Source organism: Embleya sp. NBC_00896 (genome assembly GCF_045207785.1).
Lineage (GTDB): Bacteria > Actinomycetota > Actinomycetes > Streptomycetales > Streptomycetaceae > Embleya.
This window is the reverse complement of sequence record NZ_CP108777.1, coordinates 401,798-459,131: the sequence shown is the minus strand read 5'-3', so window position 1 is coordinate 459,131 and position 57,334 is coordinate 401,798. Positions and strand designations below refer to the sequence as shown.

General features: G+C 68.2%; 50 protein-coding genes and 7 pseudogenes (2 of these 57 cut by a window edge). 34 read left to right on the top strand and 23 right to left on the bottom strand.

From position 1 onward, the window contains the following. The 14 genes and pseudogenes from vioD to OG928_RS35250 all read left to right on the top strand — a co-directional run. Nucleotides 1–727, top strand: partial view of a capreomycidine synthase gene (gene vioD, locus OG928_RS35315; RefSeq protein WP_406291517.1) — the 3' portion only. The gene continues 491 nt to the left of window position 1, outside the view; 727 of the gene's 1,218 nt are visible here — the last part of the coding sequence; the start codon falls outside the window, past its left edge; it ends in the stop codon at nt 725–727. A gap of 130 nt (nt 728–857) precedes the next feature. Next, nucleotides 858–2,471, top strand: coding sequence for an ISL3 family transposase (locus OG928_RS35310; protein ID WP_331766069.1), 1,614 nt, complete (start codon nt 858–860; stop codon nt 2,469–2,471). Between the two features lie 339 nt (nt 2,472–2,810). Then, nucleotides 2,811–4,061, top strand: coding sequence for a helix-turn-helix domain-containing protein (locus OG928_RS35305; protein WP_331766068.1), 1,251 nt, complete (start codon nt 2,811–2,813; stop codon nt 4,059–4,061). A 405-nt stretch (nt 4,062–4,466) separates the two neighbouring features. Next, the gene (locus OG928_RS35300; RefSeq protein ID WP_331766067.1) at nt 4,467–4,673 is read left to right on the top strand and encodes an MbtH family protein; all 207 of its coding nucleotides are present in this window, start codon (nt 4,467–4,469) and stop codon (nt 4,671–4,673) included. A gap of 94 nt (nt 4,674–4,767) precedes the next feature. Then, a complete protein-coding gene (gene dpgA / locus OG928_RS35295) occupies nt 4,768–5,802 on the top strand; it encodes a 3,5-dihydroxyphenylacetyl-CoA synthase DpgA (protein WP_331768228.1) in 1,035 nt (344 codons plus the stop codon). 41 nt (nt 5,803–5,843) lie between these two features. After that, nucleotides 5,844–6,521 carry an enoyl-CoA-hydratase DpgB gene (gene dpgB / locus OG928_RS35290; protein ID WP_331766066.1) on the top strand — a complete coding sequence of 226 codons (678 nt, stop codon included), beginning with the start codon at nt 5,844–5,846 and terminating at the stop codon, nt 6,519–6,521. A gap of 37 nt (nt 6,522–6,558) precedes the next feature. Next, complete coding sequence (dpgC, locus tag OG928_RS35285) at nt 6,559–7,893, top strand: (3,5-dihydroxyphenyl)acetyl-CoA 1,2-dioxygenase DpgC (protein WP_331766065.1); 1,335 nt, start codon at nt 6,559–6,561, stop codon at nt 7,891–7,893. Between the two features lie 32 nt (nt 7,894–7,925). Beyond that, nucleotides 7,926–9,362 carry a PLP-dependent aminotransferase family protein gene (locus tag OG928_RS35280; RefSeq protein ID WP_406291514.1) on the top strand — a complete coding sequence of 479 codons (1,437 nt, stop codon included), beginning with the start codon at nt 7,926–7,928 and terminating at the stop codon, nt 9,360–9,362. A 923-nt stretch (nt 9,363–10,285) separates the two neighbouring features. Beyond that, the gene (locus OG928_RS35275) at nt 10,286–11,197 is read left to right on the top strand and encodes an acetaldehyde dehydrogenase (acetylating) (protein WP_331766063.1); all 912 of its coding nucleotides are present in this window, start codon (nt 10,286–10,288) and stop codon (nt 11,195–11,197) included. Then, the gene (gene dmpG / locus OG928_RS35270) at nt 11,194–12,243 is read left to right on the top strand and encodes a 4-hydroxy-2-oxovalerate aldolase (protein ID WP_331766062.1); all 1,050 of its coding nucleotides are present in this window, start codon (nt 11,194–11,196) and stop codon (nt 12,241–12,243) included. Before OG928_RS35275 ends, dmpG begins: the two co-directional genes overlap by 4 nt. Nucleotides 12,244–12,314: 71 nt before the next feature. Beyond that, nucleotides 12,315–13,112, top strand: coding sequence for a hypothetical protein (locus OG928_RS35265; protein WP_331766061.1), 798 nt, complete (start codon nt 12,315–12,317; stop codon nt 13,110–13,112). Between the two features lie 88 nt (nt 13,113–13,200). Continuing rightward, entirely contained in the window at nt 13,201–14,187 is a 987-nt protein-coding gene (locus OG928_RS35260) for a class I SAM-dependent methyltransferase (RefSeq protein ID WP_331766060.1), read from the top strand. Between the two features lie 314 nt (nt 14,188–14,501). Then, nucleotides 14,502–15,278, top strand: coding sequence for a 2-keto-4-pentenoate hydratase (locus OG928_RS35255; RefSeq protein WP_331766059.1), 777 nt, complete (start codon nt 14,502–14,504; stop codon nt 15,276–15,278). 131 nt (nt 15,279–15,409) lie between these two features. Continuing rightward, nucleotides 15,410–15,727, top strand: a pseudogene (locus tag OG928_RS35250) (ISAzo13 family transposase); the annotation flags it as partial. A 6-nt stretch (nt 15,728–15,733) separates the two neighbouring features. Here the strand turns inward: OG928_RS35250 and OG928_RS35245 are convergent. Beyond that, nucleotides 15,734–15,925, bottom strand: a pseudogene (locus OG928_RS35245) (esterase); the annotation flags it as partial. Nucleotides 15,926–16,433: 508 nt separating this feature from the next. On the opposite strand from OG928_RS35245, the gene OG928_RS35240 reads away from it, so the two are divergent. The 6 genes and pseudogenes from OG928_RS35240 (at nt 16,434) to OG928_RS35215 (ending at nt 23,340) form a co-directional block, all read left to right on the top strand. Beyond that, nucleotides 16,434–17,159, top strand: a complete 726-nt coding sequence (locus OG928_RS35240; protein WP_331766058.1) for a hypothetical protein — start codon at nt 16,434–16,436, stop codon at nt 17,157–17,159. A gap of 519 nt (nt 17,160–17,678) precedes the next feature. Then, complete coding sequence (dpgD, locus tag OG928_RS35235) at nt 17,679–18,488, top strand: enoyl-CoA-hydratase DpgD (RefSeq protein WP_331768227.1); 810 nt, start codon at nt 17,679–17,681, stop codon at nt 18,486–18,488. Between the two features lie 103 nt (nt 18,489–18,591). After that, nucleotides 18,592–18,852, top strand: a pseudogene (locus tag OG928_RS35230) (tannase/feruloyl esterase family alpha/beta hydrolase); the annotation flags it as partial. Nucleotides 18,853–19,048: 196 nt separating this feature from the next. Continuing rightward, nucleotides 19,049–19,834 (top strand): 3-hydroxybutyrate dehydrogenase, encoded by a 786-nt coding sequence (locus OG928_RS35225; RefSeq protein ID WP_331766057.1) that lies wholly within the window; start codon nt 19,049–19,051, stop codon nt 19,832–19,834. A 68-nt stretch (nt 19,835–19,902) separates the two neighbouring features. Then, the gene (locus tag OG928_RS35220) at nt 19,903–21,276 is read left to right on the top strand and encodes an MFS transporter (RefSeq protein WP_331766056.1); all 1,374 of its coding nucleotides are present in this window, start codon (nt 19,903–19,905) and stop codon (nt 21,274–21,276) included. 135 nt (nt 21,277–21,411) lie between these two features. Further along, nucleotides 21,412–23,340 carry a GAF domain-containing protein gene (locus tag OG928_RS35215; RefSeq protein ID WP_331766055.1) on the top strand — a complete coding sequence of 643 codons (1,929 nt, stop codon included), beginning with the start codon at nt 21,412–21,414 and terminating at the stop codon, nt 23,338–23,340. A gap of 253 nt (nt 23,341–23,593) precedes the next feature. On the opposite strand, the gene OG928_RS35210 is transcribed toward OG928_RS35215, so the two are convergent. Beyond that, entirely contained in the window at nt 23,594–23,767 is a 174-nt protein-coding gene (locus tag OG928_RS35210; protein WP_331766054.1) for a hypothetical protein, read from the bottom strand. 279 nt (nt 23,768–24,046) lie between these two features. On the opposite strand from OG928_RS35210, the gene OG928_RS35205 reads away from it, so the two are divergent. After that, complete coding sequence (locus OG928_RS35205) at nt 24,047–24,370, top strand: DUF3024 domain-containing protein (RefSeq protein ID WP_331766053.1); 324 nt, start codon at nt 24,047–24,049, stop codon at nt 24,368–24,370. 347 nt (nt 24,371–24,717) lie between these two features. On the opposite strand, the gene OG928_RS35200 is transcribed toward OG928_RS35205, so the two are convergent. The 8 genes and pseudogenes from OG928_RS35200 to OG928_RS35165 all read right to left on the bottom strand — a co-directional run bounded on the left by OG928_RS35200 (nt 24,718) and on the right by OG928_RS35165 (nt 32,023). Continuing rightward, nucleotides 24,718–25,059, bottom strand: a complete 342-nt coding sequence (locus tag OG928_RS35200; RefSeq protein WP_331768226.1) for a dihydrofolate reductase family protein — start codon at nt 25,057–25,059, stop codon at nt 24,718–24,720. Nucleotides 25,060–25,125: 66 nt separating this feature from the next. After that, complete coding sequence (locus tag OG928_RS35195; RefSeq protein WP_331766052.1) at nt 25,126–25,353, bottom strand: hypothetical protein; 228 nt, start codon at nt 25,351–25,353, stop codon at nt 25,126–25,128. Between the two features lie 856 nt (nt 25,354–26,209). After that, nucleotides 26,210–26,377 (bottom strand): annotated as a pseudogene (locus tag OG928_RS35190) (IS3 family transposase); the annotation flags it as partial. Nucleotides 26,378–26,393: 16 nt separating this feature from the next. Beyond that, complete coding sequence (locus tag OG928_RS35185) at nt 26,394–29,318, bottom strand: AAA family ATPase (RefSeq protein ID WP_331766051.1); 2,925 nt, start codon at nt 29,316–29,318, stop codon at nt 26,394–26,396. Between the two features lie 97 nt (nt 29,319–29,415). Continuing rightward, nucleotides 29,416–29,757 carry an aminotransferase class III-fold pyridoxal phosphate-dependent enzyme gene (locus OG928_RS35180; protein ID WP_331768225.1) on the bottom strand — a complete coding sequence of 114 codons (342 nt, stop codon included), beginning with the start codon at nt 29,755–29,757 and terminating at the stop codon, nt 29,416–29,418. Nucleotides 29,758–30,073: 316 nt separating this feature from the next. Continuing rightward, complete coding sequence (locus OG928_RS35175; RefSeq protein WP_331766050.1) at nt 30,074–30,946, bottom strand: NmrA family NAD(P)-binding protein; 873 nt, start codon at nt 30,944–30,946, stop codon at nt 30,074–30,076. Nucleotides 30,947–30,948: 2 nt separating this feature from the next. Then, entirely contained in the window at nt 30,949–31,392 is a 444-nt protein-coding gene (locus OG928_RS35170; protein ID WP_331766049.1) for a hypothetical protein, read from the bottom strand. Nucleotides 31,393–31,495: 103 nt separating this feature from the next. Continuing rightward, entirely contained in the window at nt 31,496–32,023 is a 528-nt protein-coding gene (locus tag OG928_RS35165; protein WP_331766048.1) for a MarR family transcriptional regulator, read from the bottom strand. Between the two features lie 517 nt (nt 32,024–32,540). Between OG928_RS35165 and OG928_RS35160 the strand changes: the two genes are divergently transcribed. The 3 genes from OG928_RS35160 (at nt 32,541) to OG928_RS35150 (ending at nt 33,840) form a co-directional block, all read left to right on the top strand. After that, complete coding sequence (locus tag OG928_RS35160; protein WP_331766047.1) at nt 32,541–32,951, top strand: VOC family protein; 411 nt, start codon at nt 32,541–32,543, stop codon at nt 32,949–32,951. Between the two features lie 122 nt (nt 32,952–33,073). Further along, nucleotides 33,074–33,538: a helix-turn-helix transcriptional regulator gene (locus OG928_RS35155; RefSeq protein ID WP_331766046.1), complete on the top strand. Its 465-nt coding sequence runs from the start codon at nt 33,074–33,076 to the stop codon at nt 33,536–33,538. Nucleotides 33,539–33,543: 5 nt separating this feature from the next. Beyond that, nucleotides 33,544–33,840, top strand: a complete 297-nt coding sequence (locus OG928_RS35150) for a hypothetical protein (protein WP_331766045.1) — start codon at nt 33,544–33,546, stop codon at nt 33,838–33,840. 119 nt (nt 33,841–33,959) lie between these two features. Here the strand turns inward: OG928_RS35150 and OG928_RS35145 are convergent, their stop codons facing one another. The 3 genes from OG928_RS35145 to map all read right to left on the bottom strand — a co-directional run bounded on the left by OG928_RS35145 (nt 33,960) and on the right by map (nt 35,788). Continuing rightward, the gene (locus OG928_RS35145; protein ID WP_406291507.1) at nt 33,960–34,133 is read right to left on the bottom strand and encodes an alpha/beta hydrolase; all 174 of its coding nucleotides are present in this window, start codon (nt 34,131–34,133) and stop codon (nt 33,960–33,962) included. Between the two features lie 111 nt (nt 34,134–34,244). After that, a complete protein-coding gene (locus OG928_RS35140) occupies nt 34,245–34,796 on the bottom strand; it encodes a YciI family protein (protein ID WP_331766044.1) in 552 nt (183 codons plus the stop codon). A 209-nt stretch (nt 34,797–35,005) separates the two neighbouring features. Continuing rightward, nucleotides 35,006–35,788: a type I methionyl aminopeptidase gene (map, locus tag OG928_RS35135; RefSeq protein WP_331766043.1), complete on the bottom strand. Its 783-nt coding sequence runs from the start codon at nt 35,786–35,788 to the stop codon at nt 35,006–35,008. A gap of 66 nt (nt 35,789–35,854) precedes the next feature. On the opposite strand from map, the gene OG928_RS35130 reads away from it, so the two are divergent. Continuing rightward, nucleotides 35,855–36,157, top strand: coding sequence for a helix-turn-helix transcriptional regulator (locus OG928_RS35130; protein WP_331766042.1), 303 nt, complete (start codon nt 35,855–35,857; stop codon nt 36,155–36,157). 87 nt (nt 36,158–36,244) lie between these two features. Here OG928_RS35130 and OG928_RS35125 read toward each other — a convergent pair whose 3' ends face one another. Beyond that, on the bottom strand, nt 36,245–36,886 hold the full coding sequence (locus tag OG928_RS35125) for a hypothetical protein (RefSeq protein WP_331766041.1): 642 nt from the start codon (nt 36,884–36,886) through the stop codon (nt 36,245–36,247). Nucleotides 36,887–37,031: 145 nt separating this feature from the next. After that, a pseudogene (locus tag OG928_RS35120) lies at nt 37,032–37,679 on the bottom strand (transcriptional regulator); the annotation flags it as partial. On the opposite strand from OG928_RS35120, the pseudogene OG928_RS35115 reads away from it, so the two are divergent. After that, nucleotides 37,670–37,921 (top strand): annotated as a pseudogene (locus OG928_RS35115) (aldo/keto reductase); the annotation flags it as partial. The pseudogenes OG928_RS35120 and OG928_RS35115 overlap by 10 nt on opposite strands. A 498-nt stretch (nt 37,922–38,419) precedes the next feature. Here OG928_RS35115 and OG928_RS35110 read toward each other — a convergent pair. Next, nucleotides 38,420–38,923 carry a GNAT family N-acetyltransferase gene (locus OG928_RS35110; RefSeq protein ID WP_331766039.1) on the bottom strand — a complete coding sequence of 168 codons (504 nt, stop codon included), beginning with the start codon at nt 38,921–38,923 and terminating at the stop codon, nt 38,420–38,422. Between the two features lie 207 nt (nt 38,924–39,130). Continuing rightward, a complete protein-coding gene (locus OG928_RS35105; protein ID WP_406292082.1) occupies nt 39,131–39,322 on the bottom strand; it encodes a transposase in 192 nt (63 codons plus the stop codon). Nucleotides 39,323–39,580: 258 nt separating this feature from the next. Here OG928_RS35105 and OG928_RS35100 point away from each other — a divergent pair, with 258 nt between their 5' ends. From OG928_RS35100 to OG928_RS35080, 5 genes are all read left to right on the top strand, one after another. After that, the gene (locus OG928_RS35100) at nt 39,581–41,023 is read left to right on the top strand and encodes an MFS transporter (RefSeq protein WP_331766038.1); all 1,443 of its coding nucleotides are present in this window, start codon (nt 39,581–39,583) and stop codon (nt 41,021–41,023) included. Between the two features lie 149 nt (nt 41,024–41,172). After that, entirely contained in the window at nt 41,173–41,505 is a 333-nt protein-coding gene (locus OG928_RS35095; RefSeq protein WP_331768224.1) for a metalloregulator ArsR/SmtB family transcription factor, read from the top strand. Further along, nucleotides 41,505–42,260: a cation transporter gene (locus tag OG928_RS35090; protein ID WP_331766037.1), complete on the top strand. Its 756-nt coding sequence runs from the start codon at nt 41,505–41,507 to the stop codon at nt 42,258–42,260. Before OG928_RS35095 ends, OG928_RS35090 begins: the two co-directional genes overlap by 1 nt. Nucleotides 42,261–42,270: 10 nt before the next feature. Then, nucleotides 42,271–42,633, top strand: coding sequence for a DUF3703 domain-containing protein (locus OG928_RS35085; RefSeq protein ID WP_331768223.1), 363 nt, complete (start codon nt 42,271–42,273; stop codon nt 42,631–42,633). A gap of 112 nt (nt 42,634–42,745) precedes the next feature. Then, a complete protein-coding gene (locus tag OG928_RS35080; protein WP_406291505.1) occupies nt 42,746–43,252 on the top strand; it encodes a hypothetical protein in 507 nt (168 codons plus the stop codon). 149 nt (nt 43,253–43,401) lie between these two features. Here OG928_RS35080 and OG928_RS35075 read toward each other — a convergent pair whose 3' ends face one another. From OG928_RS35075 to OG928_RS35050, 6 genes are all read right to left on the bottom strand, one after another. Then, nucleotides 43,402–44,304, bottom strand: a complete 903-nt coding sequence (locus OG928_RS35075) for an STM4011 family radical SAM protein (protein ID WP_331768222.1) — start codon at nt 44,302–44,304, stop codon at nt 43,402–43,404. A gap of 29 nt (nt 44,305–44,333) precedes the next feature. Next, on the bottom strand, nt 44,334–45,728 hold the full coding sequence (locus tag OG928_RS35070; protein WP_331768221.1) for an STM4012 family radical SAM protein: 1,395 nt from the start codon (nt 45,726–45,728) through the stop codon (nt 44,334–44,336). 236 nt (nt 45,729–45,964) lie between these two features. Then, nucleotides 45,965–46,774: an STM4013/SEN3800 family hydrolase gene (locus OG928_RS35065; protein WP_331768220.1), complete on the bottom strand. Its 810-nt coding sequence runs from the start codon at nt 46,772–46,774 to the stop codon at nt 45,965–45,967. A 56-nt stretch (nt 46,775–46,830) separates the two neighbouring features. Next, nucleotides 46,831–48,027 (bottom strand): STM4014 family protein, encoded by a 1,197-nt coding sequence (locus tag OG928_RS35060; RefSeq protein ID WP_331766036.1) that lies wholly within the window; start codon nt 48,025–48,027, stop codon nt 46,831–46,833. A 145-nt stretch (nt 48,028–48,172) separates the two neighbouring features. Next, complete coding sequence (locus OG928_RS35055; RefSeq protein ID WP_331768219.1) at nt 48,173–49,201, bottom strand: STM4015 family protein; 1,029 nt, start codon at nt 49,199–49,201, stop codon at nt 48,173–48,175. A gap of 288 nt (nt 49,202–49,489) precedes the next feature. Next, entirely contained in the window at nt 49,490–50,386 is an 897-nt protein-coding gene (locus OG928_RS35050) for a DUF4132 domain-containing protein (protein ID WP_331766035.1), read from the bottom strand. Between the two features lie 2,856 nt (nt 50,387–53,242). Between OG928_RS35050 and OG928_RS35045 the strand changes: the two genes are divergently transcribed. The 3 genes and pseudogenes from OG928_RS35045 to OG928_RS35035 form a co-directional block, all read left to right on the top strand. Beyond that, nucleotides 53,243–53,587, top strand: a complete 345-nt coding sequence (locus tag OG928_RS35045; protein ID WP_331766034.1) for an SH3 domain-containing protein — start codon at nt 53,243–53,245, stop codon at nt 53,585–53,587. Nucleotides 53,588–53,874: 287 nt separating this feature from the next. Continuing rightward, nucleotides 53,875–53,967: pseudogene (locus OG928_RS35040) on the top strand (sigma factor-like helix-turn-helix DNA-binding protein); the annotation flags it as partial. Between the two features lie 828 nt (nt 53,968–54,795). Continuing rightward, nucleotides 54,796–57,334 carry the 5' portion of an AAA family ATPase gene (locus OG928_RS35035; protein ID WP_331766033.1) on the top strand. It continues 254 nt past the right edge of the window, so the window shows 2,539 of its 2,793 coding nt (coding positions 1–2,539); it begins with the start codon at nt 54,796–54,798; its stop codon lies beyond the right edge, outside the window.

The window sequence follows — 57,334 nt, the reverse complement described above, 5'->3', positions numbered from 1 at the left end:
ACCGGACATCTCACGGTTGCGGGACCTGGTCGGGCCGCGGACGCGGGCTGTGCTGGTGAACTTCCCGCACAACCCGACCGGTGCCATGCCGGAGCCGGCCGCCTATCAGGAACTGCTGTCCTTGCTCGAATCCCAGGGCTGCTATCTACTGTGGGACGCGGCCTTCGGTGAACTGGTCTATGACCGCGCACCGCTGTCCGACCCGGGTGGCTTTGTCGACCGCTGCATCTCCTTCGGCACGCTGTCGAAGGCGTTCGGGTTGCCAGGCCTGCGAATCGGCTGGTGCATCGCACCCCCGGACGTACTCGCGGCGATGGTGAAGCTCCGCGACTACGTGACCATCAGCACGTCCCCGCTGAACGAGCTGATCGCGACCAAGGTGCTGGAGCGTGCGGACAGAACGCTCCGACCGCTTCGGGAACAGGCGCAGCGCAATCGGCGGGTCCTCATGGACTGGGCAGCGGACCACTCCGGTCTGGTCTTTCTGCCGACGCCCCATGGTGGTGTGAGCTCTTTCCCACTCTTTCCCGATGTGCCCGACATGACGGGTCTCTGCGAACGCCTTTTGGAGGATGACGGGGTACTGGTTGTTCCCGGGCAGTGCTTCGGCCACCCGAACCGACTCCGCATCGGCTTCGGCGGTCCTACCGAGGAGCTTCGCGACGGACTGGGCGCGGTGACCCGTGCCGTAACAGAAGCCGTGGTGCCGCTTCGCCGATCGCGCTGACGAGGACGGACGGAGTGACTGCACTCTTTTCATGCCAGGCCCGGCACCGGGACCTTTGTCACCGGGAATGGTTCTGGCACTGATCTTGTGGACTCGTGACGCAACGTGGCCCGCCCGGTCATGCTGAGCAGTGTGTGAACTTCGAGTATTTGAGGCTTTGTTGCCCCATCTGGCCGGTCTTGTGTCGGTGGATGCGGTGGAACGGTCGCCAGGCGTGATCCGGATTGTGGCGAGGGCACGGGCGGCCGAGGGGCTGTGCCCGAGGTGTGGGACGGCTTCCCGCCGGGTGCACGGCCACTACGAGCGAAATCTCGGCGACACGGCGGTAGGAGCCTCGGCGGTCGTCATCCGGCTACGGATCCGTCGGTTCCTGTGTCGGAAGCCGGAGTGCGAGACCGTGACGTTCGCCGAACAGATACCGGGACTCACCACCCCGCACGCCCGCTTCAGCCCGGTGCGACTGGGGGCGATGAGGGCGATCGCGCGGGCACTCGCCGGCCGGGCGGGAGCCCGTCCGGCGATGTTGCTCGGTATACCCGTCAACCGCATGACGTTGCTCCGCCTGCTCCGGAAACTGCCCGAACCCCTGCTGACCGCGGCTCCGTCCGTGCTCGGCGTCGACGATTTCGCTCTCAAGCGCGGACACGTCTACGGAACGGTCCTGCTCGACATGGACAGCCACCGGCCCGTCGATCTCCTGCCGGGACGCACCGCCGCGACGTTCGCCGCATGGCTGCTCGAGCATCCGGGAACCACGGTGATCTGCCGGGACCGGGCGGGTTCCTACGCCGACGGAGCCCGCACCGGAGCCCCGAACGCGTTGCAGGTCGCCGACCGATTCCATCTGTGGCACAACCTCGCGGACGTGGTCGACAAGTCCGTGCGAGCTCATCGGGTCTGCCTGCTTTCCGCACCGCCACCGGATCGGGTCGCCGAAGACGAATCGCCCCGGCCGGTGGAATCACGGACCGGCTTCCACGACGTCACCGGACAGGAGCGGCTCGTCACGCGCCTGGTCGAGCGCCACGCGGCGGTCCACGGCCTCCTGGCCGAGGGCGAGTCGCTCAACGGCATCTCCCGTCGTCTCGACCTGACCTTTCGCACGGTCCGACGCGCCGCACTGGCGCACACGGCCGACGAACTCGTGGCGTCGATCGCCCTCCTCCCCAGCAAGCTCGACGAGTACAAGCCCTATCTGACCCGCCGTTGGAACGAGGGCTGCCGCAGCGCCGCCCGCCTCCACGAGGAGATCCGGAGCGACGGCTGGAACGGCTCCTCGCGGACGGTCCATCGATACGTGCGAATCCTTCGCGGACAGACCGTCGTCACGCCGGCTCCGACCCCACCACCCAAGCCCCGCCGTCTCGCCGCCTGGATCATGTCCCACCCGGACTACCTGGACGCCGACGACGCGATCCGCCTCAAAACCGTCCTCGACCGGTGCCCCGAACTGCTCGAACTCGCCGCACATGTCAGGGACTTCGCCAAGATGATGACGAACCTCGAAGGACACCGACTCGACGCATGGATCGCCTCGGCCACCGCGGAGCACCGACTACCGGAACTGTGCTCGTTCGCCCGAGGCCTCCGCCACGATCACGCGGCCGTCACCGCGGGCCTCACCTTGTCGCACAGCTCCGGAGCCGTGGAAGGCACCGTGAACAAGATCAAGATGCTGAAGCGCCAGATGTTCGGCCGAGCAAACTTCGACCTTCTCCGCATCCGTGTCCTCCACGCTCTTTGAGTACACAGCGTCACGAGTCCACAAGATCAGTGCCAGAACCCCGGGAATGCAGTGCCTCCGGGGCATGGTCAAGGCTCGATGTGGGTACTATGACCAGCCGTGGCAGCATCAGTCACTACGGTGACATAGGCTGTCAATTGCGATGACGGCTGTGCTGCGATTGGTGCGAACGACCGCACGATCCCACAGGTGGTCCGCGCCGTTTCATCAGCTCGCGCCAGCTGCTGAGACCGTGGCCACCGACTCCGGCGGGGCGGACCATGTGATGGTTGGCGGAGGTGACCGGGACGACGGCTGATCGGCTCGAACGCCGCGTGGCTTGTACCCCCGATTCACGGCATGGAAAGCGGCGAGACGATGGACTACCTGGCACAGCCGGCATTCGGCCAGCTGGTCGGCCGACTCCGGCGCGAGAAAGGCCTGTCCCAGGCGGACATCGCCGGTGACGGGGTCTCGTCCAGTTATGTTTCGCGGCTCGAGTCAGGGCATCGCGCACCCACTGCCCAGGCCGTGTGTCACCTGTCGGCGCGCCTCGAAGTCCCCGAGGACACCTTCCTGGCTCGTTCGCCGCAGATGGTCCCGGCACTACTGGCCGAGGGCGTCGCGGCGCTGGAGGACTCCCGCCACGGGGTGGCGGTAGAAGCGCTGACCGCGGCGGCCGAGGAAGCAGGGGACGTCGCTCCCGAGCTGCTATGGCAAGTGCTGTGGAATCTGGCCAGGGCCCATGAGCAGCTGGGCGAACATGCCGAGCAGCAGAAGGTGCTGACCCGGCTGCTCGCCGTCGGCGAGACGTTGAACTCGCCTGTTCTGCAAGTGAAAGCCTTGGTCGGGCTGGCCTCTTGCGCGCAACTGGCCGACAACGCCGAAGAGGCCCTCGCGCTGGCCGGCCAGGCTCTTGCGCTGAGCGAGCGGCATCCGCAGGTGTCCCGCGCCGACGAGGCCCGGATCCTGCTGGTGCTGGCGGCCGCAGAGTCCGAAGCTGGACGGTGGTCCGATGCCCAGCGCCATGCCGAGCTGGCACTGGAGATCCCTTCGGAGGAACTGGGACCGCTGCGCGCACAGGTGCTCTGGACCGCGGCCACGGTGGCCGTCCGCCAAGGCGACGCGGACCGGGGGCTGGCACGGCTGGAGGAAGCTCTCCGCATCGCCGACCGGAAAGAGAGCCCGTTGCTCTGGGGCAGGCTGCGGCTTGCCGCGATCCCTCTCGTCCTCGGCATTCACCAGGAGGTCACCTCCCAGGTGGAACAGTTGTGCCGGGAGGCCGCGAACGTCGTCGATCTGCTCGGTGACCGGGTGGACGAGGCACGGATGAAAGCCGTTGAGGCGCGAGTGGCCTTCCATCGGGGGAATCTGGAGTCGGCCGCGGAGCTGGCCCGCGAAGTGCTGGCCGAGCCCGACATCCTTCCTCATCAGGACCGAATGAGGATCGAGATCCTCCTGCACCAGGCCGAGATCGGCTTGGGTCGGCCCGACGAAGCCGTGACGGCGCTGCGATCCGTTGCCGAGCGGCTTCAGGCGTCCGCCAACTTCGACCTGGCGGCAGAGGCCTGGAAAGCTCTGGCCGAGGCGCTTGTCCGAGCAGGGCGCTGAGACCGGCCGCTGGCCCACCTGTTTCACTCTGCCGGTCGGCTCACGCCGCTGTCAGCACTTTAGGCAGGCTTTCCGGTCCCGCCGCGCGTACATCGATACGTGGCGAGCTGTGCGACCGCGCTGCGATCAAGCCGGCCGAAAATGGGTCATGCCAGGAATGACTGCGTGGCGCAGTCCCCACGGTCGCCCGTAGCCCCAATCTCAAGACACCGCGGGTTGTCATGTCTAGTGGCAATAATTGTCATGACTGCTTGACTAAAATTGACATCAAGTCTAGCGTGGCTTAAGACGCCACGGTGTGTCGGCAGGCCGCTGGGCCTCTCCCAGGCCGCCGCTTCCGGTGTGCCGCCGGGCGACGCGTGCATGGCGCGTCACCTCTCATTCGCATTCAACTGGAGGGCGGAAGTGTCCAATCCGTTCGAGGACGACTCGGCCGAGTACAAGGTTCTGATCAACGACGAGGGCCAGCACTCCCTCTGGCCGGCATTCGCCGGCATTCCGGACGGCTGGACCGTGGCCCTCGATGACTCGTCCCGGCAGGACTGCCTGGGATACATCGAAGAGCACTGGACCGACCTGCGCCCCTTGAGTCTCATCGCCGCCAGTTCCTGACAGTCGACTGACGGCCACATGCCTCCCTTCCGGCAGAAGATGCAGCGAGGTGCGCAGCGTGATCAATGATGCACGAACTCCGTCCCCTCGTCTGATGGGGCTGGGAACGGCGAATCCCGCGACTAGCTATTCACAGGAAGACATCCTGCGAATCTTCGGGATCAAGGACCCCCGGGTCACCTCCCTCTTCCTCAATAGCCACATCGACCGGCGGTATCTGCACCTTCCGTCATTGGACTCCGATGGTGCGCCGCGAGTGGAGACACAGGGCGAGCTTCTGCGGAAGCACCGGGCCAACGGCATTGAGCTCGCCGCGCAGGCCCTGCAGTCCTGCCTCAAGGACATGGGCGCCGATCCGGACGACGTCGGCTACCTGTGCTGTGTTACGTCCACCGGACTGCTCACTCCGGGATTCAGTGCGCTTCTCATCAAAGAGCTCGGGCTGCCGGTCACCTGCAGCAGGCTGGATGTCGTGGGCATGGGGTGTAACGCCGGACTCAACGGCCTCAACCCCACGGCGGCATGGGCTAGCAGCAATCCCGGTCGGCTGGCCGCCATGATCTGCGTCGAGTCCTGTTCCGCCGCGTACGTCTTCGACGGGACCCTGCGCACAGCGGTGGTCAACGGCCTGTTCGGTGACGGTGCTGCAGCCGTCGGGGTCATGGCCGGTGGCAGCCCGGCCGCTGAGGGGCCCGCTCTCCTCAAGTTCAGCAGCCGTATTATCCCGGACGCGGTCGAGGCCATGCGCTACGACTGGGACGAAGTCCACGGCAAGTTCAGCTTCTTCATCGACCGCGATGTGCCATACGTCGTCGGTGCACATGCCGAGGAGGCGGTCGCCAACCTGCTGCGGGGGACCGGGCTGCGGCGCAGCGACATCGCCCACTGGATCGTGCACTCCGGCGGTAAGAAGGTCATCGACGCCGTCAAGATCAATCTGGGGCTGGCCTCGTACGATCTGCGGCACACCTCATCGGTGCTCAGGGACTACGGGAATCTCTCCAGCGGATCGTTCCTCTTCTCCTACGAGCGACTTACGGCGGAGGAGGTCGCCCAACCAGGCGACTACGGAGTGCTGATGACCATGGGGCCGGGATCCACGATTGAGACAGCACTCGTCCAGTGGTAGCACACCCCCTCGAACGAATATCAGGACGGGCGAATCATCTGATGGCAATTCACCAGGAGATCGACTTCACCCTCGAGATCCACAGCGCGGAGATCCTTGAGGCTTCCACGGTCCAGAGCATCGCCGAGACCTGCGACCGTGTGGAAGACGCCCGGACCGGTGATGTCCTGCTGGTGCATCTGCGTGGCGACGACAGTGGTGACGCGGGGCGCCTGCGCTCGCGCCACCACGACATCCATCTTGTCAACAAGTGGGAGCGGGTGCTGCACAGGCTGGAGCGGCTCCCCGTGGCCACGGTGGCGGTCGCCACCGGCGAGTGCCGCGGTCTGGCCGCCGAGATCCTCCTGGCGACGGACTACCGCGTGGCGACGCCGGACCTGCTGCTGCGACTGCCTTCCTCCGGCGTCGCTCCCTGGCCGGGCATGGCGCTCTTTCGCCTGGCGACCCAGATCGGGTTCCGTCAGGCACGGCAGCCAGCTCTGTTCGGCGCCGCGACAACAGCTGAGAAAGCACTCGCCCTGGGCCTCATCGACGAGATCACCGACGACCCCGCTGAGGCACTCGGCGCCGCTGTGAAGAACTTCCAGGGCGCCCGGGCGGGTGACATCTCCGTGCGCAGGCGACTGCTGATGGACGCGACTGGCTCGACCTTCGAAGACGCGCTCGGCTCCCATCTGGCCGCGTGCGACCGGGCCCTGCGTCCCGCCGGGCAGGTCTGAACCGCCCGAGTCAACCGACTGGACAAGGATCAAGGGGATGTCACTACCCACTGGAGCCAAGACCCCCGATCTGACCGGGGGATTCACCGCAGACACCGCATTGGTCGGCGATTACCTCCGTACGACGGAAGAGAAGCTGGCGGAACTGCCCTCGCGCCGGGAGCGATCGCCCGAGCAGGAAGCCCGGGTGGAGGCGGTGCGCAACTCGGCCCGGGCCGCCCGGCTGAGCTTTGTGCGAGTGCACGGGAAACGGCTCCACGACGAACTCACAGACGGAGGCCGTGCGGCCCTGCGGCTGCACGAACTGGCCTTCGGCGCCGCTGATCTGCTCCCTGGGCTGGTACCCACTCGTGACGTGATCGCTGCCGAGCGGCTCAGGATCCAGCCGGAAAAGGAAGGATATGAGGTCGACCAGGGCATCCTCTTCTGGGGTCTGCTGCGTGCACAATCGGCCGGCCTTCGGCTGATGAGCTCCATGCTGCGGCCGACGCCCAGGGCACTGGCCGAACTGGCGGAGTTCCGCCGGACGGGCCTGGCCGACCTCGGCACGGTCACCATCGAGCGCCGGGACGGAATCGGCCATGTCACGGTCCGTAACTTACGCTTCCTCAACGCCGAGGACGACTCCCTCGCCGACGACTTCGAGACCGCGGTCGACCTTGTCCTGCTCGACGACAGTGTGCATGTGGGGGTGGTGCGCGGTGCGCCGATGACGCACCCCCGCTACACGGGGCGACGGGTGTTCAACTCTGGCATCAACCTGACACGGCTGTACAACGGGCAGATCTCCTTCGTCGATTTCCTGCTCCGCCGCGAGCTGGGCTATATCAACAAGATCCTCCGTGGCATCCGGATCGAAGCCGGCGACGACCTCAGCCCGGACGGATCTGTCGAGAAGCCATGGGTCGCCGCTGTCGATTCCTTCGCCATCGGCGGCGGAATGCAGTTGCTCCTCGTCTTCGACCACGTGATCGCGGAGAGCGGATCCTATTTCAGCCTGCCCGCGGTCCAGGAGGGCATCGTCCCGGGCGCGGCCAACTTCCGGCTGAGCCGAGCGGTTGGACACCGTCGTGCCCGCCAGATCATCCTGGGCGGGAGGAAAGTCCGGGCAGCTGACCCCGAGGCTCTGCTGATCTGTGACGAGGTGGTCGACCCCGAGCAGATGGACAAGGCGGTCCACACCGCCGCCGAGTGCCTGGACAACCCATCGGTGGCCAGTAACCGCCGGATGCTCAATCTCGCGGACGAACCCGACGACCGGTTCCGTGTGTATATGGCCGAGTTCTCCTTGGAGCAGTCCCGGCGCCTCTACAGCCGCGATGTGATGGACAACTTGGAGAGAACCTGGATCAGTCGCTCACAGCGGCGCTGACCACGGCGAGGGACTCGGCGTCGCAAACTTTCGTGAAGGGCGTGAACATGAGCGATAATTCAGTGCTTTCTCGGAAACCGGTACTCGAAATCGACCGATCGGCTCTCCACGCCGCTGTCAGCGATCCGGTGCTGGAATCGGTGACGTTCCTGACTGAGGTGATGTCGAAATTTCCTGATGCTGTCTCGTTCGCACCAGGTGCGCCTCACGAAAGCTTCTTCGACAGTGTGGACATCGCACGCCACATCGAAAGCTACATCGAGCATCTCTGCCGGGAACAGGGACTGACTCGGGTACAGGCCGAGCGACGGCTCTTCCAGTACGGCGCCACTCCTGGCCAGATCAACGAGTTGGTGGCGCAAGCCCTCCGCACCGACGAAGGCATTGATGTCGTGCCCGAGGCGGTGGTGGTGACCGTCGGCTGCCAGGAGGCGATCTTCATCACCCTGCGCGCCCTGTGCGCCACCCCTCAGGACGTCCTCGTCGTGGCGAACCCCTGCTATGTCGGAGTCGTGGGTGCGGCACGCTTGCTCGGCATCGAGATACGGGGCGTCGACCAGCCGGCGGACGGGTTCGACCTGGCCGGACTTCAGCGGGTGTGCCAGGGCATCCGCGCCGAGGGCAAACGTCCCAGAGCCCTGTACCTGGTGCCGGACTTCTCCAACCCGTCCGGTGCGCGGCTCGATATGGACACGAGAGCGGCCCTCATCGAGGCAGCCTCTGACGAAGACCTGTTGGTCCTGGAAGACAATCCGTACGGCTTCACGGCGGCACCGGGTACGGAACTGCCCACCCTGAAGGCGTTGGACCAGAACGGCCGCGTTGTCTACCTGGGGACCTTCGCGAAGGTGTGCCTGCCCGGAGCCCGAGTCGGATTCGCTGTGGCCGATCAACTGGTCCGCGGCCGACGCGGGGAGCCGCGCCTGCTCGCGGCGGAACTCGCGGCGATCAAGAGCATGGTCACGGTGAACACCTCGCCAATCGGCCAGGCGGTCATCGGCGGCATGCTGGTCGAGTCGGGAGGCTCGCTGAAGGCGATGATCCGGGAGAAGTCCGAGTTTTACCAGCGCAACCTGGACCTGCTGCTCGGCGCTCTGGAACGACACTTTCCCACCGACCTGCGGGCTCGTGAAGGAATCCGCTGGCACGCGCCGGAAGGCGGGTTCTTCCTGGTCATGACGCTTCCCTTCACCGTGGACGACGCACTGCTGGAACTATCCGCTCGTGACTACGGGGTCCTGTGGACCCCAATGAGTCACTTCTTCGTCGGCGGGACCGGCGGGTTCCGGCAAATAAGGCTGTCGCTCAGCTATCTGGACGCCGATCAGATCGAAGAGGGTGTCGCTCGGCTGTCGGCGTTCATCGGCAGCCGGATCGAAACCCGGTACTCCCTAACCTCGCCGTTTCAGTTGGGTGCGGTTGAGAATGGGGTAGAAACGCGAAAGTGCCTTCCTGACCCGGGACGATGAACCTTGTCTAGGGGTTCTGTCGTTGCCAGAGGAAGGCACTTCTCTACCACATGGTGCCTGGCTCGATCATCGACCGGGAACTGATCCGCAAACTCCCGTTGATTCACCGGATTTTCGACCGACCGATCCCATTGCTTTGTCTCGGCAGTCATCGCAGCCGTAGGATGCGCGCCTTGGCCGACCGCGTCGACTGGTTGAGCCTGGTCTTCCTGCCGCCGTACGCCCCGATCTCAACCCGGGCGAGGGCAGTTGGGCGCATCTGAAGATCGGGCAATGGCCAACCTCGGTGCCCGCACCCTCGACGACTTGGTCGCCGTAGCCCGCCAAGGCCTGCGGAACATCCAACATCGCCCCGCGCTTCCCAACGGCTTTCTCGCTGCAGCCGACCTGACGCGATGAAGCAACAACAACCGAATCCGCAAAACGCCGTAGCCGCCCGCCTTGTCAAGAACGACCCGCTGGTCGGCGCGGGATCCTGTCGGCCTTCTCCGTCCTCAGGGCTTCGCTCGGAGTAGACGTACTGTCGTCGGCGCGAGGGGGAGACTGCCGCGCACAGGCCCAGCGGTACCTGTCCAAGGCACGTGAGAGGTCTCTCTGGTCTGCTCAGATGCTCACGCGCAGAGGTGCGGTCACGTCCTTCCGGGTGATTCCTTCAGTCCTCCCAAACCGGCTTGTCCTTCAACGACGGCAAATCGCTGACCAGCGACAACGTTACAGTTGGGGTCTTGATTCCACTGCGTTTGCAAGGCAAGAGACCGAACCTGGACCTGCTGTGTATCTCCAATGGATCAGCTTCGGCCAAGCTGTGACTTCGATAGATACGACCAGAAGCGAGCAATAAGTAGTAAAGAGCTCTTCGAGCTCCCTGAGATACCTGCTGTGAAGTTCTTTAAAGAACTGGAAAATATTTATGGATATCCATTTTGAAACGGAAGGTTGAGATGACTCCAGAGCCCGGCGACGGTTTCGAACTGCTCAATGTTGCCATCCTAGGTACCGGCAACGTCGGAACCGATCTCTTGCTCAAGGTGATGGCTTCCCCGGTGCTGCGCTGCACTCTGTTTGCCGGGCGCCGTGATGAGTCACCCGGTATACGGATGGCCCGGTCGCTCGGCGTACCCACGAGCAGTTCTGGGATCCGCGCGATTCTCGAGTCCTTGAATACCATCGACGTGGTCTTCGACGCGACGTCTGCTAGTGACGCGAAAGCGCACTGGGGGTTGCTTGAGCCCCTCGGAATGCAGATGATTGATCTTACTCCTGCGAGCCTTGGAAAATTCTGCGTACCGACCTTGAATCTTCAAGAGTGCCTGGATGAGCCGTACGTGAGCATGGTGACCTGCGGCGGACAAGCCGCAGTCCCCATGGCCCATTGTATAAGCGAGGCCACGGAAGGGTTGAGTTACCTAGAGATTGCCTCTGCTAGCGCCGCGGCCAGTGTGGGTGCCGCCACCCGGGCAAATATTGACGAGTACGTTGTCACAACGGAACGGGCTACGCGCGAGTTTTGCCAATTGGAGAATACCAAGACGATGCTCGTGATCAACCCAGCAGAGCCGGGAGCAGTGATGCGCAACTCGATCTCTGTGGCCCCTTCGGAGCGCGTGGATATGCAAGCGCTAAGCGCAGCTGCTGCTTCGATGGAGAAACAGATCCGATCTTACGTGCCGGGCTATCGCCTCGTCGTCCCACCAGTGGCAACTTCCGATCGCATTCTGCTCACAGTTGAGGTCGAGGGCCGGGGCGACTGGCTGCCTCCTTATGCTGGCAACCTAGATATTATTTCATGTGCTGGCGTTGCACTTGCTGAAGCGCGAGCGGTTGGACGGTCATGATGAACCCAGAAAATTGCCGCCATTTGACGGTTTGTGATTCGACATTGCGGGACGGGAACCATGCAGTTGCTCATCGGCTCGATGCCGGAGACATCAGAAATTACGCGCGAGCTGCGGAGTTGGCAGGCGTCGACGTCGTCGAGGTTGGGCATGGCAACGGCATTGGTGCATCGTCGATTCAGGTAGGTCTGGCAGCTCTAAGCGACACTGAAATGCTGCGGACCGCAAGGGCAGAACTGCGCAACTCCCGTTTGGGGGTCCTATCAATTCCTGGATTCTCATGTGTCGAGCGCCATCTCAAACCTGCACTCGATTGTGGGGTTGACGAGGTACGTGTCGGAACCCATTGCACGGAAGCCGACGTAACTCGTCAGCAGATTACTCTCCTGCGGGAGGCGGGTGTGACTGTCAAGGGGGTTCTCATGATGAGTCACATGGCGCCAGCGAGTGAACTCCTGGTGCAAGCTCGGCTTATGCAGAGCTACGGAGCCCATGCGGTCATCCTTATGGATTCGGCTGGCGCCTACACGTGCACGGATGTACGCGAGAAGGTCGATACGCTCGTTCAACATCTTGATGTGGAAATCGGATTTCATGCCCACAACAATCTTGGGCTCTCAATCGCGAACACTATGGCGGCGATAGATGCTGGTGCCTCAATAGTGGATGTCACGGCCCGTGGCTTTGGCGCCGGAGCGGGTAATGCGGCGCTGGAGCTCATCGCTGCTAACCTCCACATCGGTAAGATCGAGTCGAGGCTGCATCTGTTCCAGGCATTGGATGCTGCGGAACTTGCCGAGGATACGTTCGTAAAGCGAGTACCAGGCAACGACGGTGTCACGATCACGAGCGGGATCGCCGGTGTCTTCTCCGGCTTCGCTGCCCCTGTGCGACTTGCTGGAGAACGGTTCAATATCGACCCGCGAGAAATTTTGTTGGAGCTCGGAAAGCGACGAGTTGTGGCGGGGCAAGAGGATGCGATAGTGGAGGTGACACTATCGCTGACCGAGGAGCGCGAGCATCGAATATCAGCGACTGATCCGTAAAAAAGATTCGGGCCAACATATTCGGATCCCATTTATCGGGCTCGCCTATAACTCTCTGCGAATTCTTCGGAGTGCTCACGGCATGTCTCGTGCCACCGAGCATCGCGGCTGTAGTGAACGTCTTCGAGGCACTCATGGCTGCAGAATGCGGTGTCAAGTCGGTCACTCTCGGCTATGCCGAACAAGGATGTCGGGCCCAGGACCTGGCTGCTGTGCGTGCCCTCTACCGCCTCGGCTCGGAATACCTCGCGCGAGCCGGTCACCCTGACGTTGCAGTGAACGTGGTGTGGCACCAGTACATGGGTCCGTTCCCTCGTTCGGAGGACAAGGCCCGCCAGATCGTGGCTGGCTCGACTGCATCCGCAACCCAGAGTGGCGCCGTGCGAATGATGCTCAAAACTCATGTGGAGGCTTTGCGTATCCCGCGTTTGGAGGACAACGTGGAAAGTTTGCGCATAGCACGTGAAGTCCGTGATAGAGGGATCGTTCTTGCGTCCTTGAATGAGCGGGACCGCCTGGAAGAGGAACTGATCCTGACAGAGGCCAAGGCCATTGTGGATATCTCCTTGAAGGAGGCTCATCAAAACGTCGGCCGTGCCGTAGGCCTCGCCGTCAATCGCGGTTGGCTCGATATCCCGTTCTCTCCGAGCCGGTGGAATGCGGGCCTCGTTCTTCCTCTACGAGATCATACCAATGCAGTTCGATTCGCCGTACCGGGCCAGTTGCCCTTGTCTCCTGACGTGCTGGCGTTCCATCGCGACGCCCTGGCTCAACTCTTACGTCGCGATGGCGATGATGTAGCCGCTCTTCTCGAGCGGGACATATCGGTGACTGCGCGCGGGGATTTCGACGAATGGCCACTGCAATGACCCGCGATAAGAATCATGAGACGACGATTAACTCTTCCTCGCTAAGCCAAAGAATCACGCAATGTGATCCAACGCCCTGGAGTGACGCATGAGCAACGACCAACCAATGGAAATAGCCGCCGACCTTGCTGCGACAACGGCCCTGCTCGAAATCGCCGAGGAGCTAGGCGTTTCTCCTTTGCTCGATCGTACGGAGCCCTTCACCCTCGATGATCTGGCGCTCGCATCCCAGGCGCCGAAAAAGGAAGCTGGGAAGTTTCTCCAAGCCTTGCTCGCGTCGGGACTCGTGGAGCATACTACTGATTCCGGGTACTTCCGAGCCTGCGCCGAAATAGCCGATCGTCGATACGAAGCGGGCTACCTGTCGTGGGCGTTGAATGCAAATCGCCCACTTATCGAGAACGCTCCGGAATTCCTTCGGAACTGCGACGATGCAATCGGAAAATATCACCGCGATGGTCGTCGGGTCGCCATCTCGTCTCGCTGGATCGGAACTAGGGGATTTTATCCCACTGCTGTCTCTTCGATCATCGACCACCAACCGGCGAAGATCGTGGACCTGGGTGCCGGGGCAGGCAGATTGCTCATTGAGCTCTTGCAAGCGCTTCCGGAGAGTACCGGATTGGCGCTCGATTTGAGCTCCGCCGCCTGTGCCGAGGCTGAGATCGCAGCCAGTCGGGCTGATTTGAGCGACCGTCTAACAGTCGTGAACCGTTCGATCGAGTCGTTGACAGAAGACCCGTCACCGGTTCAGGGCGCAGATGTGGTTCACGCTGGTTTCGTAATGCACGACATTGTTGCCGACCCTGATGTGTTCGACGCGGTCCTCCGCAATTGTCGAGTATCGCTCGCGACGGGAGGCCAAATGGTGATCACTGATGGGGTGCCCTATGCGTCGGATCCGCGGGAGCGCGCTTTCAGCGCTCTCTTCACCTACTTGCACGGAAGCTTCATGGGTGTACAACTTCCTACTGAGAAGCAATGGGAGGAGGCCTTCCGTCGGGCAGGCTTTACAGAGGTACAGTGCGTCCGACACAGGTTCCCGACGGGCCGAATGTTTCTAGTCAGCGGCTGACGGCCTCGCTGTACTGCCCATGGAAGTTGGCGACGGGGCGCGCGGTGGGTTGATCTTGCGCGACAGCCGAGGCCCCTCATGCCCCGATCCTGGGCGAGACCAGAAGCCTGCGCCTGGCCCGCTCTGCGTCGGAGACGACTGTTCCTGCTGCGAGGGCCCACTTCCATCTGCCGGTCGTCGCTTACTACCGGGTACCTGGCGAGGCCGACCGTCGCCGAGTGAATTTTCGTCCGCAAGTGCCCTCCCATACCTGCGTCTGCTGGGAATCGCCAGATGGCGCAGCCATGACATCCCAGATACTTCGGAGGTATCTCGTGGCAGATCTCAGCTCGATCGCGACTGAACTTCTGAATGCCTACACAACCCGGAGAACCCTGGCGCCGCTGAGCCAGACGTACGACGGGCTGAGTCTCGACGATGCCTATGAGATCCAACAGATCCAGATTCGCCGTCGCCTCGACTCGGGAACGCGCGTCATCGGTTTCAAGGTGGGCCTCACCTCAACGGCCATGCAGGAACAGTTCGGCGTCGGTGAGCCCGACTTCGGGCACTTGCTCTCCGACATGCTATTCGCGGCCGACGCCGCAGTCCCAACCGAACGCTTCCTGCAACCACGCGCCGAGCCTGAGATCGCCCTTGTGCTGAGCCAAGCACTCAAAGGACCAGACTTGTCCGTGACCGATGTCGTCAGCGCCACCGCCTACGCTCTCCCCGCGATCGAGATCATCGACAGCCGCATCATCGACTGGCGTATCGGTCTACACGACACGATTGCTGATAACGCATCCAGCGGCGGACTTGTACTCGGTCAGACACCCACTTCGCTCGCTGGGCTTGACTTGTCCCTGATTGGTTGTGTGTTTCGCCGCAACGGTCGAATCCTGCACACCGGTGCCGGCGCCGCCGTCCTGGGCTCGCCTCTACACTCGGCGACGTGGTTGGCGAACACGCTCACCAGGCGCGGCGTTGAACTGGCTGCCGGGAGCATCATCCTGACTGGCTCGCTGACCGCTGCTGTCACAGTTGCCCCTGGCGACAGCATTACAGCCGCGCTGGATCACCTCGGCTCCGTCACCGCCGTGTTCGGCTGAGCTTCGCGCTCTTCGTTCCGCACGCACCGAGGACCCTTGCAATAGCGGTGGTTTGTTTACGTCGGGCTTCGAGTAAGGGCTTGCAGATGATCAACGTGTTGCTTCCTGCTCCGGGGCTCGTTTGGTCTGGTATGGGCGTATCAACGGAGACACGGTCCCAACTCGCGGGAAAGTTCGCGGTGTTGCTCCCGCATTTGGACGAGCGGCAACGCCGTCTGGCGATAGGGGCGGAAGCGCGGGCACTGGGGCATGGCGGGATCCAGGCCGTGGCCCAGGCCGCGGGCGTGAGCGAGGCGACCGTGTCGAAGGGTGTGGCCGATCTGGAGTCGGGCCGGCCTCCGCTGGGCCGGGTGCGCCGCGCCGGCGGAGGCCGAAAGCGGGTGGCCGATCCGGATCCCGGGCTGAGGCCCGCGATTCTGGCACTGGTCGAACCGGATGTGCGAGGTGAGAGCAATGCAGCCGTGCAGTGCGACGACCAGCGGCGCGCCTGCGGGAAGATTTGCTGGCGCGTACTCGTACATCGCCAGGTTGCCCGGGTTGGAACCGAAACTGGTGACCTGCTGGAACGTCCCGTCGGCCGCCGCGGCCGACGTGGTGGAGGTGATGGTGCTCAGGCACGCGGCGAGGACGCCGAACACGACGCTCATCGTGATGTGCCTGAGGGTCCTTCTCGTGACTGATGGCCCCATGGAGAACTCCCGGTGCGTGGGCAGGGCGGAAACCGCCTCGGTGAATGCGCCGGGTTCTGGCCGGCCGCGTGATGCCCCGACTCAACTTCTGGCGCTGAGGCTACGGCTGGCGGAACGCAATCGTTACATCACCGAAACATATGGTTGGAGCGGTGGACGTGGCGTCCATGTCCATGGCGTCCGCGCGTTGCTGTGGTAGCCGAGCCCCGGCTGGAGCGGTTGAGGCTGCCGCCGCGGGCTCAAGCACCTGTACTTGGTCTGGGGGCGCCCGTCCAACTGACCAAAGGCAAGGTCTGAACAAGAGCTTAGGTATGTGCAATCGGTAGTTCCACCGATGACGGTGACCGGGCGCCGCAGCGATAGTCGACGGGTTGCCAACATCCGTGGGAGTTCGAGTGTCGATAGGTGAGACGAGTCGCGCCGTCGGCGGTTTCCGGACAGCCTGGACCGCAGAACGTGAGGGAACATGTCTTTCGAGCAGCTGACGTCCACTTGGGAAAAGGTGCCGCTCGAGGAGGCACTGGAGCGGTTCGGCTTGTCCGCCGACGCCGAGTGCCTTTGCCGGGACTTCACCGGCGAGCGGGAGGTTCGCCTCTACAAGGGCGGCCTGCGCATCGCGGGAGACCTGGCGCCGGAGGCGAACTCTCACTGGATTCCCTACAACGTGATCGTCGACGGAGATCTGACCATCGACGGAGACCTTGACTGGTGGGACGAGGGCAGTGGCAGCTTCTTCCTCGTCACAGGAAACTTACGGGCTCGCAATGTGCTGCTGTCCGGTTGCCCGAACGTCGTCGTAGGCGGCGACCTCATGGTCGCCGGCCGCGTCCAGGGCCACCACGGACAGGACCGGGGATGCCTCGTGGTCAGGGGGCACGCGCGAGCACAGATCATCGTCAACACACTGTTCTTCAACATGTCCTTCGCCACCCGGCCGGAAGCGGTGGTGGCCGCCGACCCCTGCCGGACCAACTGCCGGGTCGACTTCAGTGCCGATGAACTGGTCGACATCGTGCTGCCGGAACTGCTCGACAAGGGCCAGGTCGACGAGTCCAGGATCAGCCAGACGCTGCGTGCCGGGCAGCCGATACTCCGACCTGGCATCCAGCCGGGCGGGCTGACGGCGCTGGAGTCACTCGACAGCCTGCAGCCGGGCAGCGGCCAGGACACCGAGCTCGACCTGTATCTGTAAGTTGACTGCACTAGAGGAACCGGATATCTCCGGAATGGGGCTGACTCGGCTGCCCGAAGCCATTGGTCGGCTACGCAACCTTCGCGTCCTTGACATCTCCAGAAACCAGTTCGAAGCCCTGCCCGATCAGTTGGGCGACCTTGCCCGCCTCGAGGTGCTGCGCGCAGCCCATCTGACGTGCCCTCTCCCCGAGAGCTTCGCCAGGCTGCACGCACTGCGAAAGCTGGACCTGGCCGGCCTGTGCCCCGGCAGCCGGGCTCCCCCGTGGACTTCCCCCGGGTTGTCACCCGCCTGTCCGGCCTGCGATCGCTGGACCTTTCGGGCGTGTGGCTGTCAGAGATCCCCGACGAGCTGACGGCGATGACTTCGCTGGAGGAACTGGACCTGCGAAGGTCACTGTCCGCCCACTTGCGCCGGCTGGCCTTGCCGACCTGCGCCACCCGAGTTCGACAGGTCTACCCGCGACCGCCCGCACACCACGAGTGCGGGCGGCCGACACACAAGGACGGTCTTTCGCACATGTCTGCCACTGCCCCCGAATCGCCGGTGAGCTACGAGAAGAGAGGCCACGTGGCCTATGTCACTCTCACCAGGCCCGCTGTCCTGAACGCCATGAACCTGTGCATGCACGAGCGACTGCGCGAGGTCTGGGACGACTTCGAACGAGACGAAAGCATCTGGGTGGGTGTCCTTTCCGGTGCGGGGCAGAGATCGTTTTCGGTGGGTCAGGACCTCCGCGAGTGGGCCGAGAGGCTGAGCGGCGGTGAACAGTCCACCACTTTCGGAAGCAGAGGCGCGGTTGGCTGGCCGCGGCTCACCGAACGGTTCTCGCTGTCCAAGCCGCTCATCGCCCGAGTCAACGGGCATGCCCTGGGCGGTGGGTTCGAGCTGGCACTGGCCTGCGACATCGTGCTGGCAGCCGATCACGCGACGTTCGCCCTGCCCGAGGTGCGCAGGGGGCTCATCGCCGGCGCGGGCGGAATCTTCAGGCTGAGTGCCCAGATACCCTTCAAGGCCGCGATGGGCTATCTGCTTACAGGAAAGACCATGACCGCAGCCCGGGCCTACGAACTTGGCCTGGTGAGCGAAGTCGTGCCGATGGACCAGCTGGACGACTGCGTCGAACGCTGGGTGGGTGAGCTTCTTGAGTGCGCGCCACTGTCCGTCAGAGCGGTGAAGGAAGCCGCTCTGCGGGCCTCCAGCCTCTCGACCGAGCAGGCCTTCGCCACCCGCTACGTGTGGGAGGAACGGCGCATGCACAGCCATGACGCGATCGAGGGTCCACTGGCCTTTACCGAGAAGCGTTCCCCCCAGTGGCGGGGGAAATAGAAGCAAAGCTGCATTGGGGCGCACACAACTGGAGCCCGGGCAGTCCCGGTGAGGTGACCCCCGGAGTGACTCTGCTGGTCTATTCACGGTGTGGCCCGCGTGATCTTCCGTCTACGCACACATGGTCGACGACGCGGGCCGCAGCAACCTCTTCCGCTACTACCGCATCGAGGGAGGAACCCACGTCGACTCCCTGTTCGACGCCTTCCCCGACAAACTCCGGCCCCTGGTCCCCTGCCACCGCTCCGCCTTCACCGCCCTGGAGGCCTGGCTCGGCCGCGGCGTGCAGCCGCCGGCCAGCCATACTCTGCCGCTCCCCGCCACCGCCGAGAACCCGCTCACGAGCTGCCCGCTCACCTCATAGCCTCAGAATGCAGACAGTTACCGGAGCAGGGTTCTCAATCGGGGGGACCCTGCTCCGGCGCGTCCGCTAACAGCCCTCGTGTCCATCGCGTGACCCCGGATGGGCCTCAGCTGGTGAAGACCGACACAGTCGCGATCGCAACTATGGCGGGGTGACACATGGGAGTGAAGGTCGGATGTCCCCCATGATTCCGGCCATGACAACCGGAATCACTCCCACGTTCGACGGGACTGCAGGCGTCAATCTGGCGGGCCGTACCGCCATGGTGACCGGCGCCGGCAGCGGCATCGGGCGGGCCTGCGCCCAGGCGCTCGCCGACGCCGGGGCCCGCGTCCACGTGGTCGACCTCGACGCGGAGGCGGCCAAGTCCGTGGCCGAGGAGATCGGCGGCCGCGCCCACGTAGTGGACCTGGCCCAGCGCGACCTCGTGGGAGACCTCCCGGCCGACGTCGACATCCTGGTCAACAACGCCGGCCTGCAGCACGTGGCCCCCCTGGCCGAGTTCCCGCCGGAGAGGTTCGAACTCCTCCAGAAGGTCATGGTCCACGCCCCTTTCCTCCTGCTCCGGCAGACCCTGCCGCACATGACCGCACAGGGCTGGGGCCGCATCATCAACGTCTCCAGCGTCCACGGCGTGCGGGCCAGCGCGTTCAAGGCCGGCTACGTGACCGCCAAGCACGCCCTGGAGGGGCTGAGCAAGGTCGCGGCCCTCGAAGGCGCCCCGCACGGCATCACCAGCAACTGCATCAACCCGGGCTATGTCCGCACACCCCTGGTAGAGCAGCAGATCGCCGCCCAGGCCGCCGCCCACGGCATCGACCCGGAACACGTCGTCAGCGAGGTAATGCTCAGCCGCTCCGCGATCAAGCGAATGATCGAACCGGAAGAAGTCGCCGCTGTCGCCCTCTGGCTCTGCGGCCCGCACACCGGTTACATCACCGGCGCCTCCATCCCCGTGGACGGCGGCTGGAGCGCCGCCTGACCGGCCCCACCCCACACCCCTTCCGTACACCCCCAACACCGCTCCCAGCCGAAATGTGGTACTTCACCATGGCAACCCAGGCATCCAGAGCCGGCATCGGCCGCGTCATCAGCGCCAGCCTCATCGGCACCACCATCGAGTGGTACGACTTCTTCCTTTACGGCTCCGCCGCCGCCCTCGTCTTCAACAAGCTGTTCTTCCCCAGCAGTGAGCCGCTGGTCGGAACCCTCCTCGCCTTCCTCACCTACGCCATCGGCTTCGCGGCCCGGCCGCTGGGCGGCATGGTCTTCGGCCACTACGGCGACAAGATCGGCCGCAAGAAGCTCCTGGTCCTGAGCCTGCTCATGATGGGCGGTGCGACCTTCGCGATGGGTCTGCTGCCCACCCACGCGAGCATCGGCATCGGCGCACCCATCCTGCTCACCGTTCTGCGCGTGATCCAGGGCTTCGCGCTCGGAGGCGAGTGGGGCGGCGCCGTCCTGCTGGTCTCTGAGCACGGCGACGACAAGAACCGCGGCTTCTGGGCCTCCTGGCCCCAGGCCGGCGCACCCGGCGGCAACCTGCTCGCCACCGGCGTACTCGCTCTCCTGGCCGCGTTCCAGTCCGACGAGGCCTTCCTCGCCTGGGGCTGGCGGATCCCGTTCCTCCTCTCCGGCGTCCTGGTCGTGATCGGCCTGTGGATCCGCGTGTCGGTCTCGGAGTCCCCGGTCTTCCTCGCCGCCCAGGCGAAGGCCGCCGAGCAGGCCGCCGCCGGTGTCAAGGAGAAGCTCCCGGTCGCCGAGGTGTTCAGCACCAACTGGCGGGGAGTCCTCACCGCGATCGGCACCCGTCTCGGCGAGAACATCTCGTACTACATCCTCACGGCCTTCCTGCTCGTCTACGTCACCACCCACCTGGGGCTGTCCAAGAGCAACGGTCTGAACGCCATTCTGATCGGCTCCGCCGTCCACTTCGTCACCATCCCGGCGTGGGGAGCTCTGTCCGACCGGATCGGCCGCCGCCCGGTTACCCTGATCGGCTCGGTCGGCATGACCGGATGGGCGTTCGCGTTCTTCGCGATGCTGGACACCAAGTCCTTCCCCGCGATCGCCGCGGCCGTCACCGTCGGCCTGCTGTTCCACGGCGCGATGTACGGTCCGCAGGCAGCGTTCATCTCCGAGATGTTCGACACCAAGGTCCGCTACTCCGGAGCCTCCATGGGCTCCCAACTCGCCTCGATCATCGGCGGCGCGCTCGCCCCGATCGTCGCGGTCGAGCTCCTCAAGGACTACGGATCGTCCCTGCCGATCTCGATCTACCTCGCCACCGCGTTAGTGATCACCACGCTGACCGTTCTGGTGGCCAAGGAGACCCGCGGGCGTAGCCTGACCCAGGACCACCACACCCCGGCCACATCCGCGGTCCCCGCCAGCCGCCAGGCGGAGCACCACTCGGTCAGCTGACCGGAGCTGCCCGCCCGATCCCGCCGGGTGCCGGCCGGGATCCGGCGGGCAGCAGCCATCTGGCCCGCCGCACCGCCCCGCCTGCGAAACCGCCAGTGCAAGCACACCACCACGCACGGAACCACGGAGAGCCCCATGCCCACCACCGTGAAGAACCCCGGCACCGGGCAGCCGTGGGCCGCCCTGCGGCACCTGCTGGACCTGCTGGAACAGGGCGCACCGCTCGAACACTTCTCACGCCCCGCCGATGAGGTCACCGAGGCGGACGTCTGCGAATCCGAGGCGGCGGCAATCGCGGAGGCCACCCAGGTGGCACTCCGGATCCGGCGCACCCTCAGCCAGCACCGACGGCGCGAGGCCGAACTCGCTGCACTCTTCGACACCGCCAGCGACCTCGCCGCGCTCAGGGACCTCGACGCCGTGCTCAGGGCGATCACACACCGGGCCAAGCTCCTCCTCGGCACGGACGTGACCTACCTGTCCCTCAACGACGACGAGGCCGGCGACACCTACATGCGGGTCACCGACGGATGCGTCTCGGCGGCGTTCCAGCAGGTGCGACTGGGCATGGGCGAGGGCCTGGGAGGACTCGTCGCCGAATCCGCCCGCCCCTACACCACCGGCGACTACCGCGACGACCCGCGCTTCAAGCACACCACGACGATCGACAGCGCTGTCGTCGAAGAGGGCCTGCGGGCCATCCTCGGCGTACCGCTGCGCCTGGGCACCCGGGTGATCGGAGTCCTCTACGCCGCAGACCGCTCCGCCCGCACCTTCAGCCCCGATGAAATCGCGCTCCTGTCCTCCCTCGCCGACCACGCCGCAATCGCCATCGACAGCGCCCGCCTGATGGACGAGACACGCACCGCACTGGTCGACCTCAACGAAGCCTCGCAGACCATCGAAGCGCACAGCGACGCCATGCGCCGAGCCGAGGACGCCCACGACCGGCTGACCGACCTCGTTCTGCGCGGAGGCGACGTCTCCGACGTCGCGAGCGCCATCGGCACCGTCCTCCAGGGCGAGACCCTCATCCACGACGCGGATGGAGCCGAACTCGCCCGAGTCGGCGCCGACCCGCAGCCCCCGCCCGCGCAGGCCGTGGCCACCTCCAGGGCCGGCGGCCGCGCCGTGCCTGTCGACGGAACCTGGGTGTGCGCAGTCCTCGCCGGACACGAGCTCCTCGGGAGCATCGCACTGACCGGCCGCGCCGACCTCGGCGAGGCCGACCGCCGCCTCTTCGAGCGAGCCAGCGTCGTCACCGCCCTGCTCCTCCTCCTGCGCCGCTCCGTCGCCGAGACCGAGGACCGCATCCGCGGCGAACTCCTGGGAGATCTCCTCACCCGGGCCGCCGATCCCAGTAGCCTCTCAGCCCGCGCACGCCGGCTCAAGGTCAACCTCAACCACCCGCACACGGTCTTCGTACTCCACGCAGAGACGATTCCCCGGCAGCGCCTGCTCGCGGCGGCCGTCCGCACCGCCCAGACCCGCCAAGGACTGGCCGGACTGCATCACGAAGAGGTGGTTCTCGTCTGCCCCTCCAGCACCCCCAGCGCATGCGCCATGAATCTCGCAGACGAACTGAGCCAGGCCGTCGCCGTGCCGGTCACCATCGGAGCCGCAGGGCCGGTCATCGGCCCGGAAGACTTCGCCGCCGCCCACGCGGAAGCCCGACGCTGCCTGTCCGCCCTTCGCGCCCTGGGCCATGACGGGACAGGGGCCGCTCTGGCCGACCTCGGCTTTGTCGGTGTCCTGCTCGGTGACCAGACAGACTTACGGGGCTATGTTGACCAGACCCTGGGCCCGATCCTCAAGTACGACACAAAACGCGGCACCGACCTCATGCACACGCTCCAGGTGTATTTCGCCGCCGGAATGAGCCAGACCAAAGCGCGAGAAGCCCTCCATGTCCACATCAACACCGTGGTGCAGCGCCTGGACCGCATCGGACAACTCCTCGGCCGAGACTGGCAACGCCCTGAGCGGGCACTCGAGCTCCAACTCGCGCTGAGGATCGCCCAGGTGTCATCAGCCGGCGGATCCGCGGCGCCGTCGGATGCGTAGTTCGCATCCTGCGTGGCTCCCGGTCGCTGGAAGGTCGAGAAAGCACACCCCGCCCCGGGCTCTCCGATCACTCGGGGCGGGTTCCCGGTCCTGACACCTGACGCGCTTCGTCACCGCCGGCCTGGACGACAGCCTCGACCTCATCCGGCAGCCGCCCGCTACCGCAGCCTCCGCCGGAACGGCCCGGCTCGGCCCGGCCCGGCAGCAGATCCGACACCACCCCCTCGCCCGCCCGCCACCGCCCGAGCAGCACCTACACCTGGCGCCAGGAGATCTTCAGCCTCGCGGCGGCCGCATCCGCGTCCGCCAGACCCACCGCGTGCTTCTCGGCGAGCGGCCCGACCACCTCGGCCTGCCGCATGGCGATATTCCACGTCCGGGCGGGCGCGGTCAGCACCCCGTGCTCGGTCACCCGTCCGTCTGCCACCCGGAAGCCCTCCGTCGCGCACACGACTACGACCAAATTGACCGTGGCGCAGGCGACTTCGGGATGTCCGGAGAGTACGCAGTTCCCTGCACTCGGCGACGAATCCCCCGCTCGTCCGTGCACGCGACTACGGACATTCACGATCGCCGGGGCGAGTGTCGCCATCGTTTTCCGACGCTGCGGACGTCCGGGAACCGGGTCGTGGAACGCGCTGGGGCTTCTGGCCGGTAGACCGTCCCGGTCCGTCGCCTCTGCGGCAGCGGTGCGTACGGTGGAGGCGTGAAGATCTCCGAGATGGACGGGGCCCGGCTGACAAAGTGGGCCGAGCAGCGCATCCCTGCGCACGCACGAGCCGAGGTCGGTGTGGGCTGCGCCGTACGCGGCAGCTCCGTCGTGATCACCGAGGTGCGTGCCCCGTGGGACGGTGTCGGTGACTGGACCTCGCGCGAGGTCGCCCGGCTGCGGTACAGCGATGAGGGATGGCTGGTGGACGGGGCAGACCGTAACGGCCGCTGGCATTCGCGTGATGATCTGCCGGCCACGGCGTCCTTGGACGACGCTCTGGCCGTGGTGGACCATCCTCGCCACGCGTTCTGGGGCTGAGCCCGCTCAACTTGCGGTGGCTGAAGGCGCCGCCGACCAGGACCGCTGTCTCCCGGCCGCCGCTCTTGGGTGTGTACCGGTCGTACACGATCGTGGTGCCGTCGGCCGAAGTGACCGTGTGCGTGGTGCTCATGAATGCTCCCGCCTCGCTGTTGCGGTGTCGGTGGTGGCGTCGTAACCCCCGGCGTCCGGTCGGGGGGCTTCCGCGGCGTAGGGCGCCGCTTCGGCGACGGCGGGTCGTTGGGACGGGGCGAGCCTGGGATGCCGAGAGGCCGGACTCTGTCGAACCGCGCAGCTGCCTCGGCCCCTGTCACCAGGTAGCCCCGGCACGCCTGCTCGGTCCCGGCTCAGCCCTGGTCGGCCGGCTGGTAGGTGCACACGTGCACGCCTCCGTCACTGACCACGGTCGAGGTCAGCTTGAGGGTGCGGAGCCGGCCGTCGTCCGGGAAGACCGTCTTTCCGCCGCCGAGGATCACCGGCATGACGATGAGGCGGAGTTCGTCGACGAGGTCCTCGCGCAGGAGGCTGCCAACCAGCGCAGCGCTGCCGGTGACCGCCAGGTCGCGGCCGTCGGCTTCGCGCATCTTCCGGATCGTGGCGATGGCCTCGGTGCCGGGGATGCGTGTGGTGTTCTCCCACATCGCGCGGTGGGCGAGATCTTGCCGTTGATGGCACACGGGAAGGCGCACCAACAGTGGTGCGCCTTCCCGTATATCGAGCCGGGCCACGAGGGCGGCTCGACGCCCGCTATCGCCTCAGTCGCGCTCCCCCCCGGGATCCCTCGGGTGGGGATGCCCCCCGCCGACAGCCGCGACCGCGTAGCCGGCACCGTAGGCCGCGACGCCGATGGCCACTCCGGCGGCGAAGGCGGCGGGGGTCGCGAGGACCGGCGCGAGTTCACCCATCTGCAGGGGCCGGTCGGCCCTCAGCGGGAACTCGGCCAGTGCCCCACTGGAATTCACATGCTCGGTCAGTACAGACATGACAACTCCAAACTCGTGTCGTGGTGGGTCAAGAAATCGAGCCGAGCCACAGGAGCGGCTCGATGCCCGCTATCGATGCGGCGGGCCTGGCACGTTTCACTTGCGCGCAGGGCCGCTCGCGGGTTCCCTCGCGCAGTTCCGTCGCGGGATCTCTCCGGGGAACGTCACCAGTTTGTGGCCCGGACCGGAACCGCAGCATTGGGGGAACCCCTATGGTTCCCGCCACGGCAACCGAGACCTGATGCGGCCATGTCCCTCTGGTACCAACTACTTTGACCCGGGAAAATCAGCAGGCGGAAGCCGGCGAACGCGTACGTGCGCCGCGAGTCATCCCTTGTCCTCACGCCGAACCTGCTGATTGGTGTGAGTACTTGTACCCCGACGCCACCACCTACCGGCACGATCTCGTATGCCAAGGCGACTCCAGTCGAGATGCACGTCGCCGCGCGCAGGTCGTCTACCGTGGACCTTCGTCACGATCAGCCGGGACACCCTGCGGGCCTCCGAGGCCATGCAGGACCGCGCGGGCGATGCGTCACCTCGTAGCCATTTCCAACAGGTGGGGTGCCGTAGGCCTTGTCGGCGCGCAGGCGTTGGGGCCGGTGGACGATGAACCGGCCGCGCGGCGGCGGGTGGAGTGGGCCACCGGCAGCCTGGTCGACCACCGCTTCCGATACGCCTTGGCCACACCAACGCGGTGGTGGCGGTGGCGACGGGGGTGGCCGACGGCCGTACCGTGGCCGGCAGCGGCGATCGAACGGTGCGGGTGTGGGATCTGACCACCGGCCAACAGGATGGGCGGGAGTTGGTATTCCCGCAATAGGTCCGGCACCCGCGTGGCGGTCGGGTCCGGTTCAGTGGTGCGGACCATCCGGCCGCGGACGGCGCCGGAGAGCCCGGCGTCCTTCAGCAGCCGGGTGACGGTGCATCGGGCGACGTCGGTGTAGCCGCGGCGCTTCAACTCGGCCCAGACCTTGCGAACGCCGTGGACGCCGTGGCTGGTTTCGTGGAAGTTCACGAATATGGCTGGACCTCACGTGCTACCCGACCGCGCTGCTGTCGGCCACCAGGGTTGCCAGCGCGGCGCGGGACGACACTGCCGTCTTGCGGTAAATCCGGCCAAGGTGGGACTCGATTGTGCGGCGGCTGAGGCAGAGCTCGGTGGCGATCGCCTGACTGGTGAGGCCTTTGGCGACCAACTTGGCGATCTCCCGCTCGCGTAGGGTCAACTTGGCCAGCGCGTCGGCCGGTGCCGCCAGTGTGGCCGGGTCCTCGAACACCGCCGGGCGTACCAGTTCGGCCAGATCGGCCAGCAGTCGTGCTCCGCCCGCCGAGGCCAGGTGGGAACCCCTGTGCCACATGGCGACCGCGCGGGGGCCATCTCCGGCGGCCTTCATGAGCGGAGCACCGAACAACAGGGATTGCGCCTCCCGGAGCACCGCCCCGAACCGCGCGCTGTTCGCCGCGGCTTCGACGTACAGGCGGGCCGCCATGGCCGTGTCACCCCGGTGTGCCGCGATCTGGGCGTGGCTGCGTAACGCTGCTCCGCGCTGGGCCAGCAGGCCGAGCTGTTCGGCTTCCTTGTGGGCACGCTCGGCCCAGTGTTCGGCTTCTTCCAGGTCACCGGTGGCGAGGGCGGTGGCCGCGAGCAGTTCCAGGAAGTAGCACCGTACCGAGGGCTGCAGCCGCCGCAGGTTCCTTCCGAAACCGCCCGGGTGCAGCAGGATTTTCCGTGTCCGGTGTGGATCACCGGCGATGTAGGCGGCGTGGGCGAGCATGCACCAGGCCAGTGACGCCCACCAACTGTTGCTCGTTCCGGCCGCGGCCACCGCCTCCTCGGCGACGGCCAGTGCGGCCAAATCGCCCGGGGGGCGTGCATGCTGCAGGATCTGGGACCTGAACGCCAGGGTGAAGGCGAGCAGTTCGCTGCTGCCCAGGGCCCGCGTGATGGACTCGGCCTCGTCGGCCAGTTCCAACGCGGTCGTGATCCGGCAGGTGTTGAGGTGGACGTGCGCCTTGCACAGCAACAACTGCGGCAGCAGGTAGAGCTGGCCGGTCCGCCGGGCTATCTCCAGTCCCCGGTTGGCGTGCCGTTCCGCGGTGGCGTAATTTTCCAGAAGTACTTCGGCCCAGGCCAGCCTGCACAGGGATTCGCACAGGCCGGCGAGGTCGTTGTCGGTCATCGCGTCCGCCAGCTGGGCCGCAGGTTCGGCGAACCTGCGGGCAGCGGCCATGTCGCCCTCGTACCCCTCGCCCATGGCGGCCAGCGCCAAGGCGCGCATCTCGCAGATTTCGTCGCTGTGGGAACGTGCCATCGCCAGCGCCTCGGTGATCTCCGTGCGCACCTCAGGAAAGCGGGCGGCGGACAGCGAGCAGTGGACCAGTTGCAGGCGGAGTTCGACCGTCTGGGCCGCCGGTCGTCCGGGCGAGCGGGCAAGTTCGCGGCGCAGCAGCGCGCCGCTCTCCGTGTAGCGGCCGAGCCGGCACTCCATGAGGGCGCAGAGCGCCACCGCGGAGGTGCGGACGTCGTTCTCATCCTCACCTGGCATGTCGATCAGTTGGTGCAGCAGCTTACGGCTCTCCCTCAACCCGCCGGTCACGCCGAGCGCGTGGGCACGCCGTAGCATGAGTTTGCGGCGTCTGTCAGTGTGTTCCGGGGTGTCCGGAAGAAGCCGCAGCACAATCTGCTGCCAGTGGGCGGAGATGGCGGGAGCCGTCGCGGCGATCTGTTCGGCGGCGGTGGTCAGTACGGCGGCCGCCTGCGGGTCCCATCTGGTCAGTGACTGTTCGAGGTGGTGTGCCCGCTCGACGGCGGACGCACCGGCCCGTTCCAGCTCCGCTGCCGCCCGGCGATGCAACTCCTCACGCTGCCAAGGGGGGATGCAGTCGTGGACCAGCGCCCGGATCAGCGGGTGGCGCAGCGCCAGCCCGCGCCCGCCCTGCCCCTGCCGCAGCAGGTCGCGCCGCATCACCTGGTGCAGGGCCTCGATGATGTCGGTGACGCGGGCGCTGGTGATGGCACTGATCAGGTCGGGAGTGGCGTGGTCGCCAAGGACAGCTGCGGCCTCGATAGTCCGGCGTTCCAGCGGGCTCAGCGGCGACAGTTCGTCGAGCAGTAGCGCTTGGAGGTCAGCGGGCAGACCATCCGGTCCGCCGAACGCGGCAGAAGCCTGCCGTGTGGAGCAACGCACCTGCGGGAGTTGGGTCCCGCGATGCGCCTTGAGGAGAGCGAGGAAATACAGCGGGTTGCCCTCACTCGCCAAGTAGAGCTCGGCTGCCTGCGGCCCAGGCAAGTCGGAGGCGAGCTTTTCGACGCAGTCACGTTCGCCGAGCGGCTCCAGAACGAGCCGCAGCACTGTCCCGGTGTCCACACCACGGGCCAGTCCGGTGGCGAGCGCTGTCGGCGCCTGACGGTTACGGCGTGAGACGACCAACAGCAATGGCGCCGGGGCCGGATGCCGAACCAGGTGGTCCAAAAGCCCCAGCGACGCCGGGTCCGCCCAGTGCAGGTCGTCCAGGATCATCACCAGTCCCGGGCGGCCAAGACGGCCCAACACGGCCGCCGTCGCCTGGTAAAGGCCGAACCGGTCACCGGTCACCGGCCCGCCCGGCCCTTCAATGACGCCTCGCAAAATCGGGGAGAGCTCCGACAGAACCGGATAAGCCCGAAACGCTCGCTCATCGAGATCAGCGAAAGCATCAGCGAACGGCCGGAACGGGCTGTGCCGCTCGTACTCCGTAGCCCGGCCACGCAGCACGGTCAGCCCCCGGCGGCGGGCCCGCTCGCAGAACTCCACCAGCAGCCGACTCTTGCCGATGCCGGCCTCACCCGTGACATCGACGACCGACGGACCGCTTTTCCCCAGCCGCTCCAGCACGCAGTCCAGCCGGCCGAGCTCCGCGGCCCTGCCGACGAACGGCGCCATGTCCACGCGCAGTTCCGGCCTGTCATACGCCTCAGTCACGACGAATCCCCTTCTTGGCACAGCCCGGCACACCGTTTCGAAGTCGGCGGGGGAACCGGCGGCTCCTCCGGCCGTGCCCGACGCTGCCCGCCGGACATCAGGCCCTGGCCTGTGCCAGGACTTCGCCCAGCCGATCGCACATCCAGTCCAGTTGATCGGGCTCGATGACCAGTGGCGGGGCGAGCCGGAGGGTGGAGCCGTGGGTGTCCTTGGCGAGCACGCCGTGGTGCAGGAGCCGCATACAGGCATCGCGTCCGGTGATCAGTGCGGGGTCGAGGTCGATACCGGCCCACAAGCCACGGGACCTGACGGCGACCACGCCCCGGCCGGTCAGATCCTCCAGCCGGCCGCGCAGCCGCTCGCCGAGAGCGGCCGCGCGGGCCTGGTACTCACCACTGCGCAGCAGCCCGACCACGGCATGGCCGACGGCGGCGGCCAGTGGGTTCTTCGCGGACGCCTACGCGCTGTTCTGCGCCGAGCCGGCCGTCCTGCAGTGGATCTCGCCGGCGCTCGCGCAATGGTTCGAGATCGGGTCCCACCGGGTCGGGCAGCCGCAGTGACGCCGGCGATGCCGGGGTGAGCCGCGCCGAGGTATCGGCGTGACGCCTGACGGCCTGACGGCCTGACGTCCCGACGGCGTGACCGTGGGAAGCCGCGTGGCGGCGGGACGCGCGACGGCGCGGCTGTGGAGGGGCGGGGCAGATTCGCCCCTCCACGGCTTGTCGGCTCGGGTTCGAGCTCGTGGTGGACTCGGGTCAGCGAAACGCGGCCGCGTGTTCGCCCAGGAAGTTGTCGAGAGTCCGCGGCGGGCGGCCGAGGAGTCGCGCGACGTCGCCGGTCGGTCGTTCCGGGTGGGTGACCGCCAGGCGCTGGATCTCCGCCACGTGCGACGCGAGCCGGTCCGACATGCCCGCCGTGCGGATCAAGTGCTCGCGGAAAGCCTCGGGCGGCAGGTCGACGTAGCGGATCGGGCGTCGCAGCAGGAGGCTGAGCCGTTCGGCGAGTTGCGGGTGGCTCACCGTCTCGCCGCCGGTCAGGTGGTAGGTGCCGCCCGCCACTTCGGGTCTGGTCAGCGCCGCTTCGGCGACGTCGGCGATGTCGCGGACGTCGATGTAGTTGCACGGCGCGTCCTGCATCGTGCCGACGATGACGCCGCCGTGTCGGATCCCCGGGGCCAGGAGCGGCAGTTTCTGCATGAACGCGTAGGGCCGCAGGACCGTGTGCGGGATCTCGGTGCCGCGCAGGTGTTCCTCGATGGTGTGGTGGTCGCGGGAGACGGCCACCGGGGAGTCCGGCCCGGCCTCGGGTGCGGACAGCTTCACGATGTGCTCGACGCCGCACTCGACGGCCATGTCGACGGCGTCGCACTCGAGTTCGACCTGGCGTGGGCCGTTGGCCATGGCGAGGAACACCTGCCGGGTCCCGGTGAAGGCCGAGCGCAGCGTGTCGGGGTCCTCGGCGTCCGCGCGGACGACGTCGACCCGGTTGCCGTGGTGCGGCCGGTCCGCGAGTGCCGCCCGCAGCGGTTCCGGGTGTCGGGTCAACGCGCGGGCGGGTACGCCCAGTTCGGCGAGCCGAGCCAACAGGGCTCCTCCGGTGGCGCCGCTCGCGCCCATGACGGCGATCATCCTCATGCTCCTTCGCTGCGGTGGTGGGTGGGGGTTCGACGCCAGACGCCGCGCCAGCGCCACGTGATGATGGTGGCGGCGAGGGCGGCGGACAGCGGAAGGTCGATGCGCAGGCGGGTGAGCCAGGCCGCGTCGGGTACGGCGGTGTGCGCGGGTATCCACTCGGCGGAAAGCCCGGCGGCGGCGCCGAGGATGCCGGCGACGAGGGCGAGCGCGGCGATGAGCAGCACCTTGGGGGCGGCGAGCGTCCACGGGCGCGGGCGGCCTCCGCGCTGGAGCCAGGTGCCGACCAGGGTCGCGACGAGGGCCGAGGTGCCGGCTATGGACGTGACGGCGGCGATGGCCAAGTCGCTCTGCCCGGTGGCGATTCCGGCGGCGCCCGCGGTGAGGGCGGGGGCGAGGTAGGCGACGGCCACCTCGCGCCACAGGGTGAAGGGTGGGGGCATCGGTTCTCGATCTCCAATGATGATTAGGTAGCTAACTATATGGCCGTGAGAAAGGCGAACCGCCCGACGGGCAGGGCGGTTCGCCTCGCTGCGCCTCGGCCGACTAGGGCTTCTCGACGGTCAATGCCCCGATGCCCTGCGTGATCCGCCCGAGGAGGTCGAGGAATACGCCCCGCTCGTCGGGTGTCAGGCCGGACACCAGAGCCTGTAGTCGGTCGAAGTGCTCGGCCGCCATGTCGCGCAACCGCTGCGCGCCGCGGGCGGTCAGTACGACCACCGCGCCGCGGCCGTCCTCGGCGGACGCGCGACGCGCGACCAGCCCGTCCCGCTCCAGGCCGTCGACCAGCCCGGTCACCGTGGCCCGGCTCACACCGAGAGCGGCGGCAAGCTGCGAAGGGGACTTCTCGCCCTCGTGGTCCTCCAGGTCGACCAGGAGTCGATAGCGACCGGTGGACAGCCCGAAGCGCGCGAAGTGCACCTCGGACGCCTGCCCGAGTCGGGCGCCGGCGGTCATGAGCCGGACGGCCACCAGTACCGCCTGCGGGTCGGCGGACAGGCCGTAGCGGTCGATCTGCCGCCGGGCCTGATCAAGGGTGGGAGCCGCGTTCGCGGCATCGTCGTCGTGCGCCATGGAAATTAATATGGCACCTAACTACTTCATGGTCAAGCCGGCCGTCGAGGACCCGATGGCACCTGACTGCCTGACTACCCGACTACCTGACTGCCTCTTGGCCAAACCGGCCCGCCGAGGACCCCGGCGAGCACACCGGCGCCCACGAGCCGGGCGGTGCGGGCCCGGGCCCCGCGCGGGCGCACCAGCCGCGGGCCGCCGCGTCGCCCGGGGCGACGCGCACCACCGAAAGCCCGGGAACCCCGCCCAACGCGCAACACATCACCGTCCCCTGCGCCTCCCAGAGCAACCGCACATCCGCCACCGTCCCGACGAACGCTGGATCGTGAAGCCCCTTCGCCCCTCAGCGAACACGCCATGCTCGGCGTCGTCGCGCGATGTTGAGGAGGTCCCGGGGGGCGCGGCGTCAGACGGTGCGCGCGACGGCAAGGGAGCGACCGTGTGCGGGGAAACGGGTGGCCGGATCGGTCACGAATCGAGAAGCGTGGGTCGGGGAGACGCGCCTAGCATGATCGTCATGGACATCACCATTCACACGAGCGTTCTCCCGCATGACGACCCGGACGCGTCCCTGGCCTTCTATCGCGACGCCCTCGGCTTCGAGGTCCGCAGCGATGTCGGGCAGGGCAAGATGCGCTGGATCACGGTCGGGCCCGCCGGTCAGCCCAGCACGTCCATTCTCCTGGCGCCGCCGGCCGTCGACCCCGGGGTGACCGAGGACGAGCGCCGCACCATCGCCGAGATGATGGCCAAGGGCACCTACGGCTGGATCCTGCTGGCCACCCCGGACCTCGACGGCACCTTCGAGAAGCTCCAGGGGGGTGACGCCGAGGTCGTCCAGGAGCCGACCGAGCAGCCGTACGGCATCCGCGACTGCGCCTTCCGCGATCCCGCGGGCAACCTGGTCCGCATCCAGGAGGTTCGCTGACCCGTCCGGTTATCGATACCGGCTCGTCGACTCCGGCAAGTCGGTCAACGCCATCGAGCGCCTCGCCGCCTGCCTCGGCTGGCGACCGGGTGCTCGCGGACATCGATGAATGGAGTTCACTCATGTGTCACCCCTCGTGGGGGCGCGCACGCGCCGAGGCGCAGCGCCTGCGCGACCTCGCGCGACTGCGCCGAGTCCGCGACCGGATCGACCGGGAGTACGCGCAGCCGCTGAACGTCGAGGCGCTCGCCCGCGGCGTGAACATGTCGGCCGGGCACCTCAGCCGCCAGTTCCGGCTGGCCTACGGCGAGTCGCCGTACGCGTACCTGATGACGCGTCGCATCGAACGGGCGACGGCGCTGCTGCGTCGTGGCGACCTCAGCGTCACCGAGGTCTGCTTCGCGGTCGGCTGCTCATCGCTGGGCACCTTCAGCACCCGCTTCACCGAGCTGGTCGGCATGTCGCCCAGCACCTACCGGCGCCGCGCAACGGGCGCCGCGGCGGGGATGCCGCCGTGTGTGGCGAAGCAGGTGACAAGACCGGTCAGGAATCAAGAAGCGCCGGTCGCCGAGCCGCAACCAGCGTGATGGTCATGACATCCATTGCATCCGTGACCCTCGACGTGGCCGACGTTGCGGCCGCCGACCGCTTCTACACCGCCGCCTTCGGTTTGGGCACGCAGATACGACTGCGGGCCTCGGAGGCGCCGACGACCGGCTTCCGCGGGTTCACGCCGGCGCTGTACCGGCGCGGCGCCCTTGCCAAGGACGCCGGCGTCTCTCCCGACAGCACCGGATCGCACCAACTCACGATCGGCGGCGATGCCGCACCTTTCACCGACCCGGACGGGTTTGCCTGGGAGGCCGCAGCGCCGGCACTCACGCCCTGACGTGTCATCGCCGCCTCTCCCACCCGTTCGCCGATCACCGACCACCCGCCGGCGCGGCGCGCACCGACGGGCGTGCCCGGCCACGCCCGTCGGTGGTGCCTTACCGGCTGTATTACTGCCTACTTGACGCAGGTTCGGTCACTCGCGGGCAGCTTGCCCGTGGCCAGGTACGTGTTGACCTGGTTGTCGACGCAGGCGTTGCCGTAGGTGCCGTAGATCCCGTGCTGGTTGGCGCCGTGCAGGGTGATCAGTCTGGAACTCGGCAGTTGGCCGCGCAGTGCGACCGAGCCCATCGCAGGCCGCCGCGTTCGCCGGGTCACGCCGACCCCGTCAGTTCCTGCAAGTTCCCCGAGTGCGAACTGGAGCCAACCGAGGGTGACATCGGTGGTCTGGACGTTCTCGGGTCATGACGGCCGCCCGCCGAACTGCCAGTTGTGCACCTCGATGTCGGCGTACCGGTCCGCGGTCAGGACGGCGCGTGCCGTGTCCGGGTCCGGGGCCCGGACCAACACCGCCGTGCCCAGCCAGGTGGCGCCGTCGTCGGACAGCAGTGGCCCATAGGCGATCAGCTCGTCCCGGTCGCGCGGCACCGCGAGGTCGGCGGCATGGCCCGTACCGAGGCCGAGTACCAGGTAACGGGTGCCATCGGTCCGGCCACCGGGGAAGTCCCACATGGTGCGTCCCAGCGTGTTGCGCCACCGTCGCACCAGCACATCCCGGTACGCGCCGGCCTGGTAGTTCGGCTCGTCGAAGGCGAACGCCCGGGCGGCGACGGGATCGGGCAGGTCGACGATGTGCACGCTGCCGGTGGGCGTGTCGCCGTCGTCGGCGAGGGTCGGTCCCCGGGCGATCATCTCCTTCGCGTACTGATCCATATAGGACCAATGCTCTTGCAGTAGCTCGTCGCGCAGCGCTGCGGAGCCGGGCCGGTCGCGGTGGTAGCAGAAGAACTCCATGCCTACAGGGTCTCTTCAAGGAGGTAGCCGGGTCGAGCGGGTTTCACTGCGATGACTGTTCGGCGAAGCTGAGGGCGGCCTCGTCGTCGCTCCTGCGGTAGGCGACGTACGCCATGCCCTTGAAGAACGCCATGGACGGCGGCGCGCCGAATCTCACCGGTGATTCGCGATGAGGCGCCAGGAACACAGGGGCACGCGTGGCTCTGACCTCACGAGTGCACCTGCTTCGGCAAGGTGAGGATTTCGGCTCCGTCGTTGGTGATGGCGATCGTGTGCTCGCTGTGTGCCGTCCGGCAGCCTGTCGCACTTCGGAGCGTCCACCCGTCGGCATCGATGACGAGCTCGGCGGTGTCCGCCATGACCCACGGCTCCAGTGCCAGCAGAAGCCCGGGGCGCAGTTTGTACCCACGGCCGGGCCGCCCCGTGTTCGAAACGTGCGGGTCCTGGTGCATCGTTGATCCGATGCCATGACCTCCGAACTCGGTGTTGATCGGGTACCCCGCCGCGCTGAGGACCGAGCCGATGGCATGGGAGATGTCACCGATGCGAGCCCCGGGTCCGGCAGCGGCTATCCCTGCGCTCAAGGCGCGTTCGGTTGCGCTGATCATCGCGACGCTCTCCGGGGGCTTCGATTCGCCCACGATGAAGCTGATGGCAGCGTCCGCGGCGACTCCGCCTTTGGAGACGGCGAGGTCGAGCGTCAACAGATCGCCGTCGGCAAGCGTGTAGTCGTATGGCAGTCCGTGAAGCACCGCGTCGTTGACGGCCGTGCAGATGTAGTGGCCGAACGGCCCGCGTCCGAAGGACGGCGCGTAGTCGACGTAGCAGGACTGTGCTCCGGCCTCGACGATCATGGCCTGGGCCCACCGATCGATGTCCAGGAGGTTCGTGCCGACCGCGCTACGGCTCTTCAGTGTCTGCAAGATGCCGGCGACCAGGGCGCCTGTGTCCTTTGCTCGGGCCAGTTCGGTGGGGTTCAGGATCTCGATCATGCGGCGCCCTTCTCATGCAACCAATAACTATACCGGCCAAACTATACCGGTACTAGAATCGGAGCCATGGTCAGATTGCCGCTCACTCCCGCAGAGGTCGAGCGCGGACAGCGCCTCGGCGCCCTCCTACGTCGCGCCAGGGGAGAGCGCTCGCTGCTCGAGACCGCGCTCGATGCACGCGTCTCACCGGAGACTCTCCGGAAGATCGAGACGGGCCGCGTAGCGACCCCCGCCTTCCCGACCATCGCTGCGATCGCCGATGCCCTCGACCTCTCCCTCGATGCGGTGTGGGCCGAGATCAACCAGCTCGAACGCGATGTCGAACCGACCAGCCCTGGTCACAACACACGTGAGCGGTTGGCCTCGTAAGTCTCAGTCCACGAGGCGTTCTGGGCCGCCGCAAGCACCGAAGCCGAGCACCGGACCACCTTGTGACGGCCCACCGTCCCGATGTGCTCAGCGAGAGCCGGGCCACAGGGGCGCGGTGATCGTCAAGTCCTCGTCGAGCTTGGTGATCAGGGGGGACTGCACGGAGGAACAGTATTGACCGGCCCACTCCTCGGCGAGCGCGAGGAAGCCGCGCAGATCGTTTTGTAGCGCTTCCAGAACGACGGGCAGGTTGGCCTTCGGGATATCGACGTGCCGGCCCGACGGCGTGTCGCCGGGCTCGCCGCCCTCCTGCCACACGCGGACCACGGGCCCGGCGTGTTCGACCGTGGGCCAGGGGTCGTGGCCCAGCCACTCCGGGACACCGCCGTCCATGACCGCGAGCCAATCGCGCCATTCGTACAGGCGCGAACAACACCCCGGCCGTATTTCGAGGTCGAGGTCGGCATCCCGGAAACGCAACCCGCCATCCGCGCCCACCCCCTCGGCCTCGATCATGCGTCGGACATGATCCACGGCGTCCGTCGCCGGGCCCCTTTCGTCCTCCCTCTCGAAGCCGTTGGCCGTGAGGATCGCCATCGCGGTGCCCACCTCCGACGGCGTCATCCGACCCGAGACCTCCATGAGTTGGAAGGCGGGAAGGTCCGCAACGGGCCACAGGGTGAAGCCGGTGAGATTGGGCGTTTCCAGCACGGCGTCCACGATCAACATCGCGTCAGTGTCGCCGACAACGGACCGGGTTGTCGTGCGATTTTCGTCCGCGCGGGCCGGCAGACGGGGCACGCCAGGATCGGTTCGACCATGCCGGAACGACGGTTCGACGTGGCCGTTCAGTGTACGAATGGACGGCTCGACATCACCGTGCGCACAACCGGTCCAATGCCGACTGGCTCTCATCGTCCGCGGCGCGGTAGATCACCAACCGCTGGTCCGGATCTTGAAGTGGCATGAGCACTTCGAAATGCACTGCGATCACACCGACGTCGGGATGTCGCATCACCTTGCGCCCGCGGCCGTTGACCTTGATGTCTCGCTCCGCCCACAATCGCGCGAACTCCTCGTCACGAGTGGTGAATTCGGCGATGAGGTCGGTCAACGCCCGATCCTCCGGATGCGCGGCCCACGCAGCGCGCAGGTGGGCGATCCCCTCCCGCACGACGCGTTCGCGGTCGACATAGAACTCACGCATCTCCGGATGCATCAGGCACAGCCACATCGCATTGCGCTGCGACGGCGGCAGGGTGTCGAAATCCAGTAGCAGCCTCGCCATTTCGCCGTTCCAGGCCAGGATGTCGTAGCGGTGGTTCATCAGCATGGCCGGCAGCGGCGACAGGTCGGCGACCAGCCGGGCCAGCGGCGGCGCCGCAGTGGTGGCGGGCTTGTCGGCGTTGCGGGGGCGCTGCCGGGCCAGGTTGAAGAGGTAGGCGCGTTCGTCGGGGGCCAGGCGCAGCGCCCGGGCCAGCGCCTCCACCACGTTCGCCGAGGGCCGCAGCCCGCGGCCCTGCCCAGGTCGGGCTGGCCTGGACCCTGCAGAACCCGGGTGTGACGGCATCGCTCATCGGCGCCCGCACTCCCGCACAGCTGGAGGAGAACCTGGGCGCCCTGGAGGTCGACTTCACGGCCCCCCAACTGGCCCGCCTCGACGAGGTCGGCGCGATCGAGCTCGGCTTCCCGCACGACATGCTCGCCGGCGACAGGATGCGCGCGGTGACCCACGGCGACCTGAAGGTCGAAACCCGCCGCTGATACCCGATCGAGCCCCGAGGACGGCGCTACCGCCGCCCTCGGGGCGATCATCGGCACATCTGCCCTGTGCAGTCGGCACGGGGTGCCCCGGCCAACTCGGCGACACCACGCGCGACGGTGGCGGTGCCGGTACCGGACCGCCGGGAGCAGCACAAAGGGGCAACGCTTCTACGACTGGGCCCACATCGCACTGCACAACCCCAGGGCCGGGCACCGCTACCTGCTGCTCCGCCGCAGCCGCACCACCCGCGAACTGAACACAACCGGCCGCCCCGCACCGGACGCGTTGATCCCGCTCACCTGCAACGAGATCGCGCGCCCGTTCATCGCCCTCGTTGCCCAACGCGCCCACGACGCGGCCCACCGGCTCAGCTGGTCCTACTGGCGTCGCCGCCACCAAGTCCGTTCCCGAGCCGGCCGGCACTGCCGTCAAGCCGCGCGCTCTGCCGGAGCGCACTCGATCACGTGAGCATGCAGCCCCGGGAGCACGATCCCGCGTCACGGCAACGAGCGTGTGAGCCACACCACTTCACCGCTGTCTTCCGTGGAAACGCGATCCCGCTCGAACCCGAGCTTCTCAAGGACACGCAATGACGGTGTGTTCCACGCGCCGACGGTCGACCAGAGCCGCTTCCGCCCGGTCGCGATTGCGGCATCGACCACCGCCCTGGCCGCCTCGGTGGCGTAGCCACACCCATGCGCGCGCTGGAACAGCTCATACGCGATTTCAGGCTCCTCCACGGTGGAGCGGCCGATGATCAACCCGCAGTAGCCGATGAAGTCGCCTTCGTCACGGCGCTGGATGGGCAGCAGGGCAATCCCCGTGCTCTCCGTCGCGGTGAGTAGCTTCGCGATGGCCGCCCGGGTGTGCTCAACCGTGGGCGTCTCCTTGCCGCGTTCGGAGAGGAGGGCGCAGAACTCGGCAGCGTCCGACTCAGCCCACGGCCGCAGTATGAGCCGCTCGGTCTCAAGGCGGAACGACATCGTCTCGTACGTAGACATGCCCTTACTCTGCCCCACGGATCATCACGAACTACGGCTGGAGTACTGGTACTCCAGCAACGGTTCGATATATCCGCAGGTCAGTGGCCATATCGAGCGCGTTTCCAGTCTGTCTGGGATGTCTGGATGGACGCTGAATATCGACGGCTTCCGCGTTGGTAGTGGCAGCGGTGGGCGACGGCCCGGCGGCGATCTCCGTGGGATCGCTCAGGCTGCGGTGGGCCAACGCCCAACGGGCGCGGCCGAGTTCGGGTCGGCCAACGCCCGCTCCCGGCGGGACTCGTAGGCGACGAACATGCCTATCCGGCAGTTGTCGATCTTCCCGGACGTGCCGGTGTGTTGACGTCCGACGCCGGCGGACGTGACGCCCTTCTTGACGGAGCCGGTGTCGTCGACGATCAGGACTCAGGTCGTCGGTTCGCCGAGACGTTCCGCGACGAACTCCCGGACGTCGTGCCGGAGTTCGTCCGGGTCCTACGACGCCGACGCCAACAAGCGTTGGATCCCGTCGGGCTCGTGCCGTTCCGCCCTCCCGCCGTCCCGCGTCCGGAGATTGGTGCGGGCGGTGGGCATTCGTGGTCGACAGCGGACTGCCTCGCTGCTACTTTCGGAACATGTTCGAAAAGTCGGTCGGCGACGCCGAGGATGGAGTTCGCGATGACGAATAGCTCGAGTGCTCGGCCAGGGGTCACGCTCGCCGTGGTGGCCGTCGTGCAGTTCATGGTGTCGCTGGACCTGTCGGTCGTGAACGTCGGACTCCCGCAGATCGCCGCCGGTCTCGGCTTCGGCGCGGTGGGCCTGACCTGGGTGATCCACGCCTACGCCCTCACCTTCGGCGGGCTGCTCCTCCTGGGTGGCAAGGCCGCCGACCGGTACGGCCGCAAGCGGGTTCTGCTGCTCGGGCTCGGCCTGTTCGGCCTCGCCTCTCTCCTCGGCGGCTTCGCTCGGGAGCCCGGCCATCTCGTCGCCGCCCGAGCCGCGCAGGGCATCGGGGCTGCCGCGCTGGCTCCGGCCGCGCTGGCGCTGCTGACGGCGACGTTTCCCACGGGCAAGGCCCGCGTCCGGGCCTTCGGAGTATGGAGCGCGACGAACGCCGCGGGGGGCGCCTTCGGCGTGCTGATAGGCGGCCTGCTCACCGAGTACGCCGGCTGGCGCTGGGTGATGTTCGTGAATGTGCCGATGGCCGCATGCGCGCTGGCCCTGGCCTGGCGCGGCATCGCCGAGAGCGCGCCGACCGCGCGCGGCGGCCGTCCGGACGTGCTCGGCGCCGTCCTGGCCGCGTCGGGCATGACGCTGCTGGTGTTCGGCGTCGTCCGCACCGATCGGTACTCGTGGACCTCCTCGGTCACGCTGACGACCCTGGCGGTCGCGGTCGCGCTGCTGGCCGCGTTCATCCACGTCGAGCGGACCACCGCCCGCGAACCGCTGCTCCGGCTCGGCTTGTTCGCCAATCGCTCGGTGGCCGGCGCGAACGCCTACAACCTCCTGGTGGGGGCGGCCATGGCATCGTCCTTCTACTTCGTGTCCCTCTACCTCCAACAAGTCCTCGGGACGGGGCCGGCGCTGACCGGGACGATGTTCCTGCCGTTCGCCTTCGCTGTGATCGCCGGCTCCGTGGTCGCCGTCAAACTCGGCTACCGACTCGCCCCCCGCATCCTGCTGGTCGGCGGCGGACTCCTGACCGCGACCGGGCTCGCCTGGTTCGGCCTGATCAGCTCCGACGGCGCCTTCGGCACCGACGTCCTGGGGCCCTCGATCGTCGCCGGCTTCGGCTTCGGGCTCTGCCTGGGACCGGTCGTGTCCATCGCCACCGCCGGCGTCGCGCCCCACGAGACCGGCACCGCCTCGGGCCTGCTTGCCAGTTCGCGCCAGATCGGTGCCTCCCTCGGACTCGCCGCCCTCGGCACCGCGGCACACGACCGCACCGGTGACACCACCACCCCCGAGGCCCTCAACGACGGATACGCGCTCGGTCTGACCCTCGGCGCCGCGCTCCTGGTCGCCGCCGTCCTCATCGCCCTCACCGTCCTGCGTCGGACCGGCGCGCCGTCACGGGTCGAGCAAACCGATGACCGCGATCTGCTCCCCGCCCGGGATTGACCGGACGGGCGACCCGGTGGTCCGGGCGCCCTCGATCGTGACCCGAAGGACAACCGCCGAACAGACCTGCGCTTTCTCGCCGCGCGCGGCCGACCCTGGCACACCCCCTCTCCAGACTGTTCAGCATCGGCTGTATTGTTCAGCGTATGATGACCATTGCGGTGCAGGGTGAGGTGCTGGCCCGGTTCGGGCACGCCCTGTCGGACCCGACACGTTCGCGGCTGCTGCTGGCGCTGCGGGAGGGCCCGGCGTACCCGAGCGAACTGGCCGAGGCGCTCGGGGTGTCGCGGACGAACCTGTCGAACCACCTGACGTGTCTGCGCGGTTGCGGCCTGGTGGTCGCGGTGCCGGAGGGCCGGCGGTTGCGGTACGAACTGGCCGACCCGCGCCTGGCGCACGCCCTCGGCGACCTGCTCGGCGTGGTCCTGGCCGTGGACCCGACGGCGCCGTGCGCCGACAACGACGGCGACGGATGCTGCTGATGGCCGTGCCGGTCTCGCTCACCCTCGGCTCGTCCCCGGCCCGGCAGGAGCGGTTGCGGCGCCGGATACGGCTGCTGGTCGCCGCGACGATCACCTACAACGTGGTCGAGGCCGTCGTCGCGATCACGGCCGGGACGGCCGCCTCGTCGACCGCGTTGGTCGGGTTCGGGCTGGACTCGATGATCGAGGTGGCCTCCGCCGCGGCGGTGGCCTGGCAGTTCACCGCCGCCGACCCCGCCCGGCGGGAGAAGGCCACGCTGCGGATCATCGCGTGGTCCTTCTTCGCGCTCGCCGCCTACGTCACCGTCGACGCCGCCCGCGCGCTCGCCGGCACCGGCGAGGCCGAGCACTCCAGCGTCGGAATCGTGCTGGCCGCGCTGTCGCTCGCGGTGATGCCCGGCCTGTCCTACGCGCAGCGCCGCGCGGGACGCGAGTACGGGTCCGCCTCCGCGGTCGCGGACTCCAAGCAGACCCTGCTGTGCACCTACCTGTCCGCGGTACTGCTGGTCGGGTTGATCCTCGACTCCACCCTCGACTGGTCCTGGGCCGACCCCGTCGCCGCGCTGGTGATCGCCGCCGTCGCGGTCAAGGAAGGCCGCGAAGCCTGGCGCGGGGACACCTGCTGCGCCGCCCCGCCCCCGACCAGAGCCACCCCCGGGTCCGCAGCCGGCGTCGCCGAGGCGCGATGCGGGTGCGCGTCCGGGTGCACCGGACCGTGCTGCACCGGCAAGTCGACCGGTACACAGGAGGATTGACGTGTCGAAGATGCCTGTTGCCGTACGAGCGGCGCTGGAGGCGGAGTTGGCCGCCGCCCGCGCCGCCGCACCGGGACCGCAGGGGTGGGCGCATCTGGAGCGGGCGCACATCCTGTCCCAGCCGTGGGCGTGGCCGCACGTCCGCGTGCACGCCGCGATGCTCGCCCGCGCAGCGCGTACCCGCGATGTGCGCGAGGCGGCCGGGCAATTCGTCCGGCTCGTGGTCGCCGCACCCGGGTCGGCCACCGGGCGCTACCCGGTTGGGAACACCGGCCGGGCGAACGTGCCCATGACCGCGCCGATGCCGACCCCGCCGGACCTCGCCGACCTGCTCGCCGCGTCCATCGGCCCGGCGGACACCCACCCACGATGAGCCCGCCGGCCCGTACCGTTTCGGTCAACCGAGCCGGGGCGACCAGGCCGGTGTGGTCCTGCGGCCCACACGGCACACCCGCCTGCGCCGTCTGAACTTCCAAACCGGCGGGATGCCCGCCCACCTGCCGGGCGCGGTCGTCGCGTCCGACTTCCCCGCACTGGAACACCTCGACCTGTGGCTCGGCGTCGCGTTCTACGGCGGCGATGCGACCGTCGGCGACCTCACCGACCTTCTCACCGCACGGAACCTGCCCCGGCTGCGGCACCTGGGGCTGATGAACAGCGAGATCCAGGACGACATCGCCGCCGCTGTCGCCGCTGCACCGGTGGTCGCCCGGCTGAGCTCCCTGGACCTGTCGATGGGAAACCTGAGCGACACCGGCGCGGAATCACTGCTCGACGGACAACCTCTCACCCACCTGCGGTCCCTGTCGCTGCGCCACCACTTCGTCGGGGAGGCCATGCAGCGGCGGCTGCGCGAGCACCTGGAACCCGCGGGCGTCACCGTGGACTTGTCCGACGCCATGCAACGCGACGAATGGTCCGACCCCGTGGAACGCTACGAACGGTGTGTCCTGAACGGGGAGGACGGCCGCTACACCCAGGTATCGGAGTAGACCCGTGCCATGGATCCCCCCTTGCCGAACGCGAACTCGTCGATGCCCGGCACGCGTACGGCGTCGGTGGGCGGTTCGGGAAGCGCACGCACTTGGCGCGAAATCCGGCCCCCGGTTCGCCGTTGCGGGCGGCCGGGATCCGGCCGTCGTCACGCGTGTCGACGCAGGCGGTGGGGTGCCGGCTCGGGCGTCGCGGGGATTCGTTCGAGGATGCCGCCGGCGAAGACGGCGTACAGGGGCAGCGACGTCAGGTGGACGTAGCCGATGTGGCAGTCGCAGGTCCGCTTGGGGCAGGGCGGCGCCGGTGCGAGGCCGGGGCGGAACGAGCCGTCGTAGAGGTTGCCCAGCACCTCGGGCACGAAATGGCAGCGGCGTACGGTGCCTTCGCCATCGACGCTGACCACGGTGTCGCCCGTGCGGCACGGTACGCCGTGGGAAGGATGCGGGTGTCGGCTGAAGCCGAAGTGCGGATCCAGCGCGACCCACTCGGCAGCCGCCGAGTCGGTGTACGTGTGACCCTCGGCGGCGTTGATCCAGAGGTACACGTCGGAGGGAAGGTCGTCGCGGAGACGCCGTGCGGCGGCCAGGTGTTCGGGCAACCCGACGACACCGACGCTGAAGCGCACGCCGCGCGCGTGCAGGTCGCGGCAACGGTCCAGGAAGCGTGCGTAGGGGACCTGTTCGGGGTGGTAGGTGGCCCAGAGTGCCAGGCGGGTGAGGTCTGCCGCCTCGGTCCACCGAGGGTGCGCGCTCAGGTTCGTCTGGATGGCGACGCGTTCGACATGCGGCAGACGGCTCAGTTCGGCGAGCGTACGGCGATACCAACTGCGGACGAGACCTTCGCCCCACGGGGTGAACAGGACCGCCACGCGGTCGGGCGTGCGGGCCACCCAATCGGCGAAGCGTTCCAACGCCGCACGGTCGGCGCGCAGTTGCTCGGGAGTATCGCGGCGTTTGGCGAACGGACAGTAGCCGCAGTCGTAGTCGCACGAAGCGAGCGGACCCCGATACAGGATCGTCAACGGCTGTGCGTGCGCCCGGAGTTCGGCCAGGGGCAACGTCGTGGCGACGGGAAGCCGCGTCACCGTGGGCGGTATCCGTGCATGAGGGCCGCGGTCTCGGGCGAGAACAGCGCGGGGCCGATCGCGTCGGACCAGGCCAGGCCCTCGTCGGTCAGGCGCACGCCCGCTTCGGAGACGGTCAGCAGGCCGGCGTCGGCGAGCGGCGCGAGTTCGGCGGCGAAGTCGACGTCGGCGTCGGTGCCGAAGGCAGCCCGGTAGTCGGCGGCGGCCAAGCCGTCGGCCTGGAGCAGCGAGGTGAGCAGGTGGCGTCTGCGTCGCTCGCTCGCGTCGAGCCGATAGCCGACGCGTGCGCGGGTGAAGGCTTCCTGATCGAGCGTCACGTAGTCGTCGATGATCGCGCGCACCTCGCCGATACCCACCGCGTACTCGAACGAGTAGTGCAGGTCGGAGGTGTACGAGCGGGCGCCGCAGCCGAGCCCGATCATGCCGTCCCGCTGGCAGCGGTAGTCGGTTTCCGCGCCGGAGCCCGCGCCCGCCGCAGTGCCGCCGGCCGTGCTGCCGAAATCGCCACCGCCATCCGGCGGGATGTCCGTGCGGCGGAACATGCGCATCGAGACCTGCTCGTAGCCGGCGTCGCGCAGGTGATCGCGGCCCACGCGGTAGAGCGCGAGGCGGTCGGTGTCCCAGTCGGCACGCGTGACGGCGCGCCTGCCGAGCCCGGTGAGCGGGCGCACGTAGAGCGGGTAGAGGTACAACTCCTCCGGCCGCCACGCGAGCGCCGCGTCGATCGAGGCCAGCCAACCGGCCCGCGTCTGACCGTCGATGCCGTAAATGAGGTCGATGTTGAGGATGGGCACCGCCGCGTCCCGAATCGCCGCGAGTGCGGCCTCGACGTCGGCGCGGCGCTGCGGACGCCCCGCCGCGCGGGCCTCGGCGTCGTCGAACGACTGGACGCCGATGCTGACGCGTGTCGTCCCGCGCGCGGCCAACACCGCGAGGCGATCGGGCGTCGCCGTCGCGGGGGAGGTCTCGACGGACATCGGGATCGCGCCGAGGTCCGCGCCCATCACCTCCGTTGCGATGTCGAACAGTCGTTCAAGTTCGGGTGCGTCGAGGTAGGTGGGGGTCCCGCCACCCACCGCCGCGACCGCGAAGCGCGCCTCGGGTATCGCCTCGCGCACGGCCCGCGCCTGACGTTCGAGCGCGTCCAGGTAGCGCCCGACGAGTTCCTCCGGAGCGCCCGTCCGGGTGAACAGGTTGCAGAAGCCGCAGCGCATCTCGCAAAACGGTACGTGCAGGTAAAGGGACAGCGTCGAGAGGTCCTGACCCCGCCACACATCGCTCAGCGTGGGCGTCGCGGCGAGCGGGCGGTACGCGGTCTTGTGCGGATACGAGTAGACGTACCCCGCGTACGGGGAGCCGAGCAAGTCCTTCGCCGCCACCGACGACGGCATGGTCAAGGGATCGGCGGTGCTGGGTGACCCCATGGGCGGATGACCTCCGACGACGTGCATATGCGGTGCGCAAGCGCTCGAACGCCCCGACCCTATGCGCGGACACCGACAGGGCAGCCGGCCGGTCCCCCCGAGCGGCCGACTCCGAGCGGCGAACCGCGGAACCGCGCCGCGTGCCGGTGCGAGGCGTCGCGTGCCGTCGTGCCGTCGTGCCGGCGATCAATCCGCCGGCGGCGTCACCAGTCGCCCGGGTACAGCGTGAACTGCGCGTACGGCACGGTCCACACGACTTCGTGGCCGATGCGGTGCCCGGTGTAGCCGTCCTCGCCGTACGCCGTGCCGTGGTCGGACGTCACGATCGTGAAGCACGGGCGGCGGCCGCTCATGGCCCGGAAGAGCCGGCCCAGATGCCGGTCCACGTACTCCAGCGCCGCCGCGTGCGTTTCGCGCGTGTCCCCCTCGGCGGCCGTCGCGCCGGGCCGGTGGAACCAGTTCGGCTGGTGCAGCGCCGCCACGTTGACCAGCAGGAAGAGCCGCCGGTCGGGGTCCAGGGCAGCGACGACGCCTTCCGCGCACGCCACTTGGGCCTCGAACGAGGTGGGCGACGTGACGCCCATCTCGGGGTCCCAGTGGCTCTCCGCGAACAGGCCCGGCAGTACGGAGCCGAGCGCGCCCCGCTTGTTGAAGAAGCCGACACCGCCGATGCAGGCCGTGTGGTAGCCCGCGCGCGCCAGTCCGGAAGGAAGGTCGGGCTCGTCGAACACCCACGTGCGCGGTGCGGTGGACTCGCTGCCGCCGAAGCGCGCCGCGAACAGGCGCGGATGCGGGCCGGGAGCCGCCGGGGTGGGCAGGAAGCCCGCGAGGAACGCGGTGTGCGCGGCGTACGTGAAGCTGCCTGGGGTGTGCCGGGCCTCCCAGCGCCCCTCGGGCAGCACGCGCGCGAGGTTGGGCAGCCGACCGGCCGCCACGAGTTCCGCGGCCACGTCGTACCGCAGCGTGTCGAGCGTGACCATGAGCAGGTCGTGGCGGCCGACGACCTCGTTCATGTCGGGATCGTGGCCGTCCCGGCCGTCGTCGCCGTAGCGCGGCGGAAGGGGTGTCGTCAGGTCGGGCACGGCAGTTGTTCCTCGTCTGGTGCTTCTTCCCCCGCCGGACGTGGTGTCCCGTGCGGGCGCCATCCATCCACCAGGGCTCGGACCTGTTCCCCCCACGTGTCCCGGCCCCGATGCAGTACGCCCGGCAGCAGATCGCCGAACGCGTTGACCTCGCCGACCGCGTGGCGGCGCCGGTCGATCGCGAAGAGGAGATCGACGCCGACGTGCAGCGTACGGGGGAAGCACCCGGCCGCGCGAACACACGTGGCCATGGCCTCGTCCCAGGCGGTGGACCCCACGGCGCGGCGGACGGCGCCGACGTCGACGCGGGTGTTGCCGAGGTGAAGGTTGGTCATCGGGGTACGGCTGCCGCGCGCGACGACGTGCGTGGCACGGCCCGCGACGACCAGGACGCGCAGGTCGACGGCGAGCCCGTCGAGGGTGAGCTTCGGCAGCCAGGTCTCCACGTGCACGCCGTCCGCGCACAGTGCGTCGATCAGGGTCGCGACATCCGTCTCGTCGCGGTATTTCCGCACCCGCAGCGAGTTGAACAGCGCGATCCCCGACGCGGTGCGGACCAGTTCGGCGGACGTGGTGGCCTGGACGCGCGGGCCCGACGTCTCCAGGGCGACCACACCGGAGGCCGACGAGCCGTGGGCGGCCTTGACGAAGACGCGCGGGCGGCGGGTGCTGCGCATCAGATCGCGCAGTTCGGCGTACGAACGCACCGCGATACCGCGCCCGTCGGTGCCAAGCCCGGGCGGGACCGGGACGCCCGTGTCGCGCAGCCGCCCATGCGCGTGTGGCTTGTCGAACATGACCGCGATGTCGTCGGGGTCGTTGACGAGCCACGCACCGGGTGTCGCGGCGACGGCACGCCGCACGCGCTCCAGCCCGCGCCGAAAGGCCGCGTGGCGCACCGCGCCGCCCTCCACGCGGTGCGGGTCCGAGGGCCCGCCGAGCAGCGCGTGGACGGCGGAGTCCTCGCCGGGGGAGTCGATCCGTACCGGTCCGGCGGCGAAAGCGGGTTCGGTGCCCCGCAGTACGTCCTCCCAAGCGATGACGCGCGGGGCCGGCAACCCGGCGGCCCGCGCCGCCGCGTCGAACCCCACGACGCGCCGGTGCCCGGGGTTTCCGACGACGGTGATCACGGTGGCGGCAGGCTCGAGGCGCGCCGCGCGGTTGTCGTGGTGGCCCAAAGCCATGGCGGACCTACCTTTCCGGGAAGATCGAGGCCAATCGTGAAGGAGACGGCGCGGGCGGCCGGTCACCGGCGGTTGGTACCCGGGGGGTCGATCGGGGCTTCGACGACAGGCAGGCCGGCGAAACGTGTCCGGTGTTCGTCGATGGTCATTCGGCTACCTCGACGTACCGGTTGTCATTGCCCCAATCGCGGCGTTGTTCGGGGCGGGAGATCTCCACCGCGACTCCGGACGCCCGCAGTGTCGCGCGCAGGCGCTCGGCCACGGAGTCATCCAGGAAGTGGTGACGGATCGTCAGACTCCGGAGATGGCCGAGGGATCGACCGCGCAGGAGGGCCTCGGCGCCTTCGTCGCTCAGGTTTCCCATCGACAGGTCGAGGGATTCGAGCCGGGCCGTGACGGCGGCGCTCGCGATCGCGGTGGCGATCTCGTCCTGTAGTTCGCTGTTCATCAGGCCGAGATGCCGCAGCCGGGGTACTCGGGTCCCGGACAAGAGGTCGGCGAGATCGTCGACGCAGGCGTTGCCGCCGTAGTCGGTGACGCCGAGCCACATCTCGAGTTCTTCGAGGGCGGGGAAGTCGCTCTTGCCGACGGCGCGCACGATCCGACCCGACAGGCCGCCGCTTTCGAAGCGGAGGCGGCGCAGGTGCTCGTGGCGCACGGCGGTCAGGGTGGGGGCGTCCTCGGTGGCGTTCTCGCTGCCGCGGATCACCAGTTCCTCAAGGCGTGGGAAGGCTTCGAGGAGACCGGTACACGGGCCGACGCCGATCCAGGAGATCTCCGCTTCCTCCTGCACCACGTCGCCGAGGAAGAGGTGGCGCAGCGCCGGAAAGCGGCCGGCGTCGCGGACCAGCAGTTCGATCAGCGGATTTTCCTGGGACATGTCCATGTCCCAGGCGCCGACGACCAGGGCGGTGACGCGAGTGGTGTCGACGTTGGCAAGGAAGTAGTCGTAGAGATCGGTGAGTTCGGGATCGTTCTCCCAGTGGCGGTGGCGCAGCCGCCATGCGACGGCGTCCGCGGGGTGGTCGCCGGGGGCGATCCCGTACGGCGGTGTGGGCGCGCCGTAGCCGCCTTCCTCGGGTTGATCCCCGGGAACGGCCGAGGCTGCTTCCGAGTCCGGCGGCCGCAGGTCGGCGACGGGCAGTCCGCCGAACTCTTCGAGGTAGTCGTGCATGAACACGTTGGTCGGTCACCTTTGTGGATCGGGCCGTGCCGGGGTCGGCGCGGGCGGAATCGGGCGATGGGGAAGTGCTTTGACGCGGTGTTCCGACGCAGTGTTCCTGCGGTAGTGCCCCGGTCGGTTTCCTGCCGGCGCTACTCGGCCACGGTGTGCGGATCGGTGAGCGTACGGGTCTTGACTACCAGGGCGCACCGACGGCCGTCGCGAAGGGGCGGCGCGCAGGGCCGTCGCGGCCGGCGGGGCACCACGGCCACCGCCGAGCCGTGGTGTCCCGCCGAACGCTCACGTGATGACCGAGTCGAGGTCCGTGAGCACCTCGGAAGCCGTCACCGGGTCGAGTTCGGCGAATCGGTACCGCAGGGCGACCTCGTGAGAGTGCCAGTGCGGAGCGGGGTCGGCGCCGATCCAGACCGCTTCCAGGGTCTGGTCCTCGGACACGCTCACATTGCCGATGAACAGCCCTGTCTTGAGGGTGACGACGACATGGCACCCACTGCGGACGGTACGGACGAAGCAGGAGATCCCCCCGTCCGAATCCGTGGGTCCGCGATGCCAGCCGCGCCGCTCCAGCCGGAGCACATTGCCGAACGGCACGGTCACCCCCTCGAACCGCGTCAGCCGGGTGGCGGCCTTCTCGTCCTCGCTCAGCGTGTGGACCACCCGGTCGAGCTGCGGGAACGGTTGCAGGATCTCGTAGTCGGCGAACACCTGAGACCAGCGCTCCCGGGTGTCCCCGAGACACAGCGGGTGGGCGATGCGAACCGTGGCGTCGTCGGGCGGCGTGACCGTGTCATCGCCGACGTCGGCGAACGTGCGGTCCTCGGCGAGCCGGAACGCCGTCGCCACCCCGCCGTCGTGTTCGGCGATCCACACCAGCCGCCGCACGATATGCCACACCAGCGGGTGGCCGACGAGGAACTCGCGGAACTCGGCCATGTCCCACCGTCGTCCGGTCGTCATCGCGAGCTCCAGGCGCTGGAGTTGGATGCCGGCGATCTCGCGGACGTCCTTCTTCAGTTCGGCGAACCGCTGGTGGGCCGCGGGTGCCAGCGCGGCGTCGTCGCGGGCCCCGGGCTTGGGCAGGTTCGCCCGCCGCCGGCCGTTCTCGTCGGCCACGTACGGCTTCAGCGCCTCGTCGAAACCGGCGACGAACCGCCGCGGGCCGTAGTCGAGGACCATCGCGCCGCCGGCGTCCAAACCGAAGTCGGGGACCAGACGGTCGCCGAGCTGCTCCCGAGTGAGCCCCCGGTCCACCGCGACCTGCTCGACCTTCTCCTGCGCGCTTCTTCAGCCCCTTGTACTTCACCTTCTGGGCGATGCCGTGCAGCGACCGCAGCGCGAACTCGCTCCCGATCAGGGTGAGCACGTCGAGTCCGCGAACCGCATGATGGTGACCACCCTCCCCCGGCCAGGCGCGGATGAGCGGGACGAGCCGGCGTACGGTCTCATCGTTCCCGAGCCGGCCCAGGGCGGTGAACTGCCAGGCGTGCTCCGGTCGCGCGCCGTCCTCCTGCCAGTACCGGAACAGCGCCCAGCCGAACTCGGCCCGCGACCGCTCGTCGCACGCCTCCAGCACGGACGCAAGGCCGGGATCCGCGTCCTCGGGTGAGGAGATCGCCAGGAGGGTGAGCAGGTTGCGTACGGCCGGTACGGGCAACGCGCGTTCTCCGCCGCGCAGCAGCACCTGGGGAAGAACCTCGACGTTCACCCCGAGGTCCTCGGGAATCTTCTTGCGGGGCAGCAGAGATGCCGGGTCCCCGGCCAGCAGGGTCTCCACCGACGCGGCGGCCCGCTCTCCGTGGTGGCGCCCCGCGACGAGCACCGCCTCCTTGCCCTCCTGGCCGGCCAGGAAAAGCAGCGCGTACTCGGCGGCGGTCCGGGCCCGGCCGGCCTTGCCCAGCGCGACCGGCACGAGGTGCGGCAGCGCGCCGCGGCCGTGCCGGCCGAACCAGGCGATCGCGGTGTCCCGTACCGTCTTGGCGCGCAGCAGCCAGTCGGCCATCGCGTTCGCGACCTCGCCGTCCAGGAACGGCAGCAACAACGCGGCGCCGCGGGCCGGCTTGGCCTTGGCAAAGCGCAACGCGATCGGCTGCGCGTCCGGTTCGAAGCGTGCGACCAGGACCCTCAGCCAGGCTTCCGGGCTCCACCAGCCGCCGGGCTGTTGCCACGTATCGGGCCGCCAACCGCGCAGCACCGGCCGGATCAGCTCCTCGGGGCCCATGGCGAACAACCCGGCCAGCCACGAGCCCTCCTCCGTGACCCGGCCGGCCTGGAGGTCGGCGATCCAGCGCTCCCACCTCTCACTGCGCTCTTGAGGCGGGGGAACCTCGGCCACGTTGCCCCAGCCCCGGTTCGCCCGGGACTTGTGCCAGCTGTCGGGATAGGGATGGAAGATCTCGGTGCGCAGCCAGTCGTCGCGCTCACCGGGCGCCCACGCCATGGACCGCTCCTCGGGGGCGGTCAGGCCGGTGAGGACGACCGGCTTCGGCTCTGTGCGTGCCCACGGCGGGTCGGACAGCAGCCGCGGCAGCTCGTGCGCCTGCGCCTGCGGGATCCGGTCGTCCGCCGCGGACAGCTTCTCGACGGCCGCGCGGACCTCGGCGGGCAGGTGCGGCAGCACCCGCGCCACCAGTTCGGCGTTGCCACGCAGGTGATCGGTCAGCAGTTCTTTCGCGGTGGAGTTACCGCCGGTCGTGGCGGAGGCGAGGACGCGAATCGCGCGTACCGGATAGCGCCCCATGGTCTCGCGCAGCGCAGTCCGCATATGGGGATTCCCGGCGCGCTCCAGCATCAGCCGGAACGCCTCGTCGCCGGGCAGCCGGCCCAAGACCTCGAGCAACCCTTTGCGGCGCCGGGTTTCGTCGTGGTACTCGTCGAACGCCTCGGCCAGATAAGGGGCTATCGCGGGCCCCACACCGTCGGCCAGGGTGATGAGGTTTTCGACGTTATAGCAGTCGGAGACCGAGATATGCGCCGCGGCGCCCAGGATCTCGAGGTGTTCGGCCGATCCCAGGGAACACAGCAGCCATTCCCGCGGCATCGAGTGCACGGGTGCGGCGCAGCATTCGGCCACCCACTTCAGCTCGGTCGGCACGAGATAGGCGCTGAGCGACTGCCGGGTCGGCGTCGTGCGCAGCTCGGCCAGGAGATTGACGGCGTCCTGGTAGTCGGCGTCGGTCGCCACGGCGAGCAGTGCGCGCAGCCGTTTGGCGGCGTCCTCGACGTACGAGCCGGTTGCGGGGTGCCACATCAGGCCGCTTTCGCCGGCGCCGTACGGGCCGACCCCGATGTCGCAGCGTTCGACGAAGGCACGGATGGCGAAGCGCAGGCCATGGGTAACGATCCAGGCGTCCACGAACCGCACGGTCATCGCGCCGCTGTGGACGGCCGACTCCGGGATGGCCGCGATGACCGCCGCACCCAGCGGGCCAGGCTTGCCGGCCCGGTGCTCCCGTGCCGCCGCGACCAGTGCCGGGTCAGAATTGCGGTGCGTGAGCGCCTTCTCGATCTCATCGGCGTACTGGGAGCACAGATCCACTTCGCTCAGATCGGCCACCTGTACCTTCCGGCCGGGCAGGCCGCCGCGCCTGGGATGCACATGCCGCTTCCAGGAACTCGGCATGTCGATGGCGTTTTCGTCGGGAGGTGACGCGCTTTGCTCGTTCATGGCGAGGCACTGTAGTGGGGAGAATGGACACTACGAGGAACGACGACACCTCGGCGGGCGCCGGGTTCTGCGGATCCGGTGGGGCCAACCGGAGTTACGGCGGTGGTTGTGGAAGGCGATCCGACGGAACACCGAAACTTGGCCTGACGCCTCGTCAATAACCGGTCCCTGTAGGGAACTTCGCGAATCCTGCGGCTGAAGAACGACTCAACTGCGCCCCAGGCCGACTCGTTCCCGGGAGCAGGCACGAACTCCCCAGCGTGGTAAGGCGTGAGCGCCGGCACCGCGTGAATCGGCTATCCGTCCGAGCGGGACAACAGGAAGGATGGCCCCGACTCGTCTTTCGCCTTCGATCAAAGGAGTCATCCATGAGCAAAATGGGTCGGAGCGCTGCCGCGGTGCTGGCGTCGGTGTCGCTCTTCGCGGGCGTGGGCGTCGCGTTGGCGCCGTCGGCGTCCGCCGCGAGCCATCCGGCGTGCAACAAGGATCTCAGCGACCACACCGCCAAGATCACCGGCAACAACGTCAGCCTGCGCAAGGCCAAGGGCACCTGGAACCCGATCTTGCGCGTGCTGCAAAAGGGCGCGAAGGTCACCGTCTACTGCCAGGGCTGGGTGTACCGGGACGGTGACGCCGAGGCCAGCGAGTGGTACTACGTCAAGCACCAGGCATCGGGCGTCAAGGGCTGGGTGTCGATCAAGTACGTCCGCTGAACCGAGCCCACCGCGGCTGGTCCCGGACGGGGACGACCGGAGGCTCGCGCCGGACGTGTGGCGCGTGCTTCCGGGCCCGCCGGCGCGGGCGAGGTCGTACGCCGGGTGGGTCGGTCCGACCGACTCGGAGGTGGGTTCCTGGGGATCGACCCTGGTGTGCGTGGACGCGTCCTTGGTGTCGTCGCCACCGACACCGGGAGGAGACCACCCCGTATCGCCCGTCATCGGTCCGACGACTACTGCGAACGGGTGTATCACGCATGCTGCCGGGCACAGACCATGCCCTCATGCGCTTCGGCCAGGAGATGACGCAGACCCGGATCGGCGAACGCCTGGGCCTGCCGTGGATGCACGTCTCCCGCCGGCTCACCCGCATTCTGGACAACTGCGCGCCGAACTCCCGACCTGCTGACCGTCGGCGCCCCACGACCCCGGCGAGACAATCCGCATGCGATCACCCGATTGAACCAACCCGGACTCGTTCGTCTCGAAAGGAGACGACGCGTCGGTAGGCGCCCCGCGTCCATGGCGGGCGTGCGTCGGGGCGGGTGATCCACTCTTCGGCCGCCGCCTTCCCTGGGGATGCGCCATCGACCGGTCGCGGTTTGCATGGTGGAACGGAAGGATTCACCGCACGGGAGCGGACATGCGCGTAATGCGAGCGGTCGAAGGCCCAGAGAACGTCGTGTGGCACGCGATGGAGCGCGACGACACCGCGGTGTGCGGGGAGACGTTGCCCCCGTCCGCGGGATGGGGCACTGTCAGGGGGGAGACGTTGTGCACGGCGTGCATGGCCGAGATCGAGCGGGCCACACACCCGATTGCGGCTCCGCCGTCCAATCCCTGAGTCGCGCTCGCGGTGACGGAATGGGATCCGCGGCCCAGTAGAGGAAGTACCTGACCGTATGGCGCCGCGCCACCGGACCGCGTCGTCGATTTCTCCGCCGGACCCCAGCTGTCCTTGACCACGGTGTATGCGGAGCCGGGGCCGGCACCGGCGGCTCGGGCCGGCCGGCCACGCGAGAGCGCGCCGTCACCGGGCCCGAGCATGCCGAAGAAGTGACGCACGCCGTCGGGGAGTTCACCGCGCTGGACGAGCTCTGCGAACCCGATCTCGTCGACGACCCGCGATGCTTGGTGCGCTGCCGTGTTCATTTGTCCCGGCAGCAAGGACAATTCATGATTGAGCGAGCATCTGGGGAGACGGAATGACGACCCGCTCCAATGACCGGGCCGCGCCGGGGGTGGTCGAGGGCGACGGGCCGCTGGTGGGCCGCGAGGCCGAGCTGGAGCGGCTCGGTGTGTTCCTGGCCGACATCCCGCGTATCGGTGGATCGCAGGTACTGCTGGGGGAGCCGGGAGTCGGCAAGACGGCGCTGCTCGCCGCTGTCGCCCGGGAAGCCGAGGCCGCCGGGATGCGGGTGCTGCACACCGTGGGTGTGCAGTATCGGGCGCAGACCAGCTACGGCGCGCTGCGGCAGTTGCTGATGTCGGTCCCCGAGGTCCGGTCGAAAGCGGCGAATGTGCCCGTCCTTGCCGCGGCCCTGGACTTCGAGCGGGGCATGGCACCCGGGCATGATGTGGTCACCGAGGCTGTGGTGTCCCTGGTCACGGACCTTTCCCGCGGCCGGCCCGCCCTGCTGGTGCTGGACGATGCGCAGTGGCTGGACCGGGCCAGTGCCGTGGTCCTGGGGCAGGTGGCGCGTCTGCTCCTGGGCACCGGTGCGGGGGCGGTGTGTGCGGTCAGGCTCGGGGAGGAGAGCTTCTTCGACTACAGCGGGCTTCTCCCGCACGAACTGGGTCCGCTCAGCGAGGCCGCGTCCGAGGAACTGCTCAGCCGTCGCTTCCCGGCGCTGGCCCTGCGGGTTCGCCGACGCCTGATGGCCGATGCCGAAGGCAATCCGCTCGCGCTGTTGGAGCTCCCGGCCGCCCTCACCGACTCCCAGCGGTCCGCCTCCCAGGCTTTACCGAAGCGCATTCCGCTGACCCAGCGTCTCCAGTCGACCTTCGCCTCCCGGATCACGACGCTGCCGGCGGCCACACGGCATCTCCTGCTGGTGGCAGCGCTGGAGGGAAGCGGCAACCTGCTGGTCGTGCGCCGGGCGGTGGCCGGGCGGTGCAGCCTGAAGCACCTGGCTCCCGCAGAGCGGCTTCAGCTCGTCCACGTCGACGACACGACAGGCCGACTGGGGTTCCGGCACTCGCTCATGCGCTCGGCGGTGGTGGACCTGTCGACCAGCGACCAGCGCCGCAGTGTGCACCGCGCGCTCGCGGAGGCGTGGGCCGGGGTCCCCGAGCAGCGGGCCTGGCACCTGGCGCAGGCCGCGGTCGACCCCGACGAACAGATCGCAGATCTGCTTGAGGAGGCCGCCGACGTCAGCGCCCGCCGCGGCGACGGGCCGAACGCGGTGGCGGCGCTGGTGCGCGCCGCCGAGCTGAGTCCGGCCGGGTCCGAGCGGGCCCGACGGCTGGCCAAGGCGGCGTACGTCGGCGCGAACCTCACCGGCGACCTGCGCGATGTGCCGCGCCTGCTGGACGACGCGCGGCAGGCCGCCCCGGACGCGGACTCCCTGGCGGTCGCGGTGGCCGCCGCGCTGTACCTGCTCAACAGCCACGGAGACATCGACACCGCCCATCGCCTGCTGCGCGGGGCGATCGCGCTCCAGCCCGCCCCGTACGACCCGACCGACGCCACACTGCTCGAGGCGCTGTCCGCCCTGCTGATGGTGTGCATCTACAGCGGCAGAGGCGAGCTGTGGGCGGACTGCGACGAGGCGATGTCGAAGTGCACCTCGGTCCCGGACACGCTGCAGCTGTTGCGGGCCACGTTTGCCGACCCGGCCCGGGCCCGCCCGTCCGACTGGGCCCGGCTCGACGCCGCCATCGAGGCACTGCCCGGCACATCGGATCCGATCCGGATCGTGCGGATCGGTACCGCCGGCGCTTACGCGGACCGCCTCGGTGGCATGGACGAGCCGTTGCGGCGTACGGCGCGCGGCGGACGCACCGGGGAGAACAACTTCCCGGCCATCCAGGCCTCGTTCCTGTGGGGCAGCCACGCCTGGTTCACCGGCCAGTGGTCGGAACTTCGCCAGGTGGTCGGCAACGGACTGGCCCTGTGCGACGAGTTCCACTATCCGCTGCGCTCCTGGACCGGGAAATTCGTTCTTGCCTGCGTGTCCGCGGCCTGCGGCGACTTCACCACCGCGCGCACGTTCGCCGACCAGATGGAGCAGTGGGGCGGGTCCCGCCGCGCCCATGCCGTCCGCTGCTACGCCGCCCACGCCAGGACCCTGATCGCCCTGTCGCAGGGCGACTTCGAAGCGGCGTACCACCACGCGTGCACGATCTCGCCGGCCGGATCGCTGGCGCCCTTCGCCGGACACGCGCTGTGGGCGATCCTGGATCTGGTGGAGGCCGCGGTGCGAACCGGCCGGCGCGAGCAGGCCCTTGACCACGTCAGGGCAGCCCGGGACGCAGGTCTGGACGCTGTGTCACCGCGCTTGCACATGGTCCTTCTCGCCTCTGCCGCCTTGGCGGCGGAGAGCGACGAGGAGGCCGTCCAGGGGTTCAGCGAGGCTCTGGCCGTCGAGCAGGCCGACCGGTGGCCCTTCGACCAGGCCCGCATCCACCTCTACTACGGCGAACGGCTCCGACGCGGGAAGGCACCCGCGCAGGCGCGCCGGCAACTGGGCGCCGCGGCGGAGATCTTCCGGCGGCTCGGGGCGAATCCCTGGACGGACAGGG

Excerpts from the sequence above, each read along its gene's own strand:
- OG928_RS35305 (WP_331766068.1), top strand. The coding sequence starts at position 2,811 with ATGGAAAGCGGCGAGACGATGGACTACCTGGCACAGCCGGCATTCGGC.
- dpgA (WP_331768228.1), top strand. The coding sequence starts at position 4,768 with ATGGGGCTGGGAACGGCGAATCCCGCGACTAGCTATTCACAGGAAGAC.
- dpgB (WP_331766066.1), top strand. The coding sequence starts at position 5,844 with ATGGCAATTCACCAGGAGATCGACTTCACCCTCGAGATCCACAGCGCG.
- dpgC (WP_331766065.1), top strand. The coding sequence starts at position 6,559 with ATGTCACTACCCACTGGAGCCAAGACCCCCGATCTGACCGGGGGATTC.
- dmpG (WP_331766062.1), top strand. The coding sequence starts at position 11,194 with ATGATGAACCCAGAAAATTGCCGCCATTTGACGGTTTGTGATTCGACA.
- OG928_RS35260 (WP_331766060.1), top strand. The coding sequence starts at position 13,201 with ATGAGCAACGACCAACCAATGGAAATAGCCGCCGACCTTGCTGCGACA.
- OG928_RS35240 (WP_331766058.1), top strand. The coding sequence starts at position 16,434 with ATGTCTTTCGAGCAGCTGACGTCCACTTGGGAAAAGGTGCCGCTCGAG.
- dpgD (WP_331768227.1), top strand. The coding sequence starts at position 17,679 with ATGTCTGCCACTGCCCCCGAATCGCCGGTGAGCTACGAGAAGAGAGGC.
- OG928_RS35225 (WP_331766057.1), top strand. The coding sequence starts at position 19,049 with ATGACAACCGGAATCACTCCCACGTTCGACGGGACTGCAGGCGTCAAT.
- OG928_RS35220 (WP_331766056.1), top strand. The coding sequence starts at position 19,903 with ATGGCAACCCAGGCATCCAGAGCCGGCATCGGCCGCGTCATCAGCGCC.
- OG928_RS35215 (WP_331766055.1), top strand. The coding sequence starts at position 21,412 with ATGCCCACCACCGTGAAGAACCCCGGCACCGGGCAGCCGTGGGCCGCC.
- OG928_RS35195 (WP_331766052.1), bottom strand. The coding sequence starts at position 25,353 with ATGTCTGTACTGACCGAGCATGTGAATTCCAGTGGGGCACTGGCCGAG.
- OG928_RS35175 (WP_331766050.1), bottom strand. The coding sequence starts at position 30,946 with ATGATCGCCGTCATGGGCGCGAGCGGCGCCACCGGAGGAGCCCTGTTG.
- OG928_RS35170 (WP_331766049.1), bottom strand. The coding sequence starts at position 31,392 with ATGCCCCCACCCTTCACCCTGTGGCGCGAGGTGGCCGTCGCCTACCTC.
- OG928_RS35165 (WP_331766048.1), bottom strand. The coding sequence starts at position 32,023 with ATGGCGCACGACGACGATGCCGCGAACGCGGCTCCCACCCTTGATCAG.
- OG928_RS35160 (WP_331766047.1), top strand. The coding sequence starts at position 32,541 with ATGGACATCACCATTCACACGAGCGTTCTCCCGCATGACGACCCGGAC.
- OG928_RS35155 (WP_331766046.1), top strand. The coding sequence starts at position 33,074 with ATGTGTCACCCCTCGTGGGGGCGCGCACGCGCCGAGGCGCAGCGCCTG.
- OG928_RS35150 (WP_331766045.1), top strand. The coding sequence starts at position 33,544 with ATGACATCCATTGCATCCGTGACCCTCGACGTGGCCGACGTTGCGGCC.
- OG928_RS35145 (WP_406291507.1), bottom strand. The coding sequence starts at position 34,133 with ATGGGCTCGGTCGCACTGCGCGGCCAACTGCCGAGTTCCAGACTGATC.
- OG928_RS35140 (WP_331766044.1), bottom strand. The coding sequence starts at position 34,796 with ATGGAGTTCTTCTGCTACCACCGCGACCGGCCCGGCTCCGCAGCGCTG.
- map (WP_331766043.1), bottom strand. The coding sequence starts at position 35,788 with ATGATCGAGATCCTGAACCCCACCGAACTGGCCCGAGCAAAGGACACA.
- OG928_RS35130 (WP_331766042.1), top strand. The coding sequence starts at position 35,855 with ATGGTCAGATTGCCGCTCACTCCCGCAGAGGTCGAGCGCGGACAGCGC.
- OG928_RS35125 (WP_331766041.1), bottom strand. The coding sequence starts at position 36,886 with ATGTTGATCGTGGACGCCGTGCTGGAAACGCCCAATCTCACCGGCTTC.
- OG928_RS35110 (WP_331766039.1), bottom strand. The coding sequence starts at position 38,923 with ATGTCTACGTACGAGACGATGTCGTTCCGCCTTGAGACCGAGCGGCTC.
- OG928_RS35100 (WP_331766038.1), top strand. The coding sequence starts at position 39,581 with ATGACGAATAGCTCGAGTGCTCGGCCAGGGGTCACGCTCGCCGTGGTG.
- OG928_RS35095 (WP_331768224.1), top strand. The coding sequence starts at position 41,173 with ATGACCATTGCGGTGCAGGGTGAGGTGCTGGCCCGGTTCGGGCACGCC.
- OG928_RS35090 (WP_331766037.1), top strand. The coding sequence starts at position 41,505 with ATGGCCGTGCCGGTCTCGCTCACCCTCGGCTCGTCCCCGGCCCGGCAG.
- OG928_RS35085 (WP_331768223.1), top strand. The coding sequence starts at position 42,271 with ATGCCTGTTGCCGTACGAGCGGCGCTGGAGGCGGAGTTGGCCGCCGCC.
- OG928_RS35080 (WP_406291505.1), top strand. The coding sequence starts at position 42,746 with ATGCCCGCCCACCTGCCGGGCGCGGTCGTCGCGTCCGACTTCCCCGCA.
- OG928_RS35070 (WP_331768221.1), bottom strand. The coding sequence starts at position 45,728 with ATGCCGTCGTCGGTGGCGGCGAAGGACTTGCTCGGCTCCCCGTACGCG.
- OG928_RS35065 (WP_331768220.1), bottom strand. The coding sequence starts at position 46,774 with ATGAACGAGGTCGTCGGCCGCCACGACCTGCTCATGGTCACGCTCGAC.
- OG928_RS35060 (WP_331766036.1), bottom strand. The coding sequence starts at position 48,027 with ATGGCTTTGGGCCACCACGACAACCGCGCGGCGCGCCTCGAGCCTGCC.
- OG928_RS35055 (WP_331768219.1), bottom strand. The coding sequence starts at position 49,201 with ATGCACGACTACCTCGAAGAGTTCGGCGGACTGCCCGTCGCCGACCTG.
- OG928_RS35050 (WP_331766035.1), bottom strand. The coding sequence starts at position 50,386 with ATGGTCCTCGACTACGGCCCGCGGCGGTTCGTCGCCGGTTTCGACGAG.
- OG928_RS35045 (WP_331766034.1), top strand. The coding sequence starts at position 53,243 with ATGAGCAAAATGGGTCGGAGCGCTGCCGCGGTGCTGGCGTCGGTGTCG.